General features: G+C 62.1%; 41 protein-coding genes and 1 tRNA gene. 7 read left to right on the top strand and 35 right to left on the bottom strand.

Annotation, left to right across the window (positions count from 1 at the left end; all coding sequences use genetic code 11):
- Positions 1-282: 282 nt before the first annotated feature.
- Together DWW51_RS04775 and DWW51_RS04770 are read right to left on the bottom strand one after the other, a co-directional pair.
- Entirely contained in the window at positions 283-1,257 is a 975-nt protein-coding gene (locus DWW51_RS04775) for a nucleoside hydrolase (RefSeq protein ID WP_117773690.1), read from the bottom strand.
- 4 nt (positions 1,258-1,261) lie between these two features.
- On the bottom strand, positions 1,262-2,257 hold the full coding sequence (locus DWW51_RS04770) for a ribokinase (RefSeq protein ID WP_117773689.1): 996 nt from the start codon (positions 2,255-2,257) through the stop codon (positions 1,262-1,264).
- A gap of 187 nt (positions 2,258-2,444) precedes the next feature.
- Between DWW51_RS04770 and DWW51_RS04765 the strand changes: the two genes are divergently transcribed.
- Positions 2,445-4,661, top strand: coding sequence for an acyltransferase family protein (locus tag DWW51_RS04765; RefSeq protein WP_117773688.1), 2,217 nt, complete (start codon positions 2,445-2,447; stop codon positions 4,659-4,661).
- A gap of 546 nt (positions 4,662-5,207) precedes the next feature.
- Here the strand turns inward: DWW51_RS04765 and DWW51_RS04760 are convergent.
- From DWW51_RS04760 to DWW51_RS04725, 8 genes are all read right to left on the bottom strand, one after another.
- Complete coding sequence (locus DWW51_RS04760) at positions 5,208-6,404, bottom strand: Nramp family divalent metal transporter (protein WP_117637211.1); 1,197 nt, start codon at positions 6,402-6,404, stop codon at positions 5,208-5,210.
- A 74-nt stretch (positions 6,405-6,478) separates the two neighbouring features.
- On the bottom strand, positions 6,479-8,323 hold the full coding sequence (locus DWW51_RS04755) for a magnesium transporter (protein WP_117773687.1): 1,845 nt from the start codon (positions 8,321-8,323) through the stop codon (positions 6,479-6,481).
- Positions 8,324-8,651: 328 nt separating this feature from the next.
- Positions 8,652-10,058, bottom strand: coding sequence for a polysaccharide deacetylase family protein (locus DWW51_RS04750; RefSeq protein ID WP_231501574.1), 1,407 nt, complete (start codon positions 10,056-10,058; stop codon positions 8,652-8,654).
- A 72-nt stretch (positions 10,059-10,130) separates the two neighbouring features.
- Positions 10,131-10,886 carry a PRC-barrel domain containing protein gene (locus DWW51_RS04745; protein ID WP_117773686.1) on the bottom strand — a complete coding sequence of 252 codons (756 nt, stop codon included), beginning with the start codon at positions 10,884-10,886 and terminating at the stop codon, positions 10,131-10,133.
- On the bottom strand, positions 10,886-11,275 hold the full coding sequence (locus DWW51_RS04740) for a YtxH domain-containing protein (RefSeq protein ID WP_099432470.1): 390 nt from the start codon (positions 11,273-11,275) through the stop codon (positions 10,886-10,888). The genes DWW51_RS04745 and DWW51_RS04740 overlap by 1 nt, the downstream gene beginning before the upstream one ends.
- A 136-nt stretch (positions 11,276-11,411) precedes the next feature.
- A complete protein-coding gene (locus DWW51_RS10370) occupies positions 11,412-12,245 on the bottom strand; it encodes a hypothetical protein (protein ID WP_231501573.1) in 834 nt (277 codons plus the stop codon).
- 24 nt (positions 12,246-12,269) lie between these two features.
- Positions 12,270-13,643: a hemolysin family protein gene (locus DWW51_RS04730; protein ID WP_117773685.1), complete on the bottom strand. Its 1,374-nt coding sequence runs from the start codon at positions 13,641-13,643 to the stop codon at positions 12,270-12,272.
- 110 nt (positions 13,644-13,753) lie between these two features.
- On the bottom strand, positions 13,754-14,437 hold the full coding sequence (locus tag DWW51_RS04725; RefSeq protein ID WP_197032173.1) for a hemolysin III family protein: 684 nt from the start codon (positions 14,435-14,437) through the stop codon (positions 13,754-13,756).
- 186 nt (positions 14,438-14,623) lie between these two features.
- Here DWW51_RS04725 and DWW51_RS04720 point away from each other — a divergent pair, with 186 nt between their 5' ends.
- On the top strand, positions 14,624-15,589 hold the full coding sequence (locus DWW51_RS04720; protein ID WP_117773684.1) for an alpha/beta hydrolase: 966 nt from the start codon (positions 14,624-14,626) through the stop codon (positions 15,587-15,589).
- A gap of 131 nt (positions 15,590-15,720) precedes the next feature.
- On the opposite strand, the gene DWW51_RS04715 is transcribed toward DWW51_RS04720, so the two are convergent.
- The 6 genes from DWW51_RS04715 to DWW51_RS04690 all read right to left on the bottom strand — a co-directional run bounded on the left by DWW51_RS04715 (position 15,721) and on the right by DWW51_RS04690 (position 24,169).
- Positions 15,721-16,926, bottom strand: coding sequence for a DUF362 domain-containing protein (locus tag DWW51_RS04715; RefSeq protein ID WP_117773683.1), 1,206 nt, complete (start codon positions 16,924-16,926; stop codon positions 15,721-15,723).
- A gap of 286 nt (positions 16,927-17,212) precedes the next feature.
- Complete coding sequence (locus DWW51_RS04710) at positions 17,213-19,879, bottom strand: ABC transporter permease (RefSeq protein WP_117773682.1); 2,667 nt, start codon at positions 19,877-19,879, stop codon at positions 17,213-17,215.
- Between the two features lie 8 nt (positions 19,880-19,887).
- A complete protein-coding gene (locus DWW51_RS04705; RefSeq protein WP_117773681.1) occupies positions 19,888-20,601 on the bottom strand; it encodes an ABC transporter ATP-binding protein in 714 nt (237 codons plus the stop codon).
- A 240-nt stretch (positions 20,602-20,841) separates the two neighbouring features.
- Entirely contained in the window at positions 20,842-22,047 is a 1,206-nt protein-coding gene (locus DWW51_RS04700) for an ABC transporter permease (RefSeq protein ID WP_117637170.1), read from the bottom strand.
- Positions 22,034-23,221 carry an ABC transporter permease gene (locus tag DWW51_RS04695; protein WP_117766270.1) on the bottom strand — a complete coding sequence of 396 codons (1,188 nt, stop codon included), beginning with the start codon at positions 23,219-23,221 and terminating at the stop codon, positions 22,034-22,036. Before DWW51_RS04695 ends, DWW51_RS04700 begins: the two co-directional genes overlap by 14 nt.
- 9 nt (positions 23,222-23,230) lie before the next feature.
- Positions 23,231-24,169: an ABC transporter ATP-binding protein gene (locus DWW51_RS04690; RefSeq protein WP_117773693.1), complete on the bottom strand. Its 939-nt coding sequence runs from the start codon at positions 24,167-24,169 to the stop codon at positions 23,231-23,233.
- A gap of 211 nt (positions 24,170-24,380) precedes the next feature.
- Between DWW51_RS04690 and DWW51_RS04685 the strand changes: the two genes are divergently transcribed.
- Both DWW51_RS04685 and DWW51_RS04680 read left to right on the top strand, forming a co-directional pair.
- Positions 24,381-25,526 carry a sensor histidine kinase gene (locus DWW51_RS04685; RefSeq protein WP_117778699.1) on the top strand — a complete coding sequence of 382 codons (1,146 nt, stop codon included), beginning with the start codon at positions 24,381-24,383 and terminating at the stop codon, positions 25,524-25,526.
- The gene (locus DWW51_RS04680) at positions 25,523-26,152 is read left to right on the top strand and encodes a response regulator transcription factor (protein ID WP_117766276.1); all 630 of its coding nucleotides are present in this window, start codon (positions 25,523-25,525) and stop codon (positions 26,150-26,152) included. Before DWW51_RS04685 ends, DWW51_RS04680 begins: the two co-directional genes overlap by 4 nt.
- Positions 26,153-26,732: 580 nt before the next feature.
- On the opposite strand, the gene DWW51_RS04670 is transcribed toward DWW51_RS04680, so the two are convergent.
- The 7 genes from DWW51_RS04670 to bilR all read right to left on the bottom strand — a co-directional run bounded on the left by DWW51_RS04670 (position 26,733) and on the right by bilR (position 35,525).
- The gene (locus DWW51_RS04670; RefSeq protein ID WP_117773679.1) at positions 26,733-27,074 is read right to left on the bottom strand and encodes a 4Fe-4S dicluster domain-containing protein; all 342 of its coding nucleotides are present in this window, start codon (positions 27,072-27,074) and stop codon (positions 26,733-26,735) included.
- Between the two features lie 7 nt (positions 27,075-27,081).
- Positions 27,082-28,170, bottom strand: a complete 1,089-nt coding sequence (locus DWW51_RS04665) for a nickel-dependent hydrogenase large subunit (RefSeq protein WP_117773678.1) — start codon at positions 28,168-28,170, stop codon at positions 27,082-27,084.
- Between the two features lie 5 nt (positions 28,171-28,175).
- Entirely contained in the window at positions 28,176-28,892 is a 717-nt protein-coding gene (locus DWW51_RS04660) for an NADH-quinone oxidoreductase subunit C (protein WP_117773677.1), read from the bottom strand.
- On the bottom strand, positions 28,892-29,467 hold the full coding sequence (locus DWW51_RS04655) for an NADH-quinone oxidoreductase subunit B family protein (protein ID WP_117773676.1): 576 nt from the start codon (positions 29,465-29,467) through the stop codon (positions 28,892-28,894). Before DWW51_RS04655 ends, DWW51_RS04660 begins: the two co-directional genes overlap by 1 nt.
- 12 nt (positions 29,468-29,479) lie before the next feature.
- The gene (locus DWW51_RS04650) at positions 29,480-32,362 is read right to left on the bottom strand and encodes a proton-conducting transporter membrane subunit (protein WP_117773675.1); all 2,883 of its coding nucleotides are present in this window, start codon (positions 32,360-32,362) and stop codon (positions 29,480-29,482) included.
- 287 nt (positions 32,363-32,649) lie between these two features.
- The gene (locus DWW51_RS04645) at positions 32,650-33,045 is read right to left on the bottom strand and encodes a helix-turn-helix domain-containing protein (RefSeq protein ID WP_089573462.1); all 396 of its coding nucleotides are present in this window, start codon (positions 33,043-33,045) and stop codon (positions 32,650-32,652) included.
- 449 nt (positions 33,046-33,494) lie between these two features.
- Positions 33,495-35,525 (bottom strand): bilirubin reductase, long form, encoded by a 2,031-nt coding sequence (gene bilR, locus DWW51_RS04640; protein WP_231501572.1) that lies wholly within the window; start codon positions 35,523-35,525, stop codon positions 33,495-33,497.
- 502 nt (positions 35,526-36,027) lie between these two features.
- Here bilR and DWW51_RS04635 point away from each other — a divergent pair.
- Positions 36,028-37,341 (top strand): CdaR family transcriptional regulator, encoded by a 1,314-nt coding sequence (locus DWW51_RS04635; protein WP_117756960.1) that lies wholly within the window; start codon positions 36,028-36,030, stop codon positions 37,339-37,341.
- A gap of 22 nt (positions 37,342-37,363) precedes the next feature.
- Here DWW51_RS04635 and DWW51_RS04630 read toward each other — a convergent pair whose 3' ends face one another.
- From DWW51_RS04630 to DWW51_RS04605, 6 genes are all read right to left on the bottom strand, one after another.
- On the bottom strand, positions 37,364-38,356 hold the full coding sequence (locus tag DWW51_RS04630) for a flavodoxin family protein (RefSeq protein WP_117773673.1): 993 nt from the start codon (positions 38,354-38,356) through the stop codon (positions 37,364-37,366).
- 194 nt (positions 38,357-38,550) lie between these two features.
- Positions 38,551-39,627, bottom strand: a complete 1,077-nt coding sequence (locus DWW51_RS04625) for an NADH-ubiquinone oxidoreductase-F iron-sulfur binding region domain-containing protein (protein WP_117773672.1) — start codon at positions 39,625-39,627, stop codon at positions 38,551-38,553.
- Between the two features lie 17 nt (positions 39,628-39,644).
- On the bottom strand, positions 39,645-41,777 hold the full coding sequence (locus tag DWW51_RS10455) for an FAD-dependent oxidoreductase (RefSeq protein ID WP_117773671.1): 2,133 nt from the start codon (positions 41,775-41,777) through the stop codon (positions 39,645-39,647).
- A 133-nt stretch (positions 41,778-41,910) separates the two neighbouring features.
- Complete coding sequence (locus tag DWW51_RS04615) at positions 41,911-43,416, bottom strand: FAD-dependent oxidoreductase (protein WP_055251513.1); 1,506 nt, start codon at positions 43,414-43,416, stop codon at positions 41,911-41,913.
- Positions 43,417-43,670: 254 nt separating this feature from the next.
- Positions 43,671-43,880 carry a hypothetical protein gene (locus DWW51_RS04610; RefSeq protein ID WP_055251515.1) on the bottom strand — a complete coding sequence of 70 codons (210 nt, stop codon included), beginning with the start codon at positions 43,878-43,880 and terminating at the stop codon, positions 43,671-43,673.
- 283 nt (positions 43,881-44,163) lie between these two features.
- A tRNA-Met gene (locus DWW51_RS04605) sits at positions 44,164-44,240 on the bottom strand.
- 196 nt (positions 44,241-44,436) lie between these two features.
- On the opposite strand from DWW51_RS04605, the gene DWW51_RS04600 reads away from it, so the two are divergent.
- Positions 44,437-45,285, top strand: coding sequence for a type III pantothenate kinase (locus tag DWW51_RS04600; RefSeq protein WP_197032172.1), 849 nt, complete (start codon positions 44,437-44,439; stop codon positions 45,283-45,285).
- Between the two features lie 123 nt (positions 45,286-45,408).
- On the opposite strand, the gene DWW51_RS04595 is transcribed toward DWW51_RS04600, so the two are convergent.
- The 3 genes from DWW51_RS04595 to DWW51_RS04585 form a co-directional block, all read right to left on the bottom strand.
- Entirely contained in the window at positions 45,409-46,110 is a 702-nt protein-coding gene (locus DWW51_RS04595; protein WP_117773669.1) for a hypothetical protein, read from the bottom strand.
- A complete protein-coding gene (gene folP / locus DWW51_RS04590; RefSeq protein WP_117773668.1) occupies positions 46,111-47,838 on the bottom strand; it encodes a dihydropteroate synthase in 1,728 nt (575 codons plus the stop codon). It abuts the gene before it with no gap.
- A gap of 94 nt (positions 47,839-47,932) precedes the next feature.
- Positions 47,933-48,685: an NAD-dependent protein deacylase gene (locus DWW51_RS04585; protein ID WP_117773667.1), complete on the bottom strand. Its 753-nt coding sequence runs from the start codon at positions 48,683-48,685 to the stop codon at positions 47,933-47,935.
- A 135-nt stretch (positions 48,686-48,820) separates the two neighbouring features.
- On the opposite strand from DWW51_RS04585, the gene DWW51_RS04580 reads away from it, so the two are divergent.
- On the top strand, positions 48,821-49,639 hold the full coding sequence (locus DWW51_RS04580) for an exodeoxyribonuclease III (protein ID WP_117629805.1): 819 nt from the start codon (positions 48,821-48,823) through the stop codon (positions 49,637-49,639).
- A 535-nt stretch (positions 49,640-50,174) separates the two neighbouring features.
- Here DWW51_RS04580 and DWW51_RS04575 read toward each other — a convergent pair.
- Genes DWW51_RS04575 through DWW51_RS04565 form a run of 3 tightly spaced genes read right to left on the bottom strand, consistent with a single transcriptional unit; the run spans position 50,175 to position 53,414 of the window.
- The gene (locus DWW51_RS04575; protein ID WP_117773666.1) at positions 50,175-50,888 is read right to left on the bottom strand and encodes a DUF6580 family putative transport protein; all 714 of its coding nucleotides are present in this window, start codon (positions 50,886-50,888) and stop codon (positions 50,175-50,177) included.
- A 4-nt stretch (positions 50,889-50,892) separates the two neighbouring features.
- Positions 50,893-52,536 (bottom strand): ABC transporter ATP-binding protein, encoded by a 1,644-nt coding sequence (locus DWW51_RS04570; RefSeq protein ID WP_117773665.1) that lies wholly within the window; start codon positions 52,534-52,536, stop codon positions 50,893-50,895.
- Positions 52,536-53,414: an energy-coupling factor transporter transmembrane component T gene (locus DWW51_RS04565; protein ID WP_117773692.1), complete on the bottom strand. Its 879-nt coding sequence runs from the start codon at positions 53,412-53,414 to the stop codon at positions 52,536-52,538. The genes DWW51_RS04570 and DWW51_RS04565 overlap by 1 nt, the downstream gene beginning before the upstream one ends.
- Positions 53,415-53,433 lie beyond the last annotated feature (19 nt).

The raw sequence follows: 53,433 nt of genomic DNA, 5'->3' as shown, positions 1-53,433 counted from the left end.
TCCGGTTCGACGAACAGCCGATCGTGTCAAATTTGGTCTAACAGAGCCAAAAGAAAAGGCATGACTGCAAATAGCCGAGCTATCGCGGTCATGCCTTACCAGTAACAATCCGTTGTATCGAGGCGCGGGCATGCCTCCCTAGAAGTAACAATCCGCGCAGCAAAGAATGATAGCCCATATCTTCGCGGGGAGCACCGTCCACAGCCGACCAACGGTAGCATATCGTCCGTGAACGGTTTTGGAAGCGTTGAAACGATTGGGAGGCCGTCTCAATCTTGCGGATCAGCCAAGGACACGGGCCATACGCGTCTTGAACTCGGTCAGGAAGCGCGGGGCGTCGACGGTCAGCGCCACAAGCGCGCTCTTGTCCGGATCGGACAGGCGGTGCTCGTCGCAGATAGTGCGGCCGCGATACTCACCCAGCAAGTCAACACGCAGGTTGCAGCCGAGCGCACCTACGAGCGTGGGGTCGATCGCCACGGCGACAGCAAGCGGATCGTGCAGCGCGCAGCCGCCCAGGTAGGGCGCGTTCATTTCGTACGAACCGATATAGTGCTCGACCATGCTCGCAAACGCGCAGCCAGCCATAGTGCCCGAGCCCGTCCAGCCGGCAACGTCGCGACGTGTGAGCACCACGCGGTGCGTCACATCCAAGCCCACCATGGTGAGCTTGCGGCCCGAGCGCAACACGGCGTCGGCAGCCTCGGGGTCGCCCGCCATGTTGGCCTCGGCGCCCGCGCTCACGTTGCCGGGCACGGTAAGCGCACCGCCCATCACGACCACGCGGCCGATGGACATCATCGCCGCCGCATCGCGCTCCAGGGCAAGCGCCAGATTGGTGAGCGGGCCGGTCGCAACGTAGGCCAGATCGGGACCATAGGTACGCGCGGCATCAATCAGGTAATCGACCGCCGCATTGTCATCGGCCGACGTCGCGCCCACCGGCTCGTACGGCGAGGCGGGCACGCTTGCGCCGCCAATACCGTTCTTGCCGTGGATAAGCGTGGTGGACGCCGGCGGCGTGTAGGGTTCGGTCGCCTTCATGGGACGATCGGCGCCCAGGTACACCGGCACCTCGGGACGACCCAACAGGTCGAGCACCGCCAAGCAGTTGTGCGCCGACTGCTCGACGCGCACGTTGCCAAAGCACGTGGTGATGCCAACGAGCTCCACCTCGGGGCTCGCGATGGCATAGGCGAGCGCCATCGCATCGTCCACACCCATATCCAGATCAAGGATCAGCTTCTTGGTTGCCATTGTTCTACTCCGCTTCTCCGTCTACATCCAAACCGTCTAAACCAAACTTGTGCTCGACTTCCGCACGCGTGGGAATTGATTGCTGAGCGCCCAAGCGCGACACCGTCACCGCCGAGGCGCGAGCGCCCGCCGCCATGCACTCAAAGAGCGGCAGGCCCTCCAGACGAGCTGCAGCAAGCGCGCCAATAAATGTATCGCCCGCGGCCGTCGTATCGACCACCACGCTCGAAAGCGCCGGCATGCGCAGCGGCTCACCGCCATCGCCGAGCGTAACCGAGCCGGCGCCGCCCAGCGTGATGACCGCGGCGCCGGCGCCCTTGTCGAGCAGCGCATTGAGCGCGGCGACGCAGCTCGCATCATCTGTGGGCAGAATGCCCGTCAGCACCTGGCACTCGGTCTCGTTGGGGCAGACCAGGTCGACCGCAGGCCACGCTCCTGCCGGCAGGTCGCAGGCGGGCGCCGGGTTAAAGATCGTATAGAACCCCAGCTCGTGAGCGCAAGAAAGCGCCGCGGCCGTTGCTGCAAGGTCACATTCGCCCTGGGCAATAAAGACGCTTCCGGCAGCCGGGGCAATCTCGCTGGCATCGCCGTCGAGCTCGTCGGCCACCAAGCGCCTCAGTGCGCGGGCAACGTCCTCGCCCGCAAGCGCATGGTTGGCGCCCGGCGACAGCACGATGCGGTTGTCGCTCTCACAGCGAATGATAGTCGCGGTACCGGTCTCCACGTCATCGCGACGCGCCACAAACTCAACGCCCACGCCGGCATCCTGGAGCCCTGCCACAAGCGCATCGCCAAAGGTATCGCGCCCAACAGCGCCAATCATGCACGTGCGCGCACCCATGCGCGCAGCGGCAACGGCCTGATTGGCTCCCTTACCGCCGGCGTTGGTGATAAAACCGCTGCCACCGACGGTCTCGCCCGCGCGCGGCATGCGCTCGCACGCCACCGAAAGGTCCATGTTCATGCTGCCGAACACCGCAACGATGCTGTGATCCGCCATGGAAACCTCCTCGTCTTCAGGCTTTGCGCCCACCGTCGACCAACGATTGTGCACTCTCGCACCCCGTATAACTTTAGTCCACTTTGATGTGGACGCGCGCTTGAGCTTGCGCCAGCAGCAAGCATTCACAGGGGTAGGCAGCTACAATGAATACGTGCTGATTATTCTCGTCATTGGATGATGTATTATGGAACAATTCTCGCAATCGGGCTCGCGCGGTCGACGCCGCACGGGCAACGAGCCGGCGCCGCACGAACGCGTGAAGGGCGAGCGCCGTGCCAACGAGCCGCGACGCACCGCGAGCCCCCATCGCGCTTCTGCCAACAACGCGGGCCGCGCCAACACTCCCGCCGCGGAGCAGACGCCTGCTCGCCCCAAGTCCCGCTACATCCCTGCCCTTGACGGCCTGCGCACGCTTGCCGTCGTCGCGGTGGTGCTCTATCACCTCAACCTCACGTGGGCTCAGGGCGGCCTGCTTGGCGTCACGATCTTCTTTGTGCTTTCGGGCTATCTGATCACGCGCTTGCTGCTCAACGAAGTCGCTAAGACCGGTCGCATCGACCTTAAGAGCTTCTGGATTCGCCGCATCCGTCGCCTGGTCCCCGCCGTGGTAACGGTAGTGTTCGTGACCTGCGCGCTGTGCACCATCTTTAACCACGTGATGCTCACCAAGATGCGTCCCGACATTCTGCCGTCGCTGCTGTTCTTTAACAACTGGTGGCAGATTATGCAGGACGTCTCGTACTTCAACGCCCTGGGCGATCCCTCGCCGCTTACGCACTTTTGGTCGCTCGCCATCGAGGAACAGTTCTACCTGGTTTGGCCCCCGCTGCTGCTCGCTATGGTATCCATGCACATGAGCAAGCCCAACACGCGCCGCATGGTTCTGGGCCTGGCTGCTGTCTCCGCCATCGCCATGATGGTGCTCTATAACCCCGCCGCCGACCCCAGCCGCGTGTACTACGGCACCGACACCCGCGTGTTCTCGCTGCTGCTGGGCGCCTGGATGGCCTTTATCCCCGATTGCGACCTGGCACCGGTGCGTCTCGCTCATCGTTTGGGGCTCAATCGCCTGGCTGGCGCCGCCAAGCACGGCAAGAACGCCGAAAGCAAGCATGACGCTACGACCGACGGCGCAGCCGAGACCGTCCCGACTCAGCCGAGTACGCTCGTGCGTTTTTGGTCCTCACCTGCATCCATCGATGTGTTGGGCGTCGTGGGTCTGGTTGGCCTTGCCGCCATGGTCGCGCTCACCAACGGCTACACCGCGTTCCAGTATCGCGGCGGCACGCTGTTATGCTCCATCCTCACGCTCATGGTCATCGCGGCCTGCGTGCAGCCCCAGGGAATGGTTGCCCGCGCACTGTCCGCCGAGCCGCTCGTGTGGGTTGGCAAGCGCTCGTACAGCATCTACCTGTGGCACTATCCGCTACTGTTGCTCATGAACCCGGTCGCCAACATCAACGATACGCCGTGGTGGCAGTACATTTTGCAGGTGTTGTTGGTGGTCGCCGTAGCCGAATGCTCATATCGCTTTATCGAGACGCCGTTTAGAAAGGGCGCCTTTGGGCGCACCGTATCCGAGTTCCGCAACGGCACCACCACGCCCACCAACTGGGCGCGCGCGCACGTCCCTGTCTGCGCAGCCTGCGCTGTCGTGTTGGTCGTTGCACTGGGCGGCCTGGTCTTTGTGCCCGAGACGTCTGCACTGAGCGGTGAGGGCGCCGAAGTCCTCAACAAGGAAGCCAAGAACACCGCGCCAACGGACCAACAGGCAGCCGACGACACCGACAAGGACAACGACGGCTTCCCCGATGGCTCCTACGACCTGCTGATGATCGGTGACTCCGTGTCGCTGCGCGCCGTCGATTCCTTTGACGGCGTGTTCCCCCACAGTCACATCGATGCCGAAAAGGGCCGCCAGTTTGATGCGGGCCGCGCGACATTTGAGGGCTATCTCCGACAGAACCTTGCCGGCAAGATCGTGGTCTTTGCGCTGGGAACCAATGGCTTGGTAACCGACGACCAGATCGACGCCATCATGGCCGATGCAGGAGATAAGCGTATTGTGGTGTTTGTGAACACGCGCAGCCCGCAGCCGTGGGTTGGCTCTACCAACCAGGCCATCGCCAACGCCGCCACGCGCTACAAGAACGTGCGCGTTATCGACTGGTACGGATACAGTGCCAATCGCAACGACCTGTTCGATGGCGATGGCACGCACCTGTCGACCACTGGCGTGACCGAGTACCTCAACTTGATCCACGATGCAGTCAAGAAGGACCTGCCCGTGCATCCCGAGGATCACGTCAACGATCCGCAGCCGGCGGCCGTCAAGTCTGCCACCGACGCGCTCGTCAATGCGCTCGCTCTCAAGCCGCACAAGCTGGGCACCGACAAGTAACCTGCAGCGCAAACTTCTCACATCCGGAGGGGGTGCCTGCCACGGCAGGCACCCCCTCCGGCAGTTAGGGACGTTCCTTATGTGCCGGCACCTAGGGACACTCCTGGCACAGCCAAGGAACGCCCTCCTTGCGACCGAATTCTGGGCGCCTCGCCACCCCGAGCGTTGTTTCCAAGCCCCACATCCGCAGCAAACAACCCAAAATCACTCTTTTCGAGCCGACTCCAAGAGGTCGTGGACAAAAAGTGGCAAATATGAGTACTGTTACCATTTTAGTAGCAGGCAAAACCACCCAAAATGGCGCCCCTGCGGTAGCGCGCGACCCTTCCAGTTGACCAGAATGGCCGGCTTAGGACTTGGAGACCCGCTTTTAATAAACAGATTCTTAACTATGTTCATTATTTTCTTGGTCGTAAATGCTATCGGCAAGGCAACAGTACTCATATTTGGCATTTTTTGTCCACTGCCATATAACTAACGCCCTATAGCGGGCAAAAAACAGGCCGCAGTCCATCGCTGCGGCCTGTTTGGAGTCCAAAAGAGGCGCTAAGCGCTGTAACCCATCGCCTGCAGAACAAACATGACGACCGTCAGCACCGTAATCACACCGATAGTCGCCCAAGTGAGCACATTCCACACGCGGCCGTTGCGGTTAGTGCCCATAATGTGACGGTCAGCGGCAATAACTACCTGGAACACCAGAACCACGGGCAGCAGCACGCCATTGATGACCTGCGAGGTCATCATAATCTGGAACAGATCGACGCCGGGCATAAGCACCAGCACGGCAGAGATACCGATGATGGCCGTAATGATGCCGCGATAGACCGGGGCCTCGTCCCAGCTGCGGTCGGCACCGCGCTCCCAGCCAAATGCCTCGCAGATAGCGCTCGACGTAACGCCCGGCAGCACGCAGGCGGCCAAGAAGCTCGCCGCGACCAAGCCCGAGGCAAACAGTACCGTGGACCACTGACCCGCAATAGGCTCCAGCGCGCGGGCAGCATCGGCGGCATCGCTAATCTGAATACCCGCCGGGAACAACACCGTACCGGTCGTGATGATAATAAAGCCGGCAATGACATCGGCAGCAAGCGAGCCGCTCACGGTATCAATACGCTGCAGCACGATATCGTCCTCGCCCGCGTTCTTATCGACCACGTTGTTCTGCGCCAAAAAGATCATCCACGGTGCGATGGTGGTACCGATCGTTGCGACCACGAGCGACACGTAGCTGGGGTCGTTTTGAATATTGGGGACGACCAAGTCGACCGCGACCTCGCCCCAGTTGGGGCCGGCCATAAACGCGGCGACGATGTAGGTCACGAACACGCAGCTTACCAGCAGCAAAATCTTCTCGATGCGCTGGAAACTACCCGACATGGTAAGCATCCATACCAGCAGCGCCACCAACGGCACCGAGATGCTCGCCGGCACGCCAAAGAGAGCAAGACCGCTGGCGATGCCCGCAAACTCCGAAATGGTCACAGCCGTGTTGGCGATCAACAGCGCCGCCATAGCAAGTACACTCTTGCGCACGCCAAAGCGCTCGCGAATGAGCGATGCCAGGCCCTTGCCCGTCACGCAGCCGCAACGCGCCGCGGTCTCCTGCGTCACGATGAGCAGCACAGTCATGACGGGAAGCATCCAGAGCATCTTGTAGCCATAGCTGGCGCCCGCACTGGAATACGTTGCAATGCCGCCGGCGTCATTGCCCGAAAGCGCCGCCAGCAGACCGGGACCCATAGCGCCAAAGATGGCCGCGATGGTCAGCTTTTGCTTGGTGCCCGACTTTTGCTTGGTATTTTGCACGCGACCACCTAACCCATGACCGACATGGCGAGCAGCACCGCGGCGATGCAATACGCCACACACGAGATCATGACGGCAATGACGTTCATGGCGGTGCCCGACGTGTTGAGGTCATGCTCGTCACGCCAGAACAGCACCATCAGGTAAATCACGGCACTCATGTTGCCAACCAGGCAAATGATGGCAGCGATATTAAAGCACCCGGTAAAGAGTTGCTCCTCAAACATGGGCGCATCGGGGAACGCAGCGGTGCGCACCAGCTGGGCGCACAGGTAGGTCACGAGCGACAGAATCAGGCCCATGCCCGTGCTCTGGAAGAAGAACCCCAGATACGGCTTGGGCTCGTCGTCGTGACCGTCATACTCCAGGAAGTAGTTCTTGACGAACGACACCATGCGCGAGGCCGCCAGCAGCACGAGCGGCATGGCGCACATGGGGAACACCACCAGATGCGCGGAGCCGAGCGCCGTTCCCAGCACGGTCGCCATGATGCACGATGCGATGCCCCATACAACAACCCAGTACTGGCGATGCACGAACCAGCTGAGCACGTTCGTCGAGTCGTCGGACGCGCTGTCACCCGAGCCGACACCGGCGATCTGCAGGTCCTCCTGATGCTCCTCGGCGATAACGTCCATGGCGTCGTCGAAGGTCACGATGCCCAGGATGTGGCGGTTCTCGTCGCAGACGGGGATAGCGACCAGGTCGTACTTGGTCATCTCGTCCGTCACGTCTTCCTGGTCCTCGTCGGGCGACACATAGACCAGGTCGCGATAGGCCAACTGACCCAGCGTGGCGTCGCGGTCGGCTACGATCAGCGTGCGCAGCGAAAGCACGCCGGTCAGCATGCCACTCGGATCCTCGGTATAGACGTAATAGACGCTCTCGAAGTCCTCGTCGAGCTCGCGAATCGCCTCGATGGCGTCACCGACCGTTGCCGTAGCGGGCAGGGAGACAAACTCCGAGGTCATAATGCGGCCGGCGGTGTTGTCCTCATACCCCAGCAGGTTACGAATCGCCTTCTCCTCCTTGACGCCCATCAGGCGCAGGAGCTTCTCGGCCTTCTCGTAATCAAGCTCGTCGATCAGGTCGGCAGCGTCGTCCGGGTCCATCATGGCCAGCATCGACGATGCGTCGGTGTCGGACAGGCCCTCGAGCATCTCGGTCATAAGCTCGTCGTCATCGAACTCCGAGATGGCCTCGGCGGCCTGGGCAGTATCGAGCTGCGCAAACACCTGCGCACGCAGGCGCGGGTCGAGCTGCTCGATAATGTCGGCGATGTCGGCAGGGTGCAGCTCGCCGAGCGTCTTGTGCGACACCGAGAGTTGGATGTTTTTAGTCGAGCGGTCGAGCAGGTCCATGTAGGACCAAGCGATGATGTCCTCGCTGAGCGGCTTGCCCAGGTGCTTCATAAAGCCCTCGACGACGTGCTCGAGTGCGGGGCTGATCGCGCGCAGCAGACCGCGGGCACCGACCTCGGCGCCCAGCAGGCGCAGCTGGTTTTCGCCCGACATGGAAAACTTGATGTCGTTTACGCGCACGACCTTCATGCCCTGCGTGTCGACAATCTGCTTGTTGAGCACGTCGCGGGCAAGCAAGAGTTCGGTCGGCTGCAGGTACGAAAAACGGATTTCGGTGGCCGACGTCTTAAGGTGTACACCCGTCTCGTCGATACGGTCGACCCATTTGCGCCAGCTGATCATAAACGGCGTCTTGCCGGGGCCGCGGAACGCGAGCGACGTCACGTGCGGAAAAACTTCGCCGGTAGCAATGCCAAAATCGTTGACCACGCCGAGCTTTTCGCCGTCGACGTCCAAGACCGGCAATTTGAGCATCTCACTCAGATAATTCAATGGTGCTCCCCATCATTATTCCTCCGGACGCGGCCGCGCGTGCGGCGTCCGGGGGCTTCTGGATATGTATACGCATGCGCGGGCGGCACGCCGCTCGACGCTTACACCCCGTGCATGCGCAAAAAGCACCTGCATGGGGTCATCGACTGTATGGTCGAGGTTTGGATTTCACCTGTAACCTTTCTCTTGACCCTCATTAACCGCAGTAACTATAGCATCAGCATCGCCCTGCGGCATCGAATTTATGCGCTGCACATTGCAGGCATACCAAACGCTGACGTATCCGTGACATAGCCATTGGGGACGTTCTTAAACGACTACCCAATGACTACTCTGTGGTGTCATCGTCCTCGGCAAGTTGGGGGAACACGGCGCCCTTGGGCATGGTGACCTTCGTCAGCGAGGTGAGCTTTTTGCTCAGCGACGTGTCCGTCTTGACCAGGTCGCTGAGCGTCACGATCTTGTAGCCGTCGGCAATGAGGCCGTCGATAATCTGCGGCAGCGCCTCGAGCGTCTGCTCGGCGCATTCGTCTCTATCGGTGAGCAGCACGATATTGCCCGGCGTCACCGAATCGAGCACCGTCGAGACCTGCTCGTCGGCACCGTTGAGCAGCCAGTCGCCCGAGTCAATATTCCACGAGACCACGGCGGAGACCAGGTCCATCGCATCAATCCAGTTTTGCTCGTCAAAGGCAGCGTAGGGAGCACGCAGCAGCATCGTCTTCACGCCGGTCGCCGACTTAATCGCATCGGTGCCTTTCGTGATCCGCTCGCGTACCGCCTCACGGTCCTGACCCTTGAGCGAATCGTCGCTGTAGCTGTTGGATCCGATTTCGCACCCGGCATCGACAATCGCCTTGGCCGTGGCGGACGAGGCCTCGACCGCATCGCCCGAAAGGAAGAACGTCGCGGTGACCCCCTTTTCCTTGAGTACCTGCAAAATCTGCTTGGTCGCTCCGCTCGGGCCCTCATCAAACGTCAGCGCCACGTACTTTTCGTTGCCCTTGGGCGCCACGCTCGCGCACGCAACGATGCAATCGGTAGCGGGCACAACCTCGCCGCGGTCCTGCGTCTTACCCGATTGCTCGCCGACCCACACCTCGGAGCGGCCCTGGACACCCCACGTCTGCACATACTCGATAGCGCCCGTACCCTCGACCTTGAGCTTGGGCTCGATAACCGTAGCCTGAACCTCGTGCTTCTCGTAGGTGTTACGGCCATCCTTGACCGTCACCTTCTCGCCACCCTCAAGTTCGCGGCTATCCCATTTGCCCTGCTTCACGCGCTTGCCGTCGACCTTCACCGACAGCTTTTCGCCCCCATGGCGCTTGAGCACGCTGTCATCGACGGCCAGCAGGTCGCCTGCGTCGTAGGTGTCAGTCAACTCCTGGTCGTCGATGAGATTCTGCAGCGTAGAGCCCACACGCACCGCTGTCTTCTGGCCGTTGAGCTCCACGTCCACACTGCGGTTGACGTAGCCCACGACGGCAGCGATAAACAGCACGAGCGCGCAACCCACGGCGATGAGCGCGTAGGGCAGGCGAGACGAACGACGGGGTGTGCGGCTGTTGCCGATGCGCGCGCTGCGATCGCTAAAGCCGCGGCTATGGTTGAGATACATCGCGCCGGGCTTACGGTGACGGCGGCGCTGACCGCTGGGCAGCTGCCCCAGGTCGCGGCGCGCCGTCGGACGCGCGCCCGAACGCCCGTTTAAGTTGGATCCGTTTTGGCGCATGTGCCCTCCCCCATAAACACAGCAAGCCGGAGCAACAGGTCTCCGGCTTGCCTCCCATCATTTGGTACGTCGCTATTTTGTAGCTTTTGACGAGCCTCCGCTCGCCTTTTGGTATTCGTCCTTAAAGGCCTTGAACATACCGCGCGTCTTGCCGAGCTGCTTGCCCAGTGCGCGGCTGCCCTTGTCCACGGCGACCGATCCCTTGTCATCGAGCACCTTGGCGCCCTTTTTGACCTTGTCGCCCACCACGACGCTGGCCTCGGCGGCCTTGGCAGCCGCACCGCCCGAATACCCGAGCGACTTGACCTCGTCCGAGACGACCATCGCGCCGTTCTCGTAGCCGCGCAGCATCGTCGGCGGCACCTGCGTGTCACCAACCAAAACACTCGAAGCAGCACCGGCGGTCACATAGAATGCCTGCACGATGCCCGAGCGCGGCTTGAACTCAACGTCCGAGCAATAGCCCACGACGTCGCCCGATTCCGTGCGCACGTCCATACCGACCCAGATGATGCAATCGTCCAGGTTGATGTCGAGGCGCTTGGCGGCGGCGGCATCGTACGTGTCCTTGACGTCATCGACCGCAATGGCGCCCTCGTAGACACCAATGGCGTCGAGCGCTACGAATCGATCGGGACGCTCGATCATGCCCGCGATATCGGACTGGCGGACCATAAAGCCGACCACGCGCGTACCGCCCGGGGTAAAGACCGGAAAGTGAATCTTTCCGAGCTTTTTAGGGCTGCGCGGCGTGCCGTCCTTTTTGGTGCGCTTGTCCTCGGTAGGCTTGCGATAGATCTTGGCGCCGGCAAAATCCCCGGCGCGCATTATGCCTCGGTCGAGGGCTCCGCAGCCTCGGTATCAGCCTCGACGGCGTTCTCGACCACGACGTCGGCGGCAGGCGTCACGTTGCCGCCCGAAATGGCGTCGTTGAGCTGCTCGCGCAGCTGGTCCATGCGCTCGCGGGCCAGGTCGACCTTGGCGCGCAGGTCGTCGGTCTTGGCGTCGACCATCGGGCCAAAGTCATTCACCGCGGCACGGGCCTCCTCGGCGCTGTGCTCGTAGGTGTCGCGCATATTGTCCCAGGCGTCGTTGGCGATATCGGCAGCCATGGCGCGGGTTTCGGCGCCCGAGCGCGGGGCCAGAGCAACACCGATAATAGCGCCGGCAGCGGCACCAAAAAGTGCGCCGGAGACAAAGCTGAAAGTCTTACCCATGATCATTCCTCTCCTGCGGGCACGTCGGTGCCCACCGTTTGAATGCTGTCCATTATACCCGCAGCGCATCACTTGCCGCTCCGCTCATCTGCGTACGGCAAAGGCGCAGGTACGTGATGGTGATAAACGCGTAGGCCTACTCCTGAGGCATAGCCGGCATGGCCACCGTGGCACCCGGGTCCTCGCCGGCGCCGTCCACGAGTGGCAGGCCGCCCTCATGCGCAGGTCCTGCCGGAACCGTCGCCGCACCGCCAAAGACGGCAGCGGAGGCCTCGTGGTTCTCGGCAACCGCGCCCTCGGTATCAATCGCCACCTGGGGCTCGTCGTCAAAGTTGGGGACGCCCTGGGGCTCGGTGGGAACGGGCTCGGCGGTCGCATCGGCAACGGGCTCGGCGTCGACCGACACATCGCCCTCGTCAGCGCCCTCGTCCTCGGCAGCATCTTCGCCGTTCGCGGCGGCGACGGCCTCGTGAGGATCCTTGCCCTCGGCCTCGGCGCGCATGCCCAGCACCAGGTTGCGCAGGCCCGCGACCGTGCCTTCCACGTCGGGGGCAGGCTGGTCGGCGTGCAGGTACGCCCAGTCCATCATAAAGGTGGCCGACGACAGCGCACCGATGGCCAGTGCGTCGTCGGGACACGAAAGCTCGACCTCAAAGACACGCTCGTCATGCTCGCTTACGCGCGTGCGGCCGCACGAGATGCTACCGGCAAGACCGGTCTCGTTCATGAGCTCGACCGTCACGTGCTCAAGCAGGTGGCAGAGCTCGGTCTGACCCATGCAGTCCTGGAACTCGCGGCCGGAATCGCCCAGGCACAGGTGCTTGGCAATCGCGGGCACCAGGTAGTACACGCGCGCCGTGGCCTCGATATCCTCCGAGGTCATGAGCGGCATGCCGGGGTTCACCAGCACGTGCGCGCAAATCTTGTCCTCGCTGACGGTGACCTTAAGGATGTTGAACAGGCCTGCCATAACTCTCCCCTACTCGTCCTTGCCCTACTCGTCGCCGTCGTGCGGGTCCGCAGGGCCCGCACCCGACGTCGCCGGCTTCTCTGCCGAGGACTCGGAATCCTTCTTATCGGTTTCGGCCGGAGCGATCACGCGAATGAGCGAGATGCGCTGGCCGCGCATCGACTGCACTTTAAACTTGTACCCCGCGACCTCAAACACCTCTCCGATGTCGGGCACCGAGTCGCAAAGCTCCAAAATCCAGCCGGCGATGGTCTCATAATCATCGCTTTCCTCGAGCGGCCAACCAAGCTCAATCGCGTCATCGCACGAAAAACGCCCATCGACGAGCCACTCGCGGCGCGAAAGGCGCGTGAGGTACTTGTTGTCGGGGTCGAACTCGTCCTCGATCTCGCCCACGATCTCCTCGACGATGTCCTCGATGGTAATGATGCCGGCCGTGCCGCCGTACTCATCCACGACGACCACGATCTGGTCGTGCGAGGTCTGCATCTCGGACAGCAGCGGCAGGATGTCCTTGGTGTCGGGCACAAAGGTGGCGTCGCGCAAAAAGCCGGCGATGGGCTGGTCGCCCTTGCCGTCGAGCGCGGGCTGGATCAGGTCTTTGATGTGCGCGATGCCCGCGACGTTGTCGGGGTCCTCGTGATAGACGGGGATGCGGCTGAAGCCGGTCTGGCGCATGGTGGACAACACGTCGGCGACCGTCTCGTCGTCCTCGCACATGGTGGTGTCCACGCGCGGCACCATGACCTCGCGGGCAACGGTGTCGCCCAGGTCAAAGATCTCGTGGATCATACGCTTTTCCTCGTCGAGCAGGTCGTCCTGCTCCGAGACCATGTACTTGATCTCTTCTTCCGAGACATTCTGACGGTCGTCGGCACTCTTGATGCGCAGGATGCGGGCCAGGCCATCGGAGCAAGCGCCAGTCAGCCACACGAGCGGACGGGCGATCTTTTGGAAAAACGACAACGGTCCCACGACCTGCTTGGACACGCCCTCGGCATTGGCCAGGCCGATGCGCTTGGGGACGAGCTCGCCGATCACGATGGATACGAAGGCGACCGCGACGGTGATGATGACCGGCGCCAGGCCGCGCGCGATGGCGGAGAGCGGCGCGATGCCAAAGCTCATGAGCCACGTGGCGAGCGGGTCGGACAGACTCGTCGAGGCGACGGCGGACGAGGCGAAGCCCACGAGCGTAATGGCAACCTGGATGGTGGCGAGCAGCTGGTCGGAGTCGGCAGCCAGCTTAATGGCACGCTCGGCGCGCTTGTCGCCTTCCTCGGCCTCGTGCTCCAGCACGGCGCGCTTGGCCGTGGTGAGCGCCATCTCGGACATAGAGAAGTAGCCGTTGATGAGGGTCAAAACGAGGGTAGTGATAAGGGAGATGGTTATGTCCATCGGGAGTTTCTCGAACCTCCAAGATTCGGGACGTCAGGTCAAAACGTTGATGACGGATACGGCAATTGCACCGGCGCCCAAACGAGGACGCGGGCGCGCAGGCGTGGTCGCTAAATTACGAAGAGAATCACCGCCATGAACTGGAAGATGCTGCCGGCGAGCACCCACAGGTGAAACACACTATGCAGATAGCGCACGTTTTTGGCGATGTAGAACGGCACGCCCACGGTATAGCACACGCCGCCGACAGCGAGCAGGGCAAGTGCCACGGGGTTGAGCAGCGACACGAGCTCGGGCAGCTTAAAGACAACGAGCCAGCCCATCAGCAGGTAGACCAGGCCGCTTACCCAGTGCGGCTGGCGCTCGCGCATAAAGCACTCGAGGGCGATGCCGATAATGGCGATGGCCCATACGGCGAAGAACAGCGCAGCGCCGCCGTCGTTTGCGAGCGTGATGAGGCAAAACGGCGTATAGCTGCCGGCTATGAGCAGGTAGATGCAGCTGTGGTCGATGATGCGAAACACGCGCTTGGCGCGCGCGGGTTGAATCGCATGGTAGAGCGTGGAGGCTAGGTATTCGAGGATGATGCTGACGCCATAGACAATTGCCGCGGCCATGTGGGCCGGGCCACCGCCGCGCAGTGCAGCGAATACGATCAGGAGCACCAGACCCGCAATACCCAGCAAGCAGCCGACACCATGGGTGACGGAGTTCATAATCTCCTCGCCCACCGTGTAGTGCGGAACGGCCGCGGCCTTGGGTCGCGGCTTGGAACTGTCGCTCGAATCGGACATGCCGGTTACATCCTCCAACGTAAAGAGTTCTCAACACTATATCAAAGCGTCTGGGTGCGTGCGAAATTTGCACCATACGTGACCCTTTGTTTACCCATTCTTTGCCTGTTGACGCATCAACGGTGAACGTCCATAATGCGCTTGCATTAAATGTTGATGTATTAACATCTTATAGGAAAGCTTCTTATGTCTCAAAACGCACGTTCCCATCGAAAGCTCAAGATAGCCGGCGTCGTTGCGCTGGTGCTCGTTGTCGCGCTGCTGGGGTTTGCCGGCAACTTCTTGTTCGACTTTGCCCTGAATCCCCAAGCGCCCTACACCATGAAGATGATGCAGGACGGCAAGGACGGCAAAAAGGGCGAGCAGATGGATGCCGAGGCAGTCGAGGCGCGGGCATGGTTTAAAGAAAACCGCGAGAGTAGCAGCCTCACCGCAGATGACGGAACCGAACTTGCCGCCTGGTATTTTGCCGCCCCAGAGAGCACGCACAATTACGCTATCTGCCTACACGGATACACCGATGAGCCCATCGGTATGGCCCGATACGCCAAGAGATTCCACGACCGCGGCATGAACGTGCTCGCACCTGCCGCCCGCGCCCACGAGCGTTCCGGCGGTGACTACATCGGCATGGGCTGGCCCGAGCGACTCGATGTCGTCGCGTGGATCGGGCGGATCGTTGCGGCCGATCCCAAGGCGCGCATCCTGGTCTTTGGCGAGTCGATGGGCGCGGCGACGGCCATGAATGTCGCGGGGGAATCTCTGCCCGCAAATGTGAAATGCATTATCGAGGACTGCGGCTACACGAGCGTCTGGGACGAGTTTTCTCTGCAGCTCAAGGACGTGTTCGGCCTGCCCAGCTTTCCCTTGCTCGATGTAGCAAACTTGGTGTGCAACGTGCGCGCGGGCTACGACTTCCATAAGGCAAGCAGCGTGGATCAACTCAAACGTGCAACAGTTCCCATGCTTTTTATCCACGGTGACCAAGACACCTTTGTACCGTACAGCATGCTCGACCAAAACTACGAGGCGTGCGCCAGCAAGGTTAAACAGAAGCTCACTATCCACGGCGCCACCCACGCCAAGAGCGCGCAAGTCGACCCCGAGCTCTACTGGAATACGGTCGACAACTTCCTCGACAAGCATTTTTAGGCAAATAGTACGGTTTACTGGTCTATCTGACCCCTAGCACTTCCGAAAAACCGCCCGTGGGCGCTGTGCTCACGGGCGGCTTTTGCTCGACTTACGCCACAGAGGCGCTTGTTTTGTCCAATAGCTAGGCGCTATTTGACCTCGATGAGCTCGTACTTGCTCGTGCCCAGGCCGATCTTCTCGGCATGCGCGATGCACGCGCGCCAGTCGGTGTCGGGATGCGTGATGCAGAAGGGATCCTTGGCCTGCTCGCCCTCCAGATGCTCGTGATTATGCTCCATCTTGGCCGCGCTGTCGGTAAGCTCGGTGTTAGGCAGCGGCTCGGACGCCAGGACGGCGTCGGCGCAGGCCTGGTCGATGGCGACCGGGTCGAAGCTCGCGAACATGCCGATGTCGTTGACGATGGGCGTGTCATTCTCGGGATGGCAGTCGCAGTTGGGGCTGATGTCCATGGCGAGCGAGATGTGGAAGCTCGGGCGGCCGTCGACGATGGCCTTGGTGTACTCAGCGATCTTGTAGTTGAGTACGTCGGCCGCGGCATCATAGTCGGGCTTGATGCAGTCTTGGTTGCACGCCGCAATGCAGCGTCCGCAGCCCACGCAGCGATCGTGGTCGATGGCAGCCACATGAACCGTGCGAGTGCTGCCGTTGGCAAGCTCGCGCTCACGCGTACCGTCAAACGTGATGGCGCTGTGCGCGCATATCTTCTCGCAGGCACGGCAGCCAACGCAGTTGGTGGTATCGACGCTCGGCTTGCCAGCGGCGTGCTGCTCCATCTTGCCGGCACGGCTACCGCCGCCCATACCCAGGTTCTTCATGGCGCCGCCAAAGCCGGCCTGCTCATGGCCCTTAAAGTGGGTGAGGCTAATCACGATGTCGGCATCCATGAGTGCCTGGCCGATCTTTGCCTCGCGCACGTACTCGCCGCCCTCGACCGGGACGAGCGCCTCGTCGGTGCCCTTGAGGCCGTCGGCGATGATGATCTGGCAGCCCGTGGCGTACGGGGTAAAGCCGTTCTGGTAGGCGGTGTCGATGTGCTCGAGCGCATTTTTGCGGCTACCCACATAGAGCGTGTTGCAGTCGGTAAGGAAGGGCTTGCCGCCCAGCTCCTTCACGACGTCCGCGACGGCTCGGGCGTAGTTGGGGCGCAAAAAGCTCAGGTTGCCCAGCTCACCAAAGTGAATCTTGATGGCGACAAACTTGTTCTCAAAGTCGATCCGCTCGATACCAGCGCGGCGGATGAGGCGCTTGAGCTTGTCGAGCTGGCTCTCGCGAGCATGCGTGCGCAGGTTGGTGAAGTACACCTTTGCCGGTGCTGCGGGTGCGGTTGCGGTCATAGATCTATCCCCTCGGTCTATATGGCATTACAGACATAGAGGATGGTACCCGTTAAAGTAGGGTCGAAGTCAAGCGCAACGCCGAGTCGTTGGGCACTCATTGGGGACAGACTTAAATGACTGAAACCACTCATTGGGGACAGACTTAAATGAGTGCCTCGCCACCTGGCAGCTAGGGACGTTCCCTTCCGGCAGTTAGGGACAGTCCTTGCCAGCCCGGCCAGCGAGCCGGCGAATCGTCAAAGACTGTCCCCGATGACCAGTCATTTAAGAACGTCCCCGATGACTACTCTTGCACCTTGAGGGCCTCGGCTAGGCTGACGCGCTTGATAGAGCGCGTGTGCAGCAGCGCCACGACCAGGTAGGTCGCAAAGCCAATGCCGACGCATGCAGCCATGGACCAAGCGGGCACGTAGATCTCGATATTGCCGTTGTAGGCGAGCAGCATCGAGCGGAAGATGGCCGTGAGCGAGCCAATAATGACCGGCAGGCTCAGCACGAGCGACGCCGCCACGCACAGCGTGATCGAGCGGATGTACAGATGCGAGATCTCACTATCGCGATAGCCAAAGACTTTCATGTAGCTGATCGAACGGGCGCTGTGGTCGATCACCGCTTTGGTCAGCAGGTACATAAACAGCAGGAAGATAAACACCGCGAGCCCGACCATCATGCCGATCATTTTGCTCATCATGCCGATGAACTGGTCACCCACGGCGCGCATGTCGTCGGGCGTGGTGTCGCCGGCAAAGTAGCGCGCGTCGAGGTCGAGCTTCTCGTCGCTCACATAGCCGTTAAAGTAGGCGGCGTCGTTGTCGAACAACTCGTTAAAGTCGTCGATACTCATATAGATGTTCATGTCCGACTTGGAGCCCCAGGCACAGTCCTTGCCCGCGTACTCAAAGGAATAATGCTCACCCTCGTACTTGTCGCTGAGCGTGACCTTCTGGCCCTCGCTCCAGCCAAACTTATCGAGCAGACCGCCGCCAAAGACGACGCGGCCATCGCCGATGTTGAGGCCCTTCCAGTAGCGCGAATCGGACGAGATGCCGTAGACAGAAATCGTCTCCTCGCCATTGCCGTCGCCACGGTCGTACTGCAGCTGGTGAACGGCATATTTCTCGGCCTGCGCGATTGCGCCCGCGCCGTTGTCGGTCGAATTGACCGGGTGGATATCGTCGTTGTCAGTGTCGATCTTAGAGGCCTTGTCGATCAGATCGATGGCCTCATCGCGGTTGCAGCCGAGGGCATCGGCAAGATCGTCAAGGCGCGCGTAGAGCGCATCCTTCTTGTCCTTGACCTTAGCAAGCGCATCCTGCGCTGCAGTCAGGCTCTCGGCAGACGGAGATGCGGTCGCGGCATCGGCTGCCGTCTGCGCGGCATCGGCCGCGTCGTCAAGCTCGTCATCGGCATCCTGAGCGGCAGAAAGCAGCGCGCCGTCAACCGACTGCAAGCGCTCGAGTGCCGACCATTGCTCGCGCTCCTCGGCAGTGCCCTCGAGCTCTAGCGGAGCCTTGAGTGTGTACTGGTGCTCGGCGACCAGGCTCGTCTCCAGGTTGTCCGCATAGTGCGTCATCGTGGGCAGAATCGCCAGGCCAAAGAGCAAAAGCAGCGACCCAAACGCGATGCCCACGAAGAGCGTGGCGAAGTTGCCCAGGTTGCGCAGGAAAACGCGCAGACGGAAGCGGGAGACAAAGCCCATGCGTTCCGGCAGCTGCAGACCGCGCTTGGTACCCGACTTACCGCTCGCCTCGTGACGAAGGAACTGCAACGGCGTCTTGCCCATTTTGCGGAGCAGGCCCACCAGCGTAATGAGGATGAGCGCGGCGGCGGGAACCACAGCGCACTTCACGAAGATCTCCCAGCTCCAGTACACCTGGAAGGGAGGCAGGCTATACGAACCGTAATAGAGGCCGCGCATGGGCTCGGTAAAGAACGCGACGCCGAGCGCGGTGCCCAAAAGCGCCGCGAGCACGCCCACGATGGCGGGAAGCGCGAGGTAGTGCAGCACGATCTCGCGGCGGCGATAGCCGCTGGCGAGCAGCGTGCCGATGATGGCGCTCTCCTCCTCGATGGTAGCGTCGGTGAGCACCACAAAGACAAATGCCATGATCACGATGATGATGTCGAGCAACGTCATCCACATCATGGAGTCGCCGTCCACGTCGTCGCGCGCATAGCCAATGCCCTGATTGGAATCGGCATCGATCAGATCGTCCACGCGCGCATCGGCATCGGTCAGCGCCTCGACCATATCCTGCTCCGCATCGATGCGATCCGCGGTGGGGAGGTCGCGATCGGTAAAGGTAAAGGAGTAGGTGTAGGCAGGCGCGCCGCCGGCGTCCTCAAGCGCGGCAAAGCCGGCGTCGGTGACCTCGGCCACGCCGTACGTGATGGTGTTCACCGTAAAGTCCGAATTGTCGAGGAACAGCGCCTGGCTATCGGGCTGGGTCATGATGCCGCAGATGGTGTAGGTGCGGCCCTCAAGCTCGACCTTATCACCCACGGCGAGGTCGTTGTTGGTGGCGAAGACACGGTCGATTGCCACCTCATCGTCCGTCTTGGGCTGCCTGCCTTCGCAGTAGGACGCAATGTCAACCTTGGTGCGATGCGCGTAGGTGCGCAGGGTGCGCTTGGTGCCGTCGTCGCCAGCCGCCTTTTTGATGATGGCGTCGATGGAGAAATTCTTGTAGAACGTAACGCCGCCGACGTCCTCAGCCGCGTCTTCGGCAGCCTTGAGCTGATCTTTGGTGGCCTCGAAGGAGGTAGTCACGCGGCCGTCCTCAATCGTGTAGTCGTCGCGCATGTCGTCAATGAGGCAGCCGATGGAATGCGCCGCGAGCAAAAAGCCCGACGTGAGGGCGATGCTTCCGCACATAAGCAAAAAGATGCCCAGGTACTTGCCGATATTGCGGCGCAGCTCGCGCGGGAGACGTTTTGCGAGAGGTGTCATGGCGCCGCCTACCAATCGAGCTCGGCGGCCGCGACGGGCGACTCGTTGAGCTCGTCCTCGACGATGCGCCCGTCGCGCAGGCGCAGCACGCGATTTGCCATGCGCGCGATGGCGGCATTGTGGGTGACAATGATGATGGTGCAGCCGTAAGTGCGGTTGACGTCCTCCATGAGCTGCAAGATTTCCTTGGATGTCTTGTAGTCGAGCGCGCCCGTGGGCTCGTCGCACAGCAGCAGGCCCGGGTTTTTGACGAGCGCACGACCGATGGCGCAGCGCTGCTGCTGGCCGCCCGAGACCTGGCGCGGAAACTTGTTGCGGTGCTCGTAGAGGCCCAGCGAACGCAGCAGATCGTCGACATTGAGCGGGTTTTTGGACAGGTGTGCCGTGACCTCGATGTTTTCCTTGATGGTAAGGTCGGGCACCAGGTTGTAGAACTGGAAGACAAAGCCCAGCTCGCGGCGTCGGTACTCGCCCAGATCGGCGGGCTTGAGCGCCGTGAGATCGCAGCCGTCCACCATGATGGAGCCGCCGTCGGCATCCTCCAGGCCGCCGATCAGGTTGAGAAAGGTCGACTTGCCCGAGCCCGAGGGCCCCAGCATGACGCAGATCTCGCCGCGGTTGATGGACGTGTCGATGCCGTCGAGTACCGTCAGGCGCGCATCGCCGTCGCCGTAGTGTTTCTTGAGTCCGTTGACCTGGACGTAGGCACGCTTTGTCGCCATGCTATCCCCCGTTGTTAGCCTTCTGCTACTTTTCTAGGCTAATAGTAAACCCGGGCGAACTATTTTTAAGCGACGTGCGCGAACTATTTTCCAACCTACTCATTGGGGACAGACTTAAATGAGTGAAATCGCTCATTTAAGTCTGTCCCCAATGAGTGGTCCCCAAGTGCCGACATATTGGGACAGTCCCTGCCAGCCCTGCCGGCGGATCGGCAAAGATTGTCCCCAATGACTAGGTGGCTAGACGCTGGATTTGTTGTGGGCGAGGGCTAGGCCTACGGCGGCGATGGCGGCGGCGAAGAGCACCGTGACGCCCAGGTCGCAGGCGATGTCGTCCAGCGCGGCAGACGTCAGGTCAGAGGTAAGCGCCTTGCCGATCGCGTCGTTCACCCAATACGTCGGCACAAAGTGCGCCACCGTCTGCACGGCCGAACCCATCAGCGACAGCGGCATCCAGGCGCCACCCAAAAACGTCATGAGCATGCCGAGTAAGTTGCCCACACCGTTGAGCAGCTCCTCGCGCGCACCCAGGCTCGACAGCATAAAGCCAACAGCCAGCGGCGTGCACGCCAGGGCAAACGTTGCCGCCAGCGCTAGGCACACGCGACCCACGCCGACCTCGGCAACCGCGCTGGCAAAGCCCACGACGCCCATCATGCTCGACACGAGCCAGATGCAGACGGCGAGCACGGCGGCGGCCGCGAACACAGCGAGCGAACGCTGGCGCTCAGAGACCGGGCTGGCATCCATGCGGCGCACGCGCTCGGGCTCGTTCATGCCCGAAAACACCAGTCCCACCGACACGATGACCGACGAGATGATCGCGTACGCGCCAAAGTTGAAGTACGACTCGAGCGTGGTAGCAGCAGTCGAGTCGACCTTGACCTGCTCGATCTGGACCTCCGCGCGCTTTGCGGCCGCGTGCTCGGCGGCCCTTGCGACGTCACCGTTGGAGGCAGCGGGTTCAAGCGCCGCCGCAGCGCCCGCGAGCGAGATCCAGCGCGAGGCCTCGGCGGACGAAAGCGCCGCCGCCATGGTGCCGGAACCATAGGTCACGTCGAGCTTGGGCAGGGCCTCCCCCGCACGGGCGGCTGCAACAAGATCGTCCTCAAACCCCTCCGGGATAAAGAACACGCAATCGGCACTGCCCTTGGCGCTGTTGCTCTTGGAGAGCGCGTCGGCAAGGTCGTATGTGTCGTCGCCGACGCCCGTGACCAGGTCAAAGCGTGAGCCCAGGTGCTTGGTAAGCGCCCGCGAAAGGTCGCTATTGTCGCGGTCGACCACGATCACGTTGGTGTCGTAGGGCTTGTACTCGGTAAGCTGCGACGAGTTCCAGCTCACCGAAGCCGCGATGAATACGCCCATGAGCGAGATGAACACCGTATAGATGAGCAGGTAGAACGGGTGCGCCAGCGCCATGCGAAGCGCGGTCTTAAAGGTGCTCATAGCGGCTCCTTCCAAAGATCAGCGTAGCGGCGGCGACAAACACCAGGGCCATCAGGACGAGCGCGCCGGCGCGAACAGCGAAGGGCCCCAGGTCCTCAAAGAAATACAGGCGATTGAACATGTCGCAGATGAGCTTGACGGGGTTGAGCCAGCACTCGACCGGACAAGCGCGGGCGACGTCGTCGGCAAGCGCCATCGCCGGCTCGCCGTAGAGGCCGGCAAACAGGGCGCACGTGGTGGCAAAGCCCGTGAGGATGCCCGACTTGGATGCCTTGCCGCCCTTAACGGGAAGCGTGCCCACAAAAAGCCCCAGGCCCGTGGCGGCAAGCGCGGATGCAGCCCCGCCCAGCAGGCACAACCCCTCGCGCCCGCCAAAGTCGACGCCCACGACCAGGCGCACGTAGCCGATCGCAACCGCCATCGATGCAAAGGAAACCAGCCACGAGCCGACAAAAATGCCGGCCAGCGACGCCGTCTTGGAAAGACCGCCCACGCAGCGGCGCGCGCCAAGGCCCGACAGATTAGGCTGCAAATCGACGACGCTCAAGGCGGCAAACTCGGCAGACATCATCGCGACCAGGCCAAAAAGCGCGTAATAGTAGATGACCGTGCCATCGGGCGTGGCACGAGTCAGGCTCATGCGGCGGGTTCCGCCCTCGAGCGACAGGGCGTGCGCAACCGCCGCCGGATCGGCGAGCGCCGCCGGGTTGTCCTGGGCAATCTGGCGCATGAGCTCGACATTTTGCGTATACGAGCTTGCCACCGTTTCAAGGATGCTGCGGTCGGTGAGCACCGACGAGGCGCGCGAGCTGTCGTAACTCGACAGCAGCGTGAGCCTGGGCGTGCCCGCGGCATCAACCGTATAGATGCCCGCGACCTCGCCGGACTTGAGCGCACGGTTCGCGGCGTCCACATCCTCGCACTCGTGGATCTCGAGCAGCTGATCGTTGTCTTCCTTGGCAAGCGACGTCGCCACGCCCTTAAAGGTCGAAGCGTCCCAAGCCTCGTCCGCCACGACGGCAACCGGCACCGGGTCGATCTTGCCGTCGGAGCTGAGGTTAGCAAACATAAACATGAACATCGTGGAAAGTGCGACGGGAAAGAGAGCACCCCAGACCCACGTGCTCGGCCGGCGCAGCAGCGTCTTGACCGTAGTGATGATGGTGTTGAACATGGCTGCCCCCTAGTCGCGCAGCTCGCGGCCGGTGATCTCGAGGAACACGTCGTTGAGGGTCGGCGGTTCGCTCCACACGCGGCCGAGCGCCACGTCGGCAGCACGCAGCGTGTCGAGGATGTCGACCAGATTGTGCGGACTCGCCTCGCAGGTGCAGACGAGCTCGCCGCCGGACAGCTCGACCGAAAGCACGTGCTCGAGGGCGCGCAGTCGCTCGACCGTGGCGGCCTCGACGGCACCGACCTCAACAGTCACGCGCTCGCCCATCTGGATCATGCGCTTAAGCTCGTCGTTGGTGCCCTGCGCCAGCACGCGGCCGCCGTCCATGATCATGATGCGGCTGCAGATCTGCTCGACCTCCTCCATGTAATGGCTGGTATACACCACCGTAGCGCCCTCGTCGCGCAGGCGGCAGATGCCCTCCAGGATGGCGTTGCGGCTCTGGGGGTCGACCGCCACCGTGGGCTCGTCAAAGAAGATGAGCTCGGGCTTGTGTGCGATGCCGCAGGCAATGTTGAGGCGGCGCGCCAGTCCGCCCGAAAGCTTGCCGGGACGAAACTTGGTAAAGTCGCCCAGCCCGACAAAGTCGATCGCCTCGTCCACCAGCGCGCGGCGGCGCTTGCGGTCGTTAACGTAGAGGCTGCAGAAATAGTCGATGTTCTCGCGCACCGTGAGCTCGTCAAACACCGCCACCTGCTGCGGCACCACGCCGATGCGGCGCTTGAGGTCGTAGCGGGCGGGCGTCATGGGCTCGCCGAACAGCTCGATGGTGCCTTTGTCGTAGGCGAGCAGCTGCAGGATACAGTTGATGGACGTGGTCTTGCCCGAGCCGTTGGGGCCCAGCAGGCCAAAGATCTCGCCGGGGGCGATGCTCAGGTTAAAGTGGTCGAGCGCAATAAGATCGTCATAGCGCTTGACGAGGTTTTCGACATGGACGATGTCTGTCATGAGGCGGCCCTTCTGTTGGTCGTGGCCCGGTACGATTTCATCATCGCAGGAGCGGGCGGCGCGCACCAGTGAGCTTTGTCACGAGTGAGGGGGGGCGGAGGCGAAACCCCCGCTCGCGCGAGCGATCGACGCCGATTTGCCGCGCGGGAGGAATGTCACGGTTGCCCCGGGCGGCCCCTCCACCACGCGCGGCTTCGCGTACAATACCCGTATGAACAGGCTTTTCGACAAATCGATTGTGCTGGCGTGCTGTATCGCAGCCGCTCTGGGCCTTGCTGTGGACGCTCGCCTGGTCGCGGCGTTTTGCCTTGGCGTTATTGCCACCTCGCTGGCTGAGCTCGCGCAGGGGAAAAGCGCCCGGCGCGCGAGCGAGACCGCGAGCTGCGCTTACATCATCGCGGCTGTCTTCGTGCCGCCGTTTGTGCCGTTTGCGCCTCTCGCCCTCTATGACATCGCGCGGCGGGTGCGCCGTGAGCACGCCTGGGCCGCGCTGGGCATTGGCGCCACCTTTGTCTTTGCGCTTGTCGCGGACCTTCGCACCGACGCGCTCACCGCCCGAACGCTCCTGCTGACTGCCATCCTTTCGGTTGCCGCTACCTTGCTATCGCTGCGCACCGCCCAGTTGGAACGCGAGCAGCAGCGCATGCGCCGCACCCGCGACGAGCTGCAGGAACGAGCCCTCGCGCTCGAAGCGCGCAACCGCGATCTTGCCGATCGCCAGGACTACGAAGTCGAGCTCGCGACGCTCGCCGAACGCGCCCGCATCGCGCGCGAGATCCACGATAACGTCGGGCACCAGCTCACGCGTACCTCGCTGCAGACCGAGGCCCTGTGCATAGTCCACGCCGATGAACCCGGCGTCGCCGCCGATTTCGCCGACGTCAAGCACACCGTTGACGAGGCGCTCCAGCTTGTGCGCACCAGCGTCCACGCGCTCAACGACAACGCCGTCGATCTTTCCGTGCAGCTCGAACGCATTGTTGAAGGCGCACGCTCGGACGGCGGCCCGCAGATTGAGCTTGAAGTTATGACCGAACATGCGCCCGCAAACGTCGCCAACTGCTTTGCGGCGGTCCTGCGCGAGGCGCTATCCAACACCATGCGCCACGCCCGCGCGCAAAACGTTGCTGTGCGATGCATGGAGCATCCATCGTTTTACCAGCTCATCGTTACCGACGATGGCATGGGCGGGACCCAGACGGGCGGTCGCGGCGCCGCCGAGGGCATGGGGCTCGGCTCCATGCGCGAGCGCGTCGAGGCGCTTGGCGGCACCTTCACCGCCGGCCCGCGCGCCGGCGTCGGCGGCTGGCGCGTGTTTGCCACCGTCCCCAAACAGCAAGGAGATGAGGCCCGATGAGGCTCATTGTTGTCGACGACGACCGCCTAGTGGTCGATTCGCTCAAGATTATCCTGGGCGCCCAGCCGCAGATCGAGGTAGTGGGCACCGGCGCCAACGGCAACGACGCGGTTTCGCTCTATGCCGAACACGCACCCGATATTGCACTGCTCGACATTCAGATGCCGGGACGCGACGGCCTATCGGCGGCGCGCGAGATCCTCGAGCGCGACCCTGCGGCGCGCGTGGTGTTTCTGACAACATTCTCGGATGACGAGTACATTGTGTCGGCGCTCAAGCTGGGCGCCCGCGGCTACCTGATCAAAACCGATGTCGCCGCTATTCCACCGGCGTTGGCGCAGGTCATGGACGGCAAACGCGTGCTCGAGGGCAAGGCGATCGAGGACATCGATTTTGACGGGACAGGCGCCGATGCCAGCACGCCTCGCCGACCCGCCGCCTTTGCCAGCCTGACCGACCGTGAGTTCGAAGTCGCCGAGCTCATCGCCCGCGGCCTCGATAACAAGGAGATTGCCGCCGCCGCTTACATGGGCGAAGGCACGGTGCGCAACCACATCAGCTCGATCCTTGCCAAAATGGGCCTACGCAACCGCACGCAGATCGCCATCGCCTACCTGCGAGGGTAATTACCCAACAACCGACCACCCCGGCATAGCAAAATGGCTGCTATCGATTTAATGCCATTTCAAAACTATGTCGGTTTACTACGATGAATCGCCCACCTTCGACCACGGCAAATTGCGCGCTTCCAAAACCGCAGGTAGAACGCTTGCGATATTTAGAAAAATGCAGTCATGGTCGGGAATGTCGAGTTCATCGTAGTAAACCGGCATAGTTTTGTTCGGGCGGCCCTGCACGAGCGCCTCCGCAAGCCTCGCGAGACCAAAATGATCCGTTTTCCTCCGTTCCCAAGGGATCAGCTGGAACCGCTCGCCACGAAACCTGCCCATCTACTACGTTTGACTCGATACCCCCGACCATACCCCCGTTTTCCGGAAAACCGCAGGCGTTCTACCTGCGGTTTTGTTTTCACATTTTTTGCCGTGGTTGGGGATTGGCGCCCAAAAGTAGTAAATGGGCCCATTTCGTGGCAGGCGGGTCATTTTCGGGCTGGACGGGTCGCGTGGCGGCCCGCACACGCGTTCACGCGCGGGGCCGGTGGGGCATTTTTGCCCCACCGGCCCCTATTCCAGTTCTATTCCAGCGCTATTCCGGTTTGGTTTCTACTGTGGGAGTCTTGTCCGCTGCGACTGGAGTGCGGGCGGTGTCCATAGTCAGGCAGTGCTTGGGGCAGCTCTCGATGCACTCACCGCACACCACGCAGGCATACGGGTCAATCGACCACGTTCCGCCCTTGCGATCGACCGCAAGTGCACCCGCCGGGCAACGGCGCGCGCACATGCCGCAGCAGATGCACACGTCCATATCGTTGACGATATGCCCGCGCAGGCGCTCGGGTGCCGCGAGCTTCTCCTGCGGATAGCGCACCGTTACCGGCTGCTTGACCATAGAACCCAAGGCCGTCTTGGCAAATGTCAGCAAACTCATGCCGTGCCTACCTTTCCGTGCAGCTAATGCAGGGGTCGATGGTCAGGATAATCATGGGCACGTTGGCAATGAGCACGCCCTGCAGCGCATGCGTCAGACCCGCCAGATTTTGCGACGTCGGCGTGCGCACGCGAAAACGGTCCAAGTTCTTGGTGCCGTTGCCGCGCACATAGTAATACGCCTCGCCGCGCGGCTGCTCAATCACAACCTCGCCGCGCGCGCCGTCGGCTGGCGTAAGCTTGGTGCGCCCACCGATACCGTCGTGCGGAATCTTGCCCACAAGCTCCTTGATGATGTCCATAGCCTGCGTGACCTCGGCGCAACGCACCTGGCAGCGGGCATAGCAGTCGCCATCGGTAGCGACAATTGGCTCAAACGCAGCCAGATCCGCATAGGCGCCGTCGCCAAACATGCGCACGTCATAGTCCACGCCCGAGGCGCGCCCAAACGGGCCGACCATCGAAAGCTCCAGCGCGTCCTTCTTGCTGATCACGCCCACGCCATGCAGACGCTCGCCGCAGCTGTCGTCGTCCAAAAACGTATGCACCAGGGCCTCGTAGTCGGGGCGCATGGCGTCGAGCGTCTGGACAATGCCCGCCAGCTCGGAGTCCTCGATATCGTGCTTAAGGCCGCCGATCTCGTTAATCGACAGAATCACACGCCCGCCGCACGTGCGCTCAAAGATCTTGAGAATCTGCTCGCGCAGGGTCCACGACCGATAGAACAGCGCCTCAAAACCAAAGGCGTCGGCGAGCAGGCCCAGCCACAGCAGATGCGAGTGGATGCGCGAAAGCTCGTGCAGAATGGTGCGAATATACTGCACGCGGCCGGGCACCTCGATGTCGAGCATGCGTTCGCAGGCGCTGGCATAGCCGCAGCTGTGGCCCACGGCGCAAATGCCGCAGATGCGCTCGGCGATGTAGCCAAACTGATGCATATCGCGCTTTTCGGTGAGCTTCTCGAGCCCGCGGTGCACAAAGCCGATCTGCGGAATTGCCTCGATGACGCGGTCGTCCTCGATCACCAGGTCCAGATGAAGCGGCTCGGGCAGCACCGGGTGCTGCGGGCCAAACGGAATAACGGAGCGATGTGCCATGGGCCTTACGCCTCCTCTTTCTGCTTGTCGCGGGCGGCCTTGGCGGCAAGCGCCGCGCGGACCTTGGCCGCTTTCTCGGGATCCATGGCGGCGAGCTTTGCCTCCATCTCGGCGGCCTTGAGCGCGGCCTTCGCAGCAGCCTCATCGTGCTGAGCATCGGAGCCGGTTGCCGCAGCGGGCTGAGCAGAGGCGCCCGCAGCATCGCCAGCGCCCACAACGCCCTCCCCCGCAGCGGCCGCAGCCGCGGCGGCCTTCTCGGCCGCGGCTTTGCGCGCCTTGGCCTCGGCAGCCGCGCGGACCTTCATGGCCTTCTCGCGCGCAGCCTTCACCTCGGGCGTGATAACGCTCATGGGCTCGGCAGTCGAAACCTGGTAGAAAAAGCCTTTAAAGTCGATCTGCATGTCGGTGATGGCAAGCCCAAACAGGTCGTGCGCTTCGTTCTCAAACGGAAATACCGCCGGATAGTACGAGCTGATGGACGGAATCTCCTGGTACTGATCGATGCCCTTGACCACCAGGCTCTCAATCGCATAGCTGCCGTCCTGCGCAATATGCTTCTGAGCAGCACGAACGTTGATAAACGTATAGACCAAGCGATACGAGCCGTCGTCGACGCTGCGCTCGGCGTGCATTTGCACAAAGCGTGCACCGACGCCCTTAAGCGCCTGGACATGCGACAGGAGCTCGTCGATCCCGACGGTGGTATAGATAGCCTTTTGCATTACTCGGCCTCCTTTGCAGCGGCGGGCGTGGCGGACTTCCCGGCGGTCGCGTCGCCGGCCCCCGCAGCTGCCACAAACCCGTCCTCGCCCAGCTCAACACCACCGTCCCAGGTAGCGGCACCGCCCACGGTAAGCGGATCGCCGCCGGCGCGCATCACGGCCTCCTTCTGGTCCAGGATGCCGCACGCCTCCACGATGGCATCGATCATGGTCTCGGGGCGAATGGCACACCCGGGCGCGTACACGTCCACGGGGATTGCGCGGTCCACGCCGCCGATCACGTTATAGGCATCGCGGAATACGCCGCCCGAACACGCGCAGATGCCGCAGGCCACCACGCACTTGGGCTCGAGCATCTGGTTGTAGATCTGGCGCACGACGGGCAGGTTCTGGGCATTGACCGACCCCGTCACCAAAAAGATATCCGCATGCTTGGGGTTGCCGGTGTTGACCACGCCAAAGCGCTCCGCGTCGAACAGTGGCGTGAGCGAAGCAAGCACCTCGATATCGCATCCGTTGCAGCTCGAGCCGTCGTAATGAATAACCCACGGCGAGCGCGACATTTTATGATCCATGGATGCCGCCTCCTAAATAAACACGTCGACGAGGATGGGCATAAGGTTGAGCAGGCCAAACACCAGCGCCACGCCCCAGCCGAGCTTAAAGCAGCTGCGCCAGGTGCTACGGGCGAAGGTGTTGTCGATCAGCACCTCGACAAAATACGTCGCGGCCATGACGACCAGGGCGACCACCCAGCTCACCGGGTTGTCCCAAACAAAGAACATGCCCACCCACATCAAAAACAGCACGGTCTCGCACCAGTGCATAAGGGTCATCTTGGCCAGCGTGCTGCCGCTCATCTCGGTGGCGACGCCCTGGACAATCTCCTGATGCGCGTGATGCGAGTACGAAAGGTCAAACGGCGACTTACGCAGCTTGATGGTGAGCACCGCGAGCAGCGCAAGGAAAATGGGCGCACTGTACACGATGATGGGCGCCGACTGCCCCGTCACGGCAATGGAATCGAAGCTGTCGGTGGCAAGGTACAGGCCCACGCTCATCAGCAGAACGGCGGGCTCGTAGCTCATAACCTGCAGCAGCTCGCGATCGGCGCCGACCTGCGCAAACGGGCTTTGCGTCGAGGCGGACGCCAGCACCACAAAGATCGCGGCGAGCGTCACCATAAAAGCGCACAGCAGCGTGTTGGAACCCGACACAAAGATGCCGCCGCCTACCACGGTAAAGATGAGCGCACATGCCATATAGGTATCGTCCATGGTGTTTACGCTGGCAGGGGCCTTGCGCAGCAGCTTGGCAACGTCGTAGAAGGGCTGCAGCAGACGCGGACCCACGCGGCCCTGCATGCGAGCCGAAAGCTTACGGTCAAGGCCGTCGATCAGGCCGCCCACAAGCGGCGCCAGCAAAGCAAACGCCACGGTGCCAATAAAAATGCCCACGACGCCCGAGCCTTCGAAATACTTGCCGCGCAGCACCGAGGGCGCGCTCATGGCAAGCCGCTCGGGCCCAATCCACGCGCAACACAGCAGCGCAAACAAGATAATGCTGCAGCACACGACGCTACCCGCGGGGCCGATACGCTTCTCGCCAAGGGCATCCTCCGAGTACCAATTGCGCTTTTCGGCCTTCACCTCGCGTCCCATCGAGCCGCGGAAATGGCGGTAATTGTCGGTTCCCACACCCGAAAGATATACGTTTACGTGCGGTTTGTTGCTCACGCGGAATGAAGTCAGCAGCACCACGGCGATAAAAGCCACGATAACCACCATCAGATACATGGCATCCTTGCCAATAACGTACGGCACGCGGCCAAACACCATGGCCAAGTAAGGCGACACCAGACCGCTCGAGATAACCGGGAACGCCACGCAGCACAGAATCAGCAGCGCGGCGATGGTGTTGAGGGCCATCCATTCGGTCTTATGGACATTGACCTCAACGTTTTGAGCCGTGGGGTCGACGCCCGAAAGCTTGGCAAGCCACTTGCCCCAGAAGAAGAACGTCGCGGCCGAGCCAAAGGCAAGCACCATGATCATGAGCACGTTGCCGGTCTGGGCAAACGCCACCAGGGCGCCCCACTTGGACACGAGCATGCCAAACGGTGCCACGAACATGCCCATAATGCCCAGCATCATCAGGCGCGTCAGGTGCGGCATGCGGCTGAACATACCGTCCATGTCCTCGATATTGCGGCTGCCGATATGATGCTCGGCCGTGCCCACGCACAGGAACAGCAGCGACTTTGCCACCGTATGGAACAGGATCAGGAAAATCGCGGCCCACACGGCCTCTGGCGCGCCGACACCCAGGCAGGCGCTGATAAGGCCCAAGTTGGAAATGGTGGAGTACGCAAGCACGCGTTTGGCGTTGCTCTGCGAGATGGCCATGAGGGCAGCGAGCAAAAACGTGATGGCGCCCACGCTCGTGACCATAAAGCCGGTCACGGGATAGATGGCATAGAGCGGGCTGAGCTTGACCATCAGGAACACGCCGGCTTTGACCATGGTGGACGAGTGCAGCAGGGCGCTCGTGGGCGTGGGGGCAACCATGGCACCCAACAGCCAAGTGTGGAACGGCATCTGTGCGGCCTTGGTGAGTGCGGCGAGCGACAGCAGAACGACCGGCATCACCAGCAGCGCGGATTGCGCGGTTCCGGCGCCGGAAAGCTCGATCATGCCCGAAATGGTCAGCGACATGCCGTTAAGGTGCAAGAACATAAGGCCCACCAAAAACGCGATACCGCCCAGCATGTTGAGGATGATCTGGGTGAAGGCGTTCTTGATGGCCTCGGGCGTGCGCGTGTAGCCAATCATGAGGAACGAGCACACGGTGGTGATTTCCCAGCCGCAGAACAGCCACTCAAGGTTGTCGCTCGTCACGATGACGAACATGGCCGAGAGGAACAGGAACATAAGCGCCAGGAACTGCGGGCGTCGGTCGGGCGCCGTCTGCCCGCGCAGCGCAGCCTCGTGCTCGTCATGGGCCTGGAAGTCCTTCATGTAGCCCAGGGCATACACGCAGATTAGGCTGCCGACAATGCCGACGGCGAGGACCATGATCACACTCATGTAATCCAGGTAGAGCGGCGTGGCGGTGACAACCTCGGCCGCGGGCAGCGTCATGGCAGCGAAGGCAACCGAACCCACCAGCTGCACCACGCCGAGCACCGTGGTGAGCGTGCTCTTATATTTACGCGCGTTGTACAGGATGACGGCGCACAGGATCACGTCGATGACGGAGCTGATGATCGAGAGCACATGCGAGGTGCCGGGGGCAACCTCGAAGCTCTGCGGGCCCGTGCCAAAAAACATGACGGCGACTACAACCGTCACCGCCATAATGATGCCAGAGCCTATGAGCCCCACCGCATCGCGGGCGCGGTCACCGCGCACGAGCAGCATGCCCAGCGCCGGTACCAGCGGAAACAGGGTAAGGAAATACAGTAGCGTCATACCATCACTCCCCCATGCAAAAACGCTGCAATTGTTTAACGTTATAGCTCAGTTGAGGAGTAGCGGCGGCGGGTTTTCGGTCAACTGGGGAGTTTTAGGCGTACGGGGTAACGAGTCTGTCCGCTTTGGAGCAGAGAGGCGACGCTCCCCCTATCGCGGCGGCGGGCGCACGGGCCACTGCGCGCGGTTTATTAACCACTTTGGAGGATGTTCCAGTAGGCTCACGACGGTCCAAAAAGTTGGCGCGGCAAGAAAAATGCGCCCCTGTGGGCGCACCATCCCGTTCGCTATTCCGCCTTTTTAACGCGCGGCTTGCGACCGCGCGGCTTATCAACCAGCGCGGACTCACCGCTCTCGCGGTACTGGCGGCACCAAGCCTTGACCGAAGACTCGCTGGGAATCTTGTGCTTGATCATGGCCTCGCGAACCGTTAAGCCGTTTTCCAAGCGGTCCTTGACCACGGCGAGCTTAACTTCGTACGAATAGGTGTGATGATGCGAACCGGCGTTGAGAACGGCGTCGGCACCGCCTACGGCATACGCGCGGGCCCACTGACGAGCCGTGGCCTGGGGAATGCCAAGCTCCGCGGCGAGGGCGCGATGACCGACCCCCTCTTGGAGGATCTCGACGGCGCGCTGCCTAACCTCGGGCGCATGCGTGCGAGTCCTAGTTGCTTCCGACATACCTGCCACTTCTTAGCCTTAACCGTTAATCTGCTTTCTTACGTGCAAGTTAGATAGTAGCATTTTACTGTTTGCTCAAAGCAGTTAATTAAAATAGACGCGGCGTTATCTGGGCATTTGGCACCAATTTACGACATTTCTTTATCGATTATTTACGCTGGTAGATGACTCGCAGCCAATCGTCATTCGCCTGTCAACAAAATTGACACCTCTTTATGTCCTTTGCTATAGCGGATATGATTATTAACCCCTCCCCCAATAATTTTGAGTAATCGGCAAGGCAGTAGACGTCCTTACTCCTCATGATTACCGCGCATTGCCATCCACCGGAGCAAAACAAAAAGGGCGGGGCCTGCTGCGCTTGCAGGCCCCGCACCGGTTGACACCCGACGGGACACAGCCGGGCGAGGCGGATCCGTGCTACCGCCCCGCCTGGCCGCGATGTTCAACTACAGCTCGTTGGCCGCGTGATACGCCGTGCGAATGGCGCTCGCAATGTCGGCGGTGCGCTCGCCCGAGCAGTCGCCCACGCAGGTCACGGGCACCGTCACGCCATCCAGGTCAAACGCGTTGGCCTTGGAGCCCACGGCCATCACCACGTAATCGCAGGCGATCTTCACCGGCTCCTCGGCACCGTCCTCGGTGGTGTGCACGGCCTCCACGCCCTCGTCGGTAATGGCGGTCAGGCGGGTCTTAACGTGCTGTTCCACGTTGTGGGCGGCGAAGTCGCTCATGATCAGCGGCAGAATGGTCTCGGACTCGCCCGCGGCAATCTTGTCGAGCATCTCCACGATCGCCACCTCGCAGCCGCGCTGCAGCAGGTACTCGGCAGTCTCGGTGCCCACCAGGCCACCGCCAATGACAGCGACGCGGCCCGTAAGCTCCACCTTGCCGGCCAGCACGTCCCAGCTCGAGACGACCTTGTCCGAGTCGGCACCCGGAACGGGGATGACCACGTCGTGCGCGCCCACAGCCACAATCGCGGCGTCGGCGGCGTTGAGATCCGTGGGGCTAGCGGCATGGTTGAGCTCAACCTTCACGCCCAGGCCGGGCAGAATCTTCTCGTAATACTCGACCGAGCGCATAATCTCATCCTTGCGCGGAGGCGCGGCCGCCAGCACAATCTGGCCGCCCAAGTGATCGCTCGCCTCATAGACGGTCACGTCGTAGCCGCGTTTGGCCGCCACGCGCGCGGCCTCCAGGCCGGCGATGCCGCCGCCCACCACGGCGATCTTCTTGTCGCCCTCACCCGGTTTAATGGCGATGGTCGCCTCGTCGCCGTTCTCGGCATTGAGCACGCACGAGATGTACTTGCGGTTTTGAATCGCGTCGACGCAGCCCTTGTTGCAGTTGAGGCACTCGCGGATGGGCTCGCCCGTGGCGGCCTTCAGCGCAATGTCGGGGTCGCACATGAGCGAGCGGCCATAGGCGATAATGTCGGCCGCGCCGTCCTCAAGAATCTTCTCGCCGGCCTCGACCGAAACAACACGGCCGACGGTGGCCACCGGCACGGAGACCAGGGCCTTGACGCGCTCGGCCACCGGCAGCGTCCAGTTGTAGGGCATGGCACCCATGGGCGGAATGGTGTCGCCCATGTTGCCGGTGTGGTTGGCCTGCGCGACCTGGATCATGTCGATGCCCGCGCCCTCGAGCAGCTTGGCGAACTCGCAGGCCTCGTCGGGCTGCAGGCCACCCTTGCCGCGCGGCGTGCCGTCGGGGTTCTCCATGATCACGGGGAGCTTGTACTCCACCATCAGCTGCGGCGCGGCTTCCTTAATGGCGGCGACGACCTCGAGCGCATAGCGAACGCGGTTCTCGAACGAGCCACCGTACTCGTCGGTGCGCTGGTTGAGGATGGCCGAGCACAGCGAACCCACCAGACGGTCGCCGTGAACCTCGATGGCGTCGATGCCGGCCTGCTGCGCGCGGGCGGCCGAGGCGGCGATGGCCTCCTTGATCTGGGTGAGCTGCTCTACGCTCGCCTCGTTCACAAAGTGCTGCATATCGTGGTGCAACTTGGCGTAGGCCTGCTTGCGGATCTCGTTGGACTCGGCCATCTTGGCGGCGAAGGTCTCCTCGTCGCCGGCGGCCTTGGCCTCCTGCGCGGCCTTGGCGGCGGCCATGGAACCCATGACCATGCGGCCGACACCGGGCACGTCGTACTCGGGGTGGAACAGCTGCAGCGCGACCCTGGCGCCGTGCTTGTGGACGGCGTCGGCCAGCGCCTTAAACGTGGGAATCTGAGCGTCGGTCGCCAGCTTGGGCGTGGGGCTCGCGGTCATGACGGGAGCGACGTCGCCGATGACGATGTAGCTCACGCCGCCACGGGCCAGGCGCTCGTAAAAAGCCAGGCTGCGCTCGCCAATGGAACCGTCGCGCTCCTCGTAGCCGGTGGTAAGCGGCGGGAACATAATGCGGTTCTTGAGCTCAAGGGGGCCAACCGTAATGGGCTGGAGCAGCTTGGATGCAGGTGCGGTCATGGACATTCCTCTCTTGTAGGCGCGGCGGCGATGTTGCCGCGTAGTTATCTAGAGGATATGGCATGGGAGCACGGTGACGCAACGGAAATCGGCAGACAGCAGGTAGCGGCAGGTGGATGGGGCGGGGCGGGGCGGCCCGTCGGTTTGTCTCGATCTGTAACAGTAAGACCCTATTTTGCCGAGCAACTGTTACAGATTGAGACAAACCAATCTAGCCTGCCGAAAGATCTAGATCTGTAACAGTTGCTCAGTAAAAACCGTCCCTCGTGTTACAGATTTAGACAAACGAAGACCGTCCTGCCGAAACATCTCAATCTGTAACAACTACAGACCAAAACCGGACCCACCTGTTACAGATCGAGACATTCTCCAACAACAGCGCCACCCCGTTCGAGGAAACGACCGCCACACTCACCTTTTTAAACAACCTAATACTGCACAGCCTGCAATAATAATTTGGTCACGCGTCGACTACGGCGAAGACGCGGCAGAAGGGACACCCATGCAACCGAGTACCACCGATACGTCTACCGCAAAGCAAGCGCTGCTCGAGGCGCTCTTGAGCGACGCGGGGCTCAAGAGCCTCACGCAAACGGCCTCTGCCGCTATGGACAACCCGGTGCTCGTCGTCGATCCCGTGTACCGCTATGCCGCCCGCGGCGGCTTTGAGCTCGACGATGACGACGACTCCCCCTTTGCAGCCATCACCCGCGCCGAGCTCTCCGAAGGTGACATGCTACAGGACGAAGCCGTGCGATACATCATCAAATGCGGCTTAGACGAGGAGATTGCCCGCTCGACAGGCCCGCTTACACGCTATAACGACATGTTCCGCCTCAACACCATGACCGATGCGATCAAGGTGCACGGCACGTGTCTGGGCCGGGCGATGATGATCGAACGCAATCACGCCTTTGGCGATAGCGATCGCGAGGTCTTTGAGTTCTTTGTCCGACTGCTCGCGCAAGAACTGCAGAAAGGCGGCTTTCTTTCGTTGGGCGGCCCGCAACAGGGGCCATATTTTCTCTCGCGCCTCCTGGACGACGAAATCCCCAACCCCATCACCTGCACACGCAAAATGCAGCTCGTCGGCTTTGCGCCGCTTCCCGCCCTCTACGTTGTATGCCTGCTCAAAAAAGATTCCCAGCTCGAGGCGCGCGAGGCGGAGAGCATCCGAGGACAATTGCAGCCGCTACTGCACCATAGCCTTATCACCATGTACGAAGGTGAGCTCGTGGCGCTGGTAAGCCGTCCGCCCTCCACGCAGCTACCCGCCAACGATGAGGCGATCCTTGCCCGCGTTGCTGCCACGAACAATTTGTTCATTGGCATCAGCAACGAGTTTTCCCAGGCAACCGATGTGCGTTCGCACCTCAATCAGGCACGCGCCGCCATTCGATACGGCTCGACCTTTACCAAAATCCTCGAAGACACCCATGTGTATCGCTATTGCGAATACACCTACATGGAAATGCTCGACATCTGCAACGACCACATCAACCTTATAAACTACTGCCATCCGGCAATCTGGGCACTTTGGAAGCATGACCAGTCGCACGATTCCGAGCTGGTCGAGACGCTCTTTGCCTTTATGCAGCACAGCTGTAACACGGTGCGCACCGCCGCGATCTTGTCGCTTCACAAAAACACGCTGCTCTATCGCATTAACCGCATAAAGGAAATCACCGGTAACGACTTGGCATCGGGAGAGGACCTCTTTTTGTTCCACCTCTCGATTCGCACCCTAATCTACCTTGGCTTTCTTGAGCCGAGGATTAAGCCCCGCACCAGCGCCGACCTGCACTGCCGCAAGTAGGCCGGGCGGGGCTTGGGCAAAACTAGTCGCGCTTAATCTCCAGCGTGGGGAACGTCATCTTGGCGTACTTTTCCATGAGCGGCTTTACTTCGTCCATATGGGCGAAGAACTCGTCGCGGGTCTTGTTGATCTCGTTGAGGTGCTCGGCGCGCGCGTGGTCGTCGTTGCGGTCGCGAATCAGGCCGTTCTCGGCAATCTTGAGCTTGGGGCGACCGATGCGCTCGTCGGTTACGATATCGCCGCCCGCGCCGCAGACCGCACACTCCCAGGGAAACTCGACCCCATCCCAATGCTTGTCGCCGGGGTACACCAGGGAGCTGTGGCAGTTGGGACACACGCCGTCATCCGGATCGCCCAGCCAGCAGCGCTCGTCAACAGGCGTGCGAATGGCCTTGACGATGTTCTCGCCCATCTTGTGGGCGCGGGCGATCTGTCCGCCCCACTCCACGTCGTCTCCCCACACAAAAGCATTGCCCGGGCGGCCGTCGCGCTGCGCCATATAGCGATCGACGACAGTCATCGACATGGTAAACATAGTCGCCTGCAGGCTCTCCAGTGCCAGGGACTGCCAATCGTGCATGGAGCCGCCGACGGAGATGAGGCCGGCAACGGTATGCGGATTCTCCTTTACGGCACCGATGGCAAGCAAGAACGAAAGCTCGTATGCCAAGAAGCGCTGGGCAAAGCGGGTGTACACCGAGCTGGGCGTAAGGTCGTAGGTCGGAACCGAGAAGATCACGCCCTGGCAGGTCTGCAGTTCGCGAATAATCGCATCTACATCGTCTTTGTTTTTAAGAACGCAGCCGTGATATTCCTTTTGCAGGCCGGCGCCCATCTTTCCCATCTGCATGGTGCAGCCCTCGCAACCGGTGCAGGGCAAGATGTTATAGTCGAACAAATTGATCAGCTCGACCTCGCCGCCAGCCTCGCGCACCGCGCAAAGGGCCTCTTTGGCCAAAGCCTCGCCGTTGCCACCGTGCCTGCCGGCACAAATCGCCATCACTTTAAACGACATGGTCGCTCCTCTCCAGAGCATTTTGGACACGGATTCTGCCCGTGTGTACTTCGCAAAAAGCGTACGGCAGACGTAAAACATGCGCACCGTCCAGGCAACCAAGGCCCGCTCGGTATTTGCGGAATACCTCGTGCAGATAAACAAAGGCCCCTCCCGCATGCCTACAAGGGACAAAACGGAAGGGGTCGGCGCTCTTATTTGCGCTTAAAGGGAATGGGTTTGGGCGGGCACTTGGGCTTGACGGCCCCAGCCGTGACGATCGCGCCGTTGTCGCAGATATCCAGGCAGGCACCGCACTGGGTGCAAGCCTTTTGGTCGATCACGTGGATGAACCGCGGCCTTCCCAGAATCGCGTCCTCCTCGCAAACGTCCGAATCGACACACTTGTTGCATGCCTGGCATTTGGAGGCGAGGATATGGAAGGTCAAGAATGCCTGGCATTCCCCGGCGGCACAGACCTTCTTGGTGGTGTGCTGCATAATCTCGCCCTCGAACAGGTCGAGGAACGACTGCACCGTGCGCGCCAGCACGCGACCCTGCTCGCACAGGCACTGCGCCTGCATCACGGGGCAAAGGTCGCGAAGGAGCGCCAAGTCACCCGGCTTGCCCTTCTTGCGGCAGATATCGGCAAGAATCGTTGCAATCTGATGCGAGCCCTCGTAGCCAAAGACACAGCGTCCGCAGCTCTCGTGACGATAGAGCGTGCAAATGTCCAAAAGCGCCTTTGCCATGCAGTTTTTGGCGGTGTAGACGCGCACGTAGTCGCTGCATAGCTCAATCTTTGAGGTGTCATCGGGCCTCAGCAGCAGACCGCTGGGATAGCCAATCCCCACCGCTTTAGCGTCGTCGGCGCCCGCCGCGGCAACCAGGGATTCCGCACTCACGACACGGTCGACCTCAACGGGCTCCTCGGCCCCGTCAATCCACACCCAGCGCTTGCCTTCGGCGGCAAGTAACTCTGATCCGCTCAGGCAGCGGTCGGCGCCATCGCCCTCGCAGCAAGATGGGAGAGGCTTTTCGCCGTCGAGCATCTTGGCCGCGGCCGAACCGTTGGCATAGACAAAGCCCAGGCTCGGGTCGCACTCGATCACGCGGCAGGACTCGCCCAACGCATCCGCGAGCGCGGCAGAGACCTCATCGCCTGCCGGTACCAAAACCGCCTGGGCACCGGCCCCTGCATTTTTTTCCGCAGCGGCCGCCACGTCCTTCTTAAGGAGCCAGAGCGCGACGGGGGCCTGCTTATGCGCAGGCATAAAGTTGATGATCGTCATGGGTTATCGCTCCTTTCCTAGTATTCGTTCCACAGGCGCGGCGTACTGATCGTTAGGCGCAAATCGCACTGCAAGCAGCGGCTCGCCTCGCACGTAGCCTCATGGTCGGTATAGGGGCACTCAAACGTATCGAAGTTATCCTTACGCGTCTGGGCATCGACAAACTCGGGCTGCACGGCATCGTCGTAGAAGCCCTCGGGGACGCGGCCAATCCACTGCTCGGGAGCATCATGCTCGGTCAGCTCCTCGTCGATGTTGCCATCGCCACCCAAAGCGCGGTCGATGGCCGAGGCGCACGTGCGACCTGCAGCGATTGCCGCGATCACCGATTTGGTACCCGTCACGCAGTCGCCCGCCGACCAGATGCCTTCAACGCTCGTCTTGCCTTCGGTATCGGCCACGATATACGGGCCGTGCGTAAGCTCAAGGCCCATCTGGGCCGTGCCCTCGGGCTTTTGACCCACGGCAAAGATCACGCAGTCGGCATCGATGGTCTTCTCGCCGCCGTCGAGCAGTTCGGTGACGGCGCGGTGGTTCTCGTCAAAGTAGAACCGCTCGATCTTGTGGATCGTCATGGAACCGACCTTGCCCGAACCGTCCTCGGTCTCGTTAATGCTGGTAAAGGCATAGGCATCGTGCAGGACCACGCCTTCCTCGGCGGCCTCGGCACGCTCCTCGGGCGTCGAGGTCATCGCGTCTTGGGCCTCAAGGCAGGCGACATCGACCGAGGCGGCACCCAGACGCACGGCAGTGCGGGCGCAGTCGTACGCCACGTTGCCGCCGCCAAGCACCACGACGCGCTTGCCCGTCAGGTCCGGGGCGCTGCCCATACGGGCGGCCTTCAGAAAATCGGTGTTACGCAGCACGCCTTCGAGGTCGTGGCCGGGCATGGGAAGCACCGTTCCGTCATGCGTGCCCACCGCAACCAGCGCGGCATCGAAGCCCTGCTCCAAAAGCGCCTGGGGCTCGGCGATTCGCTCGCCACAGCGCAGCTCAATGCGCGGCTCGGCGTCATCACCCTGGGCAATCTCTAAAATCGTCGCAACCTCGGCATCGACCGTGGCATCGGGCAGGCGATACGCCGGAATGCCGTAGCGCATCTGGCCGCCGACCTTCTCGTTGGCCTCGAACACCACGACCTTGTGGCCCTTCTCGGCGCAATAGAGTGCGGCGGTCAAGCCGGCGGGACCGGCACCCACAACGGCGACGCTCTTGCCGCTCAGCGGCTCATGGCGCACGTTGGCCTTCCAGTCGCCCGCATCGCGCACGGCCGCGGCGCGCTTAAGACGGCAAACCGAAACCGGCGTGCCGTTGAGCTCGTTGCGCTTGCAGGCATCCTGGCAGCTATGGACGCAAATGTCGCCCAGGCTCTCGGGGAACGGGACCTTCTCGCGCACCACCGCGGCGGCTCGGGTGTACTCGCCGTTACGGATGTGACGCAGGTAGCGTGGGATATCCACGTGGGCGGGACAGCCCGAGCGACAGGGGACCACGTTGTCGGCATAGGACTTGTTCTCATCGAACATATCGAGCGTGTCGACGATCGAGCCCGTGGGACACACTTCGATACAGGCACCGCAAAAACGGCATCCGGCCTCTTGCAGACTCACGCTGCCGTCCGTACCAATGCGAATGCCGTCCTCGGTGCGCTGGTAGTCCAAGACGCCGGCGCCGCGCAGCTCGCGGCACGCGCGCACGCAGCGACCGCACCGAATGCAGCGGGTGAACATATGGGTGATCAGCGGGTTCGATTCGTCCGTGGCGACCGGACGGCTCTTGGTGCGCCAGCGCGCAGGCGAAACTCCCAGGTACTGATACATAGACTGCAGCTCGCACTTGCCGTACTTGGGGCAGCCGGTGCAATCGGCGGGATGCGTGGCCAAGATAAGCTCCATTGCCAGCTTGCGCACGCGCTCGGCCTGCTCGCCTGTCGTGTTGACGACCATTCCCTCGGCAACCTGCGTCTTGCAGGCACACACCGGCTCATCTTGGCCTTCGATCTCGACCATGCACAGACGGCATCCGCCGACGGCCTCAAGATCGGGATGTTTACACAGATGCGGAATATAGATACCGGCATCGAGCGTGGCTTCCAGGACATTTTGCCCTTCGCGTGCCTCGACCTCGGCTCCATTAATCGTTAGCTTCATTCGTTCCCCTCAAAACGTCGCTCTTGTCCAGAAAGGCGCCCGGGACCAAAGCGATCCCGAGCGCCTCGCTTGTAGGGCAAATCCCCGCCCGCACCCAACGCGTGGGTGTCTGCAGGCGCGAATAGCTGCGGTGTTACGACCACTCCTCGTCGCCCGCGTCCTCAAAGAGGGCTGCGGCGGCGTTTTCACCGGCGATGCGACCCGAGTTAAGGCAGAAGCCCATGGTGTTACCCGGAATGCAGTAGTTATAGGAGTCGCCATAGATGGTGCAGGCATCGGTGCCAACGCAGTACAGGCCAGGGATGACCTCATAGTCGTCGGTCATGACCTCCATCTTGTGGTTAATGAGCACGCCGCCCAGGGTGCCGTAGGCGCCACAGTACTGCTTGCAGCAATAGAAGGGGCCCTTCTCGAGCGGCTTCATAAACTCGCGCTCTTTCTCAAAGATGTCGTCCCAGCCGTTGTCGCACATCTCGTTGTACTCGTCGACGTTAGCGAGCAGACCCTCCACGTCGATACCCGCCTTCTCGGCAAGCTCCTCCAGCGTATCGGCCTGGCAGATCGCCGGATAGCCGGCCTCCAGGTCGCGGTTCCACTGCTCCTCAAAGCCGTCGTACAGGTCGTGCGGATGAACGTGGCTGACGATATCCGGACCATCCTTCTTCCAGTGCTTGAGCATACGGGAATCAAAGATGGCATAGGCGACCTTGCCGGGGAGATGGTTGATGGCGTTGCCGACAAAGGTGGTGTTGAAGATCTCGTCCTCCGGCATAAAGCGCTCGCCCAGGCGGTTGCACCAGTAGCACGGCTGACGGAATGCGCCCTCGACATAGAAGTGGTTCATGTTGTCGGGGATCTGGTACATGAGCTCCATGGTCACCGGGGTGTGGCCGCCGCCGACCTCGTGGCACATGTTGATGCCGTCGCCGTCCATGCCCGGAATGGCAAACGAGAACAGGTCTTTACCCCACTCAAAGTCGAGCTTCTCCTTGATGAGCTTGGCGTTGTGGCCAAAACCGCCCGTAGCGACAATCGCAGACTTGCACGAGATTTGGTACTCCTCGCCGTCCTTGTCCTTGGCGGTCACGCCGCAGATGGCGCCGTCCTCGCCCTTGATAAGGCCGGTGCCCGGGCACTCGAACATAAACTCGACGCCCAGGTCCTGGGCACGCTCGGTCATGCGTTTGGTCATCGTGGTCGCCGCGCGAGGACCGGGCTCCGAGCCGTCCTCGGGCTGCACGACATGCCAGGTGTACTCGCCGTCGGAATAGGCACGCGTGCGCTCGCGGGCGCGGAACGCCGGACGCACGGAGTTAAACACCACGCCCATGTCCTGCAGCCATGCGATGGTGTCGCCCGACTTAAAGTAGTAGTCGCGCACCAGGCGAGCATCGACCTGGTAATGGGTGTAGAACATATGGCGACGGAAGAGCTCGCCAGGCGTGACCTCGATCATCGAAGCCTTCTGAAGCGGAGAGCCAGCGGCGGCAGGCCCCATGCCCATGTTGGCGGCGCCACCGGTAATGGGGGCCTTCTCTAGGGCAATGACGCGAGCGCCTGCCTCGGCTGCAGCGACCGCTGCGGCAAGGCCACTAAGACCCGCGGCAACGACAACGACGTCGGTCTCTAACTGTTTCATGCGAATCCTCCTTTATAGGGCTCTTGGACGAACCCGGACTTCATGCGAATTGCATGCGTATCGACAGCCATACTTTCGCTCGAAAACAGACTCAAAGCCATGTGCAGGCGCACCGATGTTTGCCCATAGCGACCATGGGCTTTGTGCGGATGAACCATGCGTTTGGGCAACGCTTTCGAGCGCATGGCCCTGGCGCCACACGTACAGGGGGGGCGGTGTGCTTCACGGCGTCCGCCCCTGATAATCGAGTTTTCTTATTTATGGTTCCGCCGTGCCTCGAGCACATCGAGCGGCGTAAGCGCCTGAATAGCGCGCTCTTTTCCAAAGATTGCCGAGCACACGAGCGTTCCCGACATAACCAGGCAAACCGCGAGCGCGATTCCAAAGGCCCAGAATGCGAAGAGGTGGCCAAAGTTGATCGGCTGCTGCAGCATAAACGTGAAGAACGACGTGGCAAGACCCATAAAGACGCAGGGCACATTGGAGCAGATCGAGACAAACCAAAACCGTCCCGGCAGAAAATCTCAATCTGTAACAGTTACTCGGCAAAATCCATCCCTCGTGTTACAGATTTAGACAAACCGTCCAGGCGGGGACTCAACATCTCGATCTGTAACACCTAGCCGCCCAAATCGGGTCTAGATGTTACAGATCGAGATTTTGTTTGAGAGGCCGAGAATTGGACCGAAAACACGGTCCCGGAATAACAAAAAAGCTCGCCGGCTAGGCCGACGAGCTGCAAGTTCTTGGTCGCGGGGGCAGGATTTGAACCTACGACCTCCGGGTTATGAGCCCGGCGAGCTACCAGACTGCTCCACCCCGCAATGTCTGGGCGCCTCATGTGCGCAAGAAAGAATATTACGCGGGAGTTCGGTAAACGGCAAGGAAAATCTCGTAGAGCATAATTCCTTCATATTTAAACCCCTCAGCCCCTATCACCGTAAACGAATCGCGGCCGAGCGCCGTCGACGGCGCGTATACAATGGTGCGCGTCCTTTTATGCCAACACTGGGAGTAGACATGCTGCTCGCTATCGATATGGGAAACACGCAGACGGCCATGGGCCTGTTCGACGGAGACGAGCTGGTGCAGTCGTGGCGTATGCCCACCGACCGCTCCTATACCGCCGACGAGATCCACGTGCTCCTGATGGGTTTCTTTAAGATGTACGGCCTCTCGCTCGATACGGTTGACGCGATCGCCTTTGCGGGCGTGGTGCCGCAACTCTCGCGCGAATGGCACGCCGTGGCCAACCGCATCGCGGCAGACGCCATCGTCATCGGGCCGCAGACGGCCGCCGTGACCAAGCTGCGCGCGGCGCGCCCCCAGGCCGTGGGCGCCGACCGCGTAGCCAACGCCGTTGCGGCCGAGACTTTCTACGGCGCGCCGGCAATCGTGGTGGACTTTGGCACCGCGACCAATATCGACGTCATCGATGAGGACGGTTATTACATTGGCGGGGCGATTGCGCCGGGCATCCGCATCTCCATGGACGCGCTTGCCGCCCGTGCCGCCAAGCTCGCCAGCGTGCCGCTCGAGGCGCCCGAGCACGCCATCGGTCGCGACACCGAAGAGTGCATCAAGGTCGGCGCCGTGGTGGGCGCTGCCGCCATGGCCGAGGGCCTGGTCGCGCGCATGAAGCGCGAGCTGGGCCGCGAGGATGCCACCGTTATCGCCACGGGCGGTCTCGCCGGCATCGTCGCCGATTCGACCGATGCCTTCGACGTGGTGGACGGCCAACTCACCATCAAGGGCATCTGCGAAATCTACCGCCGCATGCAGAAGCTGGGGGTAAAACAGGGACATAAGTCGAGCACGCCCGATGTCACAGCCCCGCAAACGTTCGCCAAGCCTATTCCTCAAAACTGAAAAATTTTCAATTTTGAGGAATAGGGCGCTGGCAACCCATTCACCAGATAGGCGAAACCCTCCCCGGCACAGGCCGAAGAGGGCTTCGTTGTCATCGTTATCTTTGAGCGCGGGCGCCTCGCGTTACAGTCCGCGAATCCGTACGGCCTCGGGCGGAAACTCCTGCTCGCCGGCATCGGTCTTGATGGTCGCGCGGCCCCAGATGTCCAGGCCCGCAAACACACCGACCGCAAGCGGCAAACCGTTGGGCGACACCGCCGCAACCTGACGACCCAGCAGCGGCACCATATCGAAGTACTCACCCAGCACCGGAGCCAGCGGGCCGGCAGCGCCCTGTGGTGTGTTGGCGGCAACCGCCCAGGTGTCCACGCGGGTCAGCACGGCGGCAGCCAGCTCCTCGACCAGCGCTTCGTCGGCCACATCTACACCGAGCTCGCTCAGCGCCGAACGCTCAATATCCACCGTCACGGCACCGAACATGCCCGCGGCACCGGCACCGCCGTTGACGGCGACGCGCGCGAACGACGTCTCGAACGCGGGCGCGCCGCACACGATATTGCTCGGCCACTCAATGCCCACCTTGCCGGCAAGGCCCAGGCCCGGCGTCGACGCCGTGCCCACGAGCGCGTCCATCATGCCCATCGCCGCCACAAACGGCAGGCCGTGGAAGGCATGCATGTTCACGTCCGGGCGCACGACCAGCGAAAACGTCAACGACGTCTCGCCCGCGCTCCAAGCACACCAGCCCGCAGACGCACCCTCGCGACCAGCGTCGCGCGCGGTGTCGAGCTCGGTACCGACAGCTACGGCATTCATCTCAATCATCTACATACGCCCCAATTCGCCCACGATATGGCCCACGCGATCCTCGGGCTCCTTGACCTCGACGCCGTTGTAGCGGAAGAACCGCGCCGGGTCGTGCATCAGGTCCTCGAGCGGCACCAGCACAAAGTCACGCTCGCCGATCAGCGGATGCGGCAGGCGCAGCTTTTTGCCGCCGTGGGTCTCGCCGTCCATCCACAGCAGGTCCAGGTCGATGGTGCGCGGACCGTTGGCCTTGGCCTTTTTGGAGCGGTCGCGGCCCAGCTCGGCCTCGATCTTCATGAGCTCGTCGAGCAGCACCAACGGCGCCAGCTCGGTCTTAATCTCGATGACGGCGTTGGCAAACGCGTCCTGGCGCGTCTCGTAGGCCGGCTCGCTCTCGTAGATGCGCGAGCAGTTGGACACGCAGGTGAGCGGAATCTCGGCGATCATGTCACGTGCGGCGCGGATGTTGTCGCAACGATGCCCCAGGTTGGAGCCCACGGCCACAAACGCACGGCGCGGCTGCGGCTTGGCGACAGCCCAGTAACCGTTCAGGAACTGCGCAAAGCCAGTGGCGTCGTGCACGCGCACGATGTTTGCACCGGCCTGGATAGCGCCCAGGCACACGCCAAACGTGGCGGCATCGCGCGCGGCGGCCTCGGTCACGCCCGAGACGGCGCCCACAAAGCGTTTGCGCGACACGGCACACATGAGCGGGTAGCCCAGCGACGCCATCTTGGCGGTCTCGCGCTGGATGACGATGTCCTCGTTGGCCGTCTTGCCAAAGCCCGGGCCGGGATCGATGCAGATGCGGTCGCGCGACACGCCGGCATGGATGAGCGTGCGGGCCTGGTCGGATAGGAAGCCCATGACGCGGCGCATGATGGGCGCCGAATCGGGCAGGGTGAAGCGGCGGAGCTGAGAGGTGGGCACGTAGGCTTCCTCGCGGCGGGCGCTGCGGCGCATCATGGCAGCCAGGTGGTCATTGGGCTCCGGCGCGGGCTCAGGGGTCGCGGCGGCCTCGGCAGCAGGGGCGGTCTCTTCGGCGGCCGGCGTCTCCTGCTTCTGCTCGTCCGTAGGCTCCGGCGCGGGCTCCGGATCGCCGAACGGCAGTGAGGGCTGCACCACGCCTCCCGGAAGCTTGGCCTCCGTCTTGGGCTCGCCCAGCAGCTTGCCGCGGCGACGGCGGGCAGGCTTCTCGGCCTCGCGCGCAGCCTCGGCAGCCGCTTCGCGCGCCTTCTCGGCAACAAACGCCGCGGCCGAGGTATCGAGCTGCACCGTCGCATGCGTGCGGGTGGGCGCCGCGACCTCGCCGGCGTGCATCACGATGACGCCGCAGGTGCTCGTCGCGACAAACTCGACCATCTTGGGGTCGGTGAAGCCCGTCACGTCGTTGACGATCGAGGCGCCGCAGCGCACGGCCGCCTTGGCAACCGCCACGTGGCGCGTGTCGATCGAGACGATGGCGCCCTCTTTGGCCAGCGCGCGCACCACGGGCAGCACGCGGCGAGCCTCCTCGTCGGGATTAACCGGGGTAAAGCCGGGGCGCGTGGACTCGCCGCCCACGTCGATGATGTCGGCGCCGGCGTCGAGCATCGCCAGGCCGTACTCGATGGCGGCATCCGGGTCGAAGTGCTCCCCGCCGTCACTAAACGAATCGGGCGTCACGTTGAGGACGCCCATGATGCGCGGACGGTCAAAGCTGAGCTCGTACTTTCCGCACCGCCATGTCTTGCTATCGTTCGCCATGAACATCCTCCTCAAATGCCCGCGCCGCCGCGCTCGGGCGCAGGCGGCGGGGTCGCTTTGCAATCAGTCTTTCTATTGTATCCGCGCACGCGGGCTAAAACGCAAACGCAGCCGCGATGTCGCAAGAAATCAGCAGGTCGGCATTTGCATCCTGATCGGTGGGAGCAAGATTGCAAATGGCCAGCGTATCGCCGGTAAAGTAACGCGTAAGGCCCGCCGCCGGATACACCACGAGCGAGGTCCCGCCCACAATGAGGGCATCGGCCGCGGCGATGGCGGCAACGGCGCCGGTCAGCACGCACTCATCGAGCGGCTCCTCGTAGAGCACCACATCGGGCTTAATGCGCCCGCCGCACGCAGGACACATGGGCACGCCCGCGGCGTCCTCGTGCTCGCGCGAGCAAATCCACTCGGCACTATAGACCGCGCCGCACGACTGGCAAATGTTGCGATGGACCGAGCCGTGCAGCTCGAACACACGCTGCGATCCTGCCATCTGATGCAGGCCGTCAATGTTTTGCGTCACCACGGCATTTAGCTTGCCGGCGCGCTCCAGCTCGGCCAGCTTGGTGTGGCAGCGATTGGGCTTAGCGCCAAGCGCGATCATCTTGGTGCGGTAGAAGTCGAAGAACTCGGCCGGATGCGCCTCATAAAAGCTATGCGAGAGCATGGTCTCGGGCGGGTAGGCAAACTGCTGGTGGTACAGGCCATCCACGCTGCGGAAATCGGGGATGCCGCTCGCCGTGGAAACACCCGCGCCGCCAAAGAAGACCACGCGCTCGTGGGTGTCGAACAGCTCCGCCAGCGCGGCGGAGGCCTGCTTGGAATCCGTTATTGCCTGCGTCATATGAGTTCTCCGTCCCTGCTGGTCGGGCAGCGCCGGGCGATGTCCCAGCATGCGACCTTTAAGTCAGCATGCGCGGAGCCCACCCCGCCCCTGTTGCGCTAATCTTAAGCCTGCCAACCCCGTCGAAAGGACACCATGCCTCAGACTTACACTTTCGCCTCGTGGAACGTCAACGGCCTGCGCGCCGTGCTCAAAAAGGACCCGAGCTTTATCCAGATCGCGCAAGAACTCGACGTCGATATCCTGGCGCTGCAAGAGACCAAGTTGCAAGAAGGCCAGGTCGATATTGACCTGCCCGGCTATCACCAAACCTGGAGCTACGCCGAGCGTAAAGGCTATTCGGGCACTGCGGTCTTTAGCCGCCAGGAACCGCTGCGCGTGCTGCACGCCGACGCACTGCTACCCTACGCCGGCGAGAACGAGGCGGCCGTACTCGTCGCCCAAGCCGCAACCGAGGGCCGCGTCTGCGCGCTGGAGTTCGACAAGTTCTGGTTTGTGGATGTCTACACTCCCAACGCGCAAAACGAACTCGCCCGCATCGACGTGCGCATGGCCTGGGACGATGCTTACCGCGGCTTTTTGAACGCGCTCGAGCGCGAGACCGGCAAACCCGTCGTGACCTGCGGCGACTTTAACGTGGCGCACGAGGAGATCGACCTTAAGAACCCCAAGTCCAACCGCGGCAACGCCGGCTTTTCGGACGAGGAGCGCGGCAAGTTTACCGAGCTGCTCAACGCCGGCTTTACCGATACCTGGCGCGCGGCAAACCCCGACGTCGAGGGCGTCTACAGCTGGTGGAGCTATCGCTTTAATGCCCGCAAGAACAACGCCGGCTGGCGCATCGACTACTTCCTGGTAAGCGACGCAATCGCCGACAACGTACGCGACACCGGCATCCGCGGCGACATCTTCGGCAGCGACCACTGCCCCGTCACCCTCACGCTAGAGCTCTAGCCCCAGCTGATCCCCTGGGGACGGAGGAAAACGAATCATTTTGGGCCTCGTGGTGGTATCCACGTGACCCATCCGCCACGAAACACGCCCATCTACTACGTTTAAGCCACCACCCTCAACCACAGCGAACAACGCAAAAAGAAAACCGCAGGTAGAAAGCCTGCGGTTTTTCATAAAACGCGGTTGTGTTTGGGGGTGTCGGGTCAAACGTAGTAGATAGGCTGATTTCGTGGCGGGCGAGTTCAGCTGATTCCCCGGGGACGTCTGGAGACGGAAGAAAACGGATCAATTTGGCTCTTGAGGGTCACGACGCCCGTCATATCAGCCGGCCATTCCAAAACTATGCCAGTTTACGGGGCTAAATCGCGAACCCCCAACCATACGCAATTCCGAAATAATAAAACCGCAGGTAAACGGCTTGCTCTATTTCAAAAATAGCCGGCATGGTCTGCTTGTGCCAATCTGGCCCCGTAAACCGGCATAGTTTTAAAATGACACTTCGGCAGTATTGATTCCCGCCCCGGCGCAACCAGCCCTACAGTCCGTACTTCACGACGACTCGGTTGATGCGGCGACACCAAGGCTTGTACAGGGCGACCAAAAACACGCAGGTCGCAAGGCCGTGCGTGATATCGAACGGTACGGCGGTGGCAAGACGCGCCATGGCACCCGCCCACGTGAGCGGTTGAACAAAACCGATAATGTCGTAGGCGTTGATCACAACGCCGTACAGCAAACCCGAAGCAAAGCCGTAGGTCAGCAGCGCCGGCATACGCACGGTGCCGTCGGCGCGGTCGAACGCACCCGCATGCGCCAGCGCACCGCCAACGTATCCCACGAGCCCCCAGGCATACATCTGCCACGGCGTCCACATGCCCTGTCCACAAAAGAAATTGCTGGTCAGCGCCGCCAGCGCGCCAACCATAAAACCATTGCGGCGACCAAGCGTCGCCCCCGCGATAATGGCGATGGCACTCACGGGTTTAAAGTCGGGAATGGGGCCAAACAAGATGCGCCCCGCCGCGGCCAACGCCGCCAGAACCAGCGTTGGCATAATCTGGCGCAGGCCCGGTCGCGACGCCTCATAGCCTGCAAAGAACAGCGCAAGCACCAGCGCCACCACGACAAGCATGGCGAGCGCCGCCTGCTCAACGCCCGCCAGCAACGCCGAAGCCATCACGGCTGGCACCGCCAGCAGCAGCGGTATCTCCAGTTTTGCAAGTAGGCGCACGATGCGATAATCCGCCATCCCATCACGCCCTATAAAACACGTTGTCGGCAAAGAAGTCGGCCGGCGGCTCCATGCAGGCAATCTCGCCATCGAACATCATGGCGATGTCGTCGGCGACCTGCTCGGCAAAGTCCAAATCGTGCGTAGCCATGATGACGGTGCCGCCAGCCTTCGCATGGTCACGCAGGGCGCGAGCGATGATGCGGCGGCTCTCCAGGTCCAAGCCCTTCGTGGGCTCGTCAAGCAGCAGCAGCTCGGGGCCAATCAGCAGCAGCTTTGCCAGCGCGAGCAGCTGGCGCTGTCCGCCCGAGAGGTCGTAGGGGTGACGCGTCTCCAGGCCGTCCAATCCCAGTTGCGCCGCACGCTCCCGCGCCAAGTTCTCGTCATATCCGCAGGTCGAGGCCCATTCCATCAGCTCATCGTGAACCGTCTCGGCAACCAGCAATGCTTTGGGGTTCTGAGGCAGCAGCGCCGCCGAGGCCGCTCCGCGCACCATGCGGCCGCGCTGCAGCTTGGCGGTCTTCGCCAGCACCGAGAGCATCGTCGACTTACCGCATCCGTTGCCGCCCACGATCGCATGCACCGCACCGGCCGAAAACGCCACGTCGAGCCCGCGCAGCACCCAGCCGCCCGCGCGATCGTAGCGAAACCAGCTCCCTGCCAGGGTGGTAGCCGACCCGCCGTGCATTTTTTGGAGTATTCTGCTCCCATCCGTGCGCGGGAAGGCTTCCGAGCCGTTCTCGAGCGACGTTTGCTCCACAAATTCGGACGATTTGTCCAATTCCGAACTTTTTTTCGCGCTCGATACGTCCCCGGGCGGCTCCAGAGAGCCCAAATTGTCCTCACGCCTGCTGAATACTCCGTTTTTTGCACATCGGACGGCACCCCACCCCAACATGTCGTCGGAAAACAACGATTCTCGGCGTCCCAAAGAAGCCATATCGGCCACCTCGTGCACGCGGCCGCCCTCAATCCGATACGCGCACGTCGCGTATTCAAGCATCGGGCGCGGCTGGTGCGTTGCCACAACAACCGTGCATCCCAGCTCGCGGTTCACGCGAAACAGCGCGTGCAGAAAATTTTTCTCGGCAACAGGATCGAGCTGGGACGTGGGCTCGTCGAGCAGCAGCACGCGCGGGCGCAAGGCCAGCACGGCCGCCAACGACAGCAGCTGCTTGCGTCCGCCCGAAAGCGTATCGGTATCGCGGTGGAGCCAATCCTCCAGCCCAAAGAAATAGCTGGTCTCAGCTACGCGACGGCGCATCTCATCACGTGCTAGCCCCAAGTTTTCCAGGCCAAACGCCATCTCGTGCCACACGGTTTCGCACACGATCTGGTTCTCGGGATCCTGGAACACATAGCCCACGCGCTCCGCCGATGCCCGCACGTCCATGTCGGCAACGTTCTCGCCCAGCACGCGCGCATCACCAGTGCGCTCGCCCGCCGGAGCGATCTCGGGCTTGAGCAGCGACAGCAGCGTCGACTTACCCGATCCGGTACCGCCAACAAGCAGCGCAAATGCACCTTGGGGAACACGCCAATCAAGCCCCTCGAGCACCGGTGCCTCGGCCCCGGGATAGGCAAAACTAAGGCCCTGCACCTCAATCGCCGGAATATCCGGGCCGCACGCCGCGCCCGACACCGGGCCCCTATCCAACCGAGCCATCAGCCAAACCTCTTCTCATCAATCGCGTGCAACGCGCAAGGCAGCATCATCCAGGCAGCGTACACGACATAGCCCAGCCACGGCGCCGGAACCGAGAGCTGCGGATAAAACGAATACTGCGTCGTCGCGGTCCACGCCACCGCCACCGCGACAGCACCAAACAGTGCGAGCCCGGCCAGCGCGGCAACGTCGCTGCGCCCCAGTCGATACCGCGCATACGTCGTACGACGCGTCGCAGCACCCCACCCGCGCGAGCGCATCGCGTCCGCGCGCTCCAGCGAATCTTCCATGCCCCAGCCCATCAACACGCTCGACGCCCGCAGGCGCGAGCGTACGGGGTCGGCCGGCGCGCGGCCCGGCACATCAATCGCATCCTGCACCGCCAGCACCGTACGACCGCGGCGCAAAAACTGCGGGATAAGCCTCATGCACATCGAGATCATGAGCGCAATCACCGGTGCGGCATTACCCAGCAGCGCGAGCACCTTGTCGTATTCGAGCATCGACGCCGCGGCCCCAAACCACAGCACGCTCGCCACAAACAGCCCGCCCATGCACAGGCCGTATACCATGCTCTCCAGATACACCGCGCGCATGCCAATACGGAACAGCTCCGTCGAGCCCGAGGCGCTAAACAGAGGATTGACCAGCGCGATAATCAAAATCACTGGCAGCTGCCAGCGAAGCGCCCCCAACGTGCGGGCAGCCCCACGCGTCGCAAATCCATACGCCAGCCCGCCCGCAAGTGACAGCGCAATCAGTACCGGCTGCATCGAGAACATAGTGAGCCCCAGCGTCAGCGCTATATAGAGTGCCGGCACAGCCGGATGCGACATCGAGAATGCCGCGACGGGCTCGTTGCCCGATTCCTCTCGCATGATATCCACGGGCACCCCC

Source organism: Collinsella sp. AF15-51 (assembly GCF_003462845.1).
Taxonomy (GTDB): Bacteria; Actinomycetota; Coriobacteriia; order Coriobacteriales; family Coriobacteriaceae; genus Collinsella.
Note: the sequence above shows the minus strand (reverse complement) of the source record. Positions and strands in the feature narration are given on the sequence as shown.

Coding starts and splice junctions, on each gene's coding strand:
- DWW51_RS04775 (WP_117773690.1), bottom strand. CDS start 1,257: ATGGCAACCAAGAAGCTGATCCTTGATCTGGATATGGGTGTGGACGAT.
- DWW51_RS04770 (WP_117773689.1), bottom strand. CDS start 2,257: ATGGCGGATCACAGCATCGTTGCGGTGTTCGGCAGCATGAACATGGAC.
- DWW51_RS04765 (WP_117773688.1), top strand. CDS start 2,445: ATGGAACAATTCTCGCAATCGGGCTCGCGCGGTCGACGCCGCACGGGC.
- DWW51_RS04760 (WP_117637211.1), bottom strand. CDS start 6,404: ATGGGTCCCGGTCTGCTGGCGGCGCTTTCGGGCAATGACGCCGGCGGC.
- DWW51_RS04750 (WP_231501574.1), bottom strand. CDS start 10,058: ATGCGCCAAAACGGATCCAACTTAAACGGGCGTTCGGGCGCGCGTCCG.
- DWW51_RS04745 (WP_117773686.1), bottom strand. CDS start 10,886: ATGCGCGCCGGGGATTTTGCCGGCGCCAAGATCTATCGCAAGCCTACC.
- DWW51_RS04740 (WP_099432470.1), bottom strand. CDS start 11,275: ATGGGTAAGACTTTCAGCTTTGTCTCCGGCGCACTTTTTGGTGCCGCT.
- DWW51_RS10370 (WP_231501573.1), bottom strand. CDS start 12,245: ATGGCAGGCCTGTTCAACATCCTTAAGGTCACCGTCAGCGAGGACAAG.
- DWW51_RS04730 (WP_117773685.1), bottom strand. CDS start 13,643: ATGGACATAACCATCTCCCTTATCACTACCCTCGTTTTGACCCTCATC.
- DWW51_RS04725 (WP_197032173.1), bottom strand. CDS start 14,437: ATGTCCGATTCGAGCGACAGTTCCAAGCCGCGACCCAAGGCCGCGGCC.
- DWW51_RS04720 (WP_117773684.1), top strand. CDS start 14,624: ATGTCTCAAAACGCACGTTCCCATCGAAAGCTCAAGATAGCCGGCGTC.
- DWW51_RS04715 (WP_117773683.1), bottom strand. CDS start 16,926: ATGACCGCAACCGCACCCGCAGCACCGGCAAAGGTGTACTTCACCAAC.
- DWW51_RS04710 (WP_117773682.1), bottom strand. CDS start 19,879: ATGACACCTCTCGCAAAACGTCTCCCGCGCGAGCTGCGCCGCAATATC.
- DWW51_RS04705 (WP_117773681.1), bottom strand. CDS start 20,601: ATGGCGACAAAGCGTGCCTACGTCCAGGTCAACGGACTCAAGAAACAC.
- DWW51_RS04700 (WP_117637170.1), bottom strand. CDS start 22,047: ATGAGCACCTTTAAGACCGCGCTTCGCATGGCGCTGGCGCACCCGTTC.
- DWW51_RS04695 (WP_117766270.1), bottom strand. CDS start 23,221: ATGTTCAACACCATCATCACTACGGTCAAGACGCTGCTGCGCCGGCCG.
- DWW51_RS04690 (WP_117773693.1), bottom strand. CDS start 24,169: ATGACAGACATCGTCCATGTCGAAAACCTCGTCAAGCGCTATGACGAT.
- DWW51_RS04685 (WP_117778699.1), top strand. CDS start 24,381: ATGAACAGGCTTTTCGACAAATCGATTGTGCTGGCGTGCTGTATCGCA.
- DWW51_RS04680 (WP_117766276.1), top strand. CDS start 25,523: ATGAGGCTCATTGTTGTCGACGACGACCGCCTAGTGGTCGATTCGCTC.
- DWW51_RS04670 (WP_117773679.1), bottom strand. CDS start 27,074: ATGAGTTTGCTGACATTTGCCAAGACGGCCTTGGGTTCTATGGTCAAG.
- DWW51_RS04665 (WP_117773678.1), bottom strand. CDS start 28,170: ATGGCACATCGCTCCGTTATTCCGTTTGGCCCGCAGCACCCGGTGCTG.
- DWW51_RS04660 (WP_117773677.1), bottom strand. CDS start 28,892: ATGCAAAAGGCTATCTATACCACCGTCGGGATCGACGAGCTCCTGTCG.
- DWW51_RS04655 (WP_117773676.1), bottom strand. CDS start 29,467: ATGGATCATAAAATGTCGCGCTCGCCGTGGGTTATTCATTACGACGGC.
- DWW51_RS04650 (WP_117773675.1), bottom strand. CDS start 32,362: ATGACGCTACTGTATTTCCTTACCCTGTTTCCGCTGGTACCGGCGCTG.
- DWW51_RS04645 (WP_089573462.1), bottom strand. CDS start 33,045: ATGTCGGAAGCAACTAGGACTCGCACGCATGCGCCCGAGGTTAGGCAG.
- bilR (WP_231501572.1), bottom strand. CDS start 35,525: ATGACCGCACCTGCATCCAAGCTGCTCCAGCCCATTACGGTTGGCCCC.
- DWW51_RS04635 (WP_117756960.1), top strand. CDS start 36,028: ATGCAACCGAGTACCACCGATACGTCTACCGCAAAGCAAGCGCTGCTC.
- DWW51_RS04630 (WP_117773673.1), bottom strand. CDS start 38,356: ATGTCGTTTAAAGTGATGGCGATTTGTGCCGGCAGGCACGGTGGCAAC.
- DWW51_RS04625 (WP_117773672.1), bottom strand. CDS start 39,627: ATGACGATCATCAACTTTATGCCTGCGCATAAGCAGGCCCCCGTCGCG.
- DWW51_RS10455 (WP_117773671.1), bottom strand. CDS start 41,777: ATGAAGCTAACGATTAATGGAGCCGAGGTCGAGGCACGCGAAGGGCAA.
- DWW51_RS04615 (WP_055251513.1), bottom strand. CDS start 43,416: ATGAAACAGTTAGAGACCGACGTCGTTGTCGTTGCCGCGGGTCTTAGT.
- DWW51_RS04610 (WP_055251515.1), bottom strand. CDS start 43,880: ATGGGTCTTGCCACGTCGTTCTTCACGTTTATGCTGCAGCAGCCGATC.
- DWW51_RS04600 (WP_197032172.1), top strand. CDS start 44,437: ATGCTGCTCGCTATCGATATGGGAAACACGCAGACGGCCATGGGCCTG.
- DWW51_RS04595 (WP_117773669.1), bottom strand. CDS start 46,110: ATGATTGAGATGAATGCCGTAGCTGTCGGTACCGAGCTCGACACCGCG.
- folP (WP_117773668.1), bottom strand. CDS start 47,838: ATGGCGAACGATAGCAAGACATGGCGGTGCGGAAAGTACGAGCTCAGC.
- DWW51_RS04585 (WP_117773667.1), bottom strand. CDS start 48,685: ATGACGCAGGCAATAACGGATTCCAAGCAGGCCTCCGCCGCGCTGGCG.
- DWW51_RS04580 (WP_117629805.1), top strand. CDS start 48,821: ATGCCTCAGACTTACACTTTCGCCTCGTGGAACGTCAACGGCCTGCGC.
- DWW51_RS04575 (WP_117773666.1), bottom strand. CDS start 50,888: ATGGCGGATTATCGCATCGTGCGCCTACTTGCAAAACTGGAGATACCG.
- DWW51_RS04570 (WP_117773665.1), bottom strand. CDS start 52,536: ATGGCTCGGTTGGATAGGGGCCCGGTGTCGGGCGCGGCGTGCGGCCCG.
- DWW51_RS04565 (WP_117773692.1), bottom strand. CDS start 53,414: ATGCGAGAGGAATCGGGCAACGAGCCCGTCGCGGCATTCTCGATGTCG.